The organism is Sinomicrobium soli (assembly GCF_003285545.1).
Taxonomy (GTDB): domain Bacteria; phylum Bacteroidota; class Bacteroidia; order Flavobacteriales; family Flavobacteriaceae; genus Sinomicrobium.
The window spans coordinates 57,672-98,758 of record NZ_QLNV01000014.1 but is presented as its reverse complement, the minus strand read 5'-3'; the positions used below and the strand labels follow the sequence as shown (position 1 = coordinate 98,758).

The window sequence follows — 41,087 nt, the reverse complement described above, 5'->3', positions numbered from 1 at the left end:
ACAAGCTTCCGGGAAACAGCAATGCGCCTGTTCCCAAACTACTGTTCCTGATAAAATTTCTTCGGTCCAAGATGATTTGTTTTTGTGTACGGAATCGATTGCATGATAAAGAAGGATTTGACTTAGTCCTCATATAATACTGTCGATATCACGAATTTTCGTATTCTTCTGTTTACCTAATAATTATATTATTCGAATGCTATTATAAAACTCCCGTAATCAGATTTTCCCGTGGCAGGTATATCAAATCCCTTTGTGGTAATACCTGAAGCTTCTGCAGGTACACTGGTGTTATCGATATCTCTGTCAAAACGGAGATGAATAGTTTCTGTAGAAGCATAAAAGACCTTCACCTTGTCCGGGTCTTCTGTAGTAAAGGCAATTACGGCCGAGTCGGGGTCCTCTGCCACGGAGCAATTTACGAGATTATATGCCGAGGCAGAGACCAGTTCCCTTCGGAAAGGGCCGTTGTTATTGTCATCGTCGGTGTTGTTCAAATGAGTCTGTCCCCAGAAAATTATACCTGTAACCTTTCCCTTATAAAAGGCTTCATGTAATTTGTATACAAGATTTATAAAAGTATCCTGATTTCCTCCGATCGTTTCTCCGTCCCAATCGTATTCACTGTTGGCCGGCCACGGAGCAGTTAGCTTTTTATTGTGGGTAGCTTTGATGTCAGTTACCTGTTCGGCATCATTATTCCAGAATACATCTGAATTACCTGCCAGCGACATTTCCGGAGATACGATCAAAGGGGAATGAGTAAGTTTATTTACAATATCTATAAACTCTGCTCTTTCCCAATGCTGTGCCAGTTCACAACGTGGGGCGAGGTATTTCACTGTTTTCCCGGTATGGGTTTGAATATAATCTAAGAAGGCATCTATGCTGGCTGCAAAGCCATCGGTATCTATACCGTTAGGGGTGTAAAACGATCCGAAATTAATATTTCGCTCTGTACTGTGATCTGCATGATCGTGAATCTTATGAGAGGCATACAGATCGGGGTCTCCGTTAACCTTGGCGATGTTTATGACATCGATGATTTTGTCGTATTCGTTACCGCCCCCGGATAAATATTTGTTTTGTCCGTTGTTGGCAATATAGAAGTATCCGTTTCCGGCATCTGTAAATTTCCATTGGGTCCAGGAGCCTGTAGACGTATTGTCAGTAAGAGTAATGTTGCCATTATTATCAGCTCTCAGGTGTTTACCAGAATGCCCACGATTTTCTATGTGGTACCACCCGTTTCCGGCATCGACGAGTTTCCATTGGTTCCAGTTATCCATATATGAAGTGGTGTCTATTTCCAGAATGCTTTGCCCTGTAGTATATATAATTCCTCTTGCACGCTTATTGAAAGTCTTGTTCTCGATATAGAACCAATTCCCTTCAGTTGAGATCGTATCCCATTGTACTTCTCCGGATGATGTGTTTAAGGGCATTAATCCGGTTTTGTAATTATCTCTTACCGAGCCATCGGGGTTATGGGCGTTTGAATAGAAGGGAATTCTCAGTATGTTAAACCTGCCGTTTTCGAAGATCTGTGTACATGCTTCTTCTGTTAGGTTCTCTGCGTTTCCATCCTGCTTAATATCATGCCCCCAGTCTGTGATTTTCTGTACGACCTGCATGGAGGATATCAGGAAGGAGTCTTTTAAACTCAGATCGACATTTTCATCTCCAATGGGGGATGTTTTTTCTGTTTCGTTGAGATCTGATCCCGAACATGCTATAAAGATACCTGTGGTAAAGGATACCGTAATTTTAATGAATAAAGACGTTTTCATTCTATATAAAGTTTTAGTCAGACTTAAAGGCCTGTGAGCTTCAGGTCCATTGTGGTTTAGTTGGTGTGGCGAATTTGCGATTATTTGGCAGGGAGTATTGTGAAATAATATTCATTTCTCATCAGATTTCATGCGTTAATTCATTTTGACTGCCATTTTATATTTCTGATGTTTGCCCGAATGCTCAATTAGTTGAATTCGACGATAAAACTCCCGTAATCAGATTTTCCGGTGGCCGGCATGTCAAATGAAGAGGCTGTTATGCCCGAGGCTTCCGAGGGTACACTGGAACTTTTGACACTCCTGTCAAAACTAAGGGTGAGCCCTTCTGTAGAAGCATAAAAAACCTTGATCTCGTCGGGGTCGTCCGTGGCGAATGCGATTACAGCAGCTTCTTCATTTTCTGAAATGGAGCATTTGACGAGATTATATTCGGAAGCGGCCACGAGTTCCCTTCGGAAAGGGCCGTTGTTATTATCGTCATCGGTATTATTCAGGTGCGTTTGTCCCCAAAAAACAATACCAGTGACCTTGCCTTTGTAAAAGGCTTCGTGCAATTTAAAGACGAGCGATAAAAAGTTGTCCTGATTACCACCTACGGTTTCTCCGTCCCAGTCGTATTCACTGTTCAAAGGCCATTGCGGAGAGTTCTCCTTATTGTGAGTCGATTTAATATCGGTCAGGTTTTGCACATCGGTGGTCCAGAAGGAATCACTGTTGATGGCATATGCGGCTTCGGGAGAAACGATCAGAGGAGAGTGAGTGAGATTATTCACTACATCTACAAATTTCTGGGGGGTCCAATGACTTCCCAGTTCACATCGCGGAGCCAGGTATTTTACCGTTTTCGCGGTATGGGTTTGAATATAATCTAAGAAGGCGTCGATACTGGCGGCAAAACCCCCGGCATCTATGCCATTGCTGGTGTAAAAGGGACCAAAATTGATGTTTCGGTTTGTATTGTGGTCTGTATTATCATAAATTTTATGAGAAGCATATAAATCAGGGTCTCCGTTAGTCTTTGCCGTATTTATAACCTCAATGATCTTGTCGTATTCGTTTCCACCCCCGGAAAGATATTTGTTCTGTCCTTTATTGGTGATATAGGAATACCCGTTTCCGGTATCTGTGAGTTTCCATTGGGTCCAGGATCCTGTAGAAGTATTGTCGTATAGCGTAATATTGCCGTCATTGTCTGCCCTCAGGTGCTTACTGGTATGTCCGCGGTTTTGCAAATAATACCACCCGTTTCCGGCATCGACAAGTTTCCATTGGGTCCAGCTTCCCGTATACGAAGTCGAATCAATCTCCAGGACATCGGTATTGAGCCCTCTGGCATATTTATTATGAGCCTTGTTCTTAAGATGGAACCAGCCTCCGTCCGTGGGGATTATTTCCCATTGGACTTCATCGGAGGAGACACTCAGGGGCATTAACCCGGTATTATAGTTTTCCCTTACCGAGCCATCAGGATTATGGGCGTTGGAGTAAATCGGGATTCTCAGTATGGTGAACCTTCCGTTTTGAAAAATTTGCTGACACGCTCCTGCAGTTAGTTTGGCTGCACTTCCTCCCTGTTTTATATCATGTCCCCATTCCAGTATTTTCTGTTCCATATCCATAGAAGAAATAAGAAAAGTGTCTGTGGTACTCAAACCGGCATGCTGTGCTTTGTTCAGGATGTCTTCGGTATCCTTAAGATCGGTTCCGGCGCAGGCTATTAAGCTGCTTGCTATGATAAAGCAAAGCACGGATTGAACATGGTAATTTGTTTTCATGACATTGATTTAAAGTTTATGTCACGAATTTGATATTTTCAACAACGAGTTATTGTGAAATAATGATCAATTGTCATTGAATTTCTCCCATATGTCATTTTCCGGGGTGCTTTTAGGTATGGAGAAAACCACCTGTTGCTCATCGTGTTTTTTTTTCTGGTAGGTACTGGGAGAAACACCGTATTGTTTTTTAAAGCACGCGCTGAAATAACTCAGGTCGTTGAAACCGATCATATAGGCGACTTCCGAAATATGGATGTTGTTATCAGTGAGTAATTGGGCGGCCCGCCTCAGCCGGATATTTTTTATAAATTCGTTGGGAGTAATGTCGAGAAGGCCCTTGATCTTTCTGTAGAACATGGAGTTGCTCATGCCCAGGTCCCTGCAAAGCATCTTGACGGAAAAATCGGAATCGGAGATATGATGTTCCACGGATCTTTTGGCCCTGGCCAGGAATTCTTCGTCGATACTTGTAGAAACTATTTTTTCAGGCTCCAGGAACTGGCCCTTATTGAACTTGCTGTATATTTTTTCCCGTTTTTTCAGCAGTGATTCGATGCGGTATACCAGGACATCCAGGTTTATCGGTTTGGAAAAATAGGTGTCTACTCCTGCTTCATATCCTTTTTTTCTTTCCTCGTCGCCGGCATGTGCCGTTACGACCACTACGGGAATATGGCTGGTATTGACATTGCCTTTGATTGCCCTGCACAATTCATGCCCGTTCATATCGGGAATACGCAGGTCGGAAACGATGAGGTCTATCTCTTCGGAGTTGGCAAGATCAAGGGCACTCTTTCCGTCGAGGCAACTGAAGACCTTATAATAATTCCGGAGATAGGACTGCATGAGTTTCAGGTAGTCTTCATTATCCTCGACCAGCAGAATGGCTTTACCCGAGTATTCCACATCCTCCAGCTCATCGGATACCTTGTGTTGTTCTGGGAATTCGATATTTTTTTCAGTGATAAGGGCACCGGACAGTTTTCTGTCTTTTGAACCCGTGATATCCCTGCCTATCGGAACGGTAATTTTAAAGCGGGTACCTGTTTCGGCTTCACTTTCCACGTCAATGGTCCCCTGCTGTATTTCCACAAGGTGGTTTGTGAGCGCAAGTCCGATACCCAGGCCGTCTTCCCGGCCCTGAACAGATTTCAGGCGGTAGTACCGGTCGAATATTCTTTCGAGATCCTCCCTGGGAATACCTTTACCGGTATCGGCCACAACAATGGTAAGGTGCTGATTGCCGTTATGCCCAGTGGCATACATTTCCAGGGTAACAGCACCTTGTTCCGGGGTGTATTTAAAGGCGTTGGAAAGGAGGTTATTGACACAGATCTTTATCTTTTCCGGATCGATATACCCCGTAAGATCGCCTGGTACATTAATCTTAAAACTGATGCCTTTCTCTTCTGCAAGGATCTCATAATCCTTTTTCAGGTCACCGATAATCCCGGAAATATTCTGCCAGGAAACATCCAGGGCCATATTATCGGTCTCGGCTTTCCTGAAATGGAGCATCTGTTTAATGCGGTCGTTCAGGATCTTGACATTGCGTTTTAATATTTTTTCTTTCTCCTGCCGGTCATCGTTCCGGCTCAGGCCCTTGTCGGAAAGAATGGTCAGCACAGACAGGGGAGTGAGCAGTTCATGAGAGAGGTTGGTAAAGAACTGTAATTTGAACTGGTGTAGCTTTTCTGATTTTATCCTTTCAATGTTCTCTACCTTCAGGGCCTCGCGAATCTTGACCTTCCTGCGATAAAGCACAAAGATAGCAACAATGATGCCTGTTACCGCCAGGGCATACAGCGAATAGGCCCACCAGGAAAAATAGGGAGCGGTTTCTACGAAAACCGGAAGTGAAAGGCTGGTTTCCGTCCATTGACCGTTGGCATTGGTGGCTTTTAGTCTAAAGGTGTATTTACCCGGTTTCAGGTTTACATAGGTGGCCGTCCTGTTGTTGGACGTTACGTATTTCCATTCGTTTTCCAGGCCCTCCAGTTTGTAGGCATAGTTCAGGTTATCCGGGTCCCTCATGTCGATGGAGGAAAAAGACAGCGTTATCATGTTGTCATCGTAATCCACCCTGAACGGGTTTCCGGTATGGAATGTGTGATCGCTGTAGTAATTCTTCCGGGACGTGCGCAGGTTGGTGAGTACCAGGGCAGGCTGCATATGGTCGTCCTTGATATTCAAAGGATTTAAATGGTTGAACCCCTGATGCCCGCCTGCAAACAAGGTGCCGTCCTCATCCTTGAAAATGGAACCCTTGATAAAATAATTTGCCTGCAGTCCGTTACGGATGGTATATAAACTGATCCTGGTCTCATCAGACAACATGTTGATATAGATCAGCCCCTTATTGGATGTAGCGATGATATTGCCCTTTTCATCTTCTTCAAAAGCGTGTAGGGAAAGATTTTTTATTCCCGAAAGGACATCGGATCCCGCGGGTTTGCCCTCTTCGGTATAGATCTCAAGCCCGTTGTTGGTGCCTACCCATAACCTGTTTTTTCCATCGATAAACAGGGTGTTCAGGCTCTTGTTGTTATTTCCGGGGCGCGGTATCTTTTTAAAAAAACAGGTACCTGTGGAATCCGAATAAATACTGGTGGCCGATTTCCAGATATCCCCGCTGTTGGTGGCGAGATACAGGTAGCCGTTTTTACTGAGATTAAAGTCGGAAAAGGTGTTTTGTATTACTGAAGAGTCCCCGGAAATCCTGGGTTCAAAGGGTTTTACCGTATTGTCGATGAAACGACCTCCCTGTTCAATGGTATAAAAACCTTTGTTCGTAAGTGCCCATATCTTATTGTTGAGATCCGGAACAGTACGGAATACTTCCTTAAATATCCTGCCATGATCCCTGCGGTCGGACACCTGAATGTAATTCCTTCGGGAAGGGCTGTATTTGATAAGCCCCTTAAACCTTGTACCCAACCATAAATTTCCTTTTTTATCCCGGGTAAAGTTTCTTACCGTATTGAGGTCAAGCGCATATAATGAGCTGTAATCATCTATATGCTCATACGTGGTCAGCACCTTGTTGTCCAGGTCATATACCCCGAACCCGAGGCTTTGTACACCCAGTAACAGTCTCCCCTTATGATCTTTGATAAAGGCATATACAGATTGACTTTTCCGGTTATCGGGAGGAGAGATGTGATACAGGGGAAATTTATTTTTCCGGAGGTCAATTTTACTGACTCCACCACCAAAGGTGGCCAGCCACATAAGGCCGGACCTGTCTTTGAGAATGCTACTGATTTCGTGATTTCTCCATTTGGTGCCGGTTGCATTTCCGAAATCGAGAAAGTTAAACTCCCGGTCTTCTGCAGTGCTGATTATACTGAGGCCAAAGGGGGTTCCTACCCATATACTGCCGTGAAGGTCTTCGTTGATATCGTAAATAATATTGCTCGGAAGTCCGTCCGCTTCAGCTGTTGATTCCCCGAACCATTCCAGTACCTCCGGAGATCCCGGTTCTGAAATATCCACAACGTATAGTCCTCCGTCCCACGTGCCGACCCATAATCTCCCTTTTCGGTCCTGGTACAGGGAATTCAGAACGTTGTCTTTTGTCCGGGAGGGCCCCGAGGTAAATTCCTCAAAAACTTCAAACTTTCCTGTTTCGGGGATATACCTGCCCAGCCCGTCTTTCCAGGTGGCCAGCCATACATCTCCGGAGGAACTGATAAGGACATCTCTCAGTCCTCTCGGATTATCCCTGTTTTTAATGGAATTGTAATGGGTTATTTTCTGTGTATGCAGGTCATAAAAGAAAATCCCCCTGCTCCCGCCGAACCAGATTTTTCCGGAAGGGTCGTATTCAATGGTCATACGATCTCCGGGATTGGTGCTGACATAAACCTGGTCTCCTTGTTCAATAAGGCGGATGCAGGCTTTCTTTTTATCATAGTAAAATATGCCTGCCGAAGAGGCCACCCATAATTTTTTATCGTCACTTTCGGTAATTTCGAAATACTGTGCCTTCCCCAGTATTTTTTTGCTGTCCGGAACGATGGTCTCAAAACTTACCATCTCATAACCGTCATGGCGGAACAGCCCTCCGTCTGTTCCGATCCAGATAAAACCGTCGCTGTCCTGGAAGACAAAACGGCTTTCATCCGAATCCAGGCCGTGTTCTGAGGTAATCCTGGAAAAGAGCATGCCTTCCTGGCCTGTACTTTGAAAACTGCAGCACAAAGTACCCGTCAGAAAGAGAAAGCAATATTTGAGAAAACTGTCCAGCATTATGAATTGAGATCTATCTATTCCGGGTTGTGATAAAATGCAGATGCAGGCACCACAGATTCACCGAGGTCTTTATGTGCCCACTTCAGCTGTAACTCCTTTCCGGAAACCGGGCCTTCTCCCGTGATATATAATTTTACCGGGTGGTTGCCTTTGGAGAGGTTCACTTCATATTCCCGGGCCTTGTCCCCGTTAAAGTCCCTGTCGATCACGGCAATGTCGTGAATCCTCATAAAACACTTTTTATCCGTATCTGCCGAAAACCGGTATGTTCCGTCTTCGGGAATGTTGATATAACCTTCCAGGCAAACCAGGTTTTCCCCGAACTGTACTTCTCCGGGGTCGTTTACCCGGACTTCGGAAACAGCATCTCCGGGAACTGCCGGGATCCAGGGCAGATCGTTTTGGTAAGACCGGGCCATTAGTCCTTTTTCCAGCGATTTTCCGGTCACGGCAGGCACCAGGGCCTTGTCGTAAGTACGCGGGGCAGAGGTGTCCGTACGGCGCATTTGAAGCACTCTGGCCTTCATTTGGCGTTGCAGGTCGGTATGCTTACCGGCCAGGTCATTTCGCTGGGCCGGGTCGTCCACCACATTATAAATGTTGAAGTCGTCTTCCGCATCCGTGATATTATATCGTACCCCTACCATATCTCCCAAGCGTATCATCTGCATCTGTTTTCGCCGGGTGTTCTGGTGGTTCTTGCCGAATTCGGCATAGGCAGGTGTTTTGCCCGGATGAAAATATTCTACATAAATCTTGCTTTCCTGCTGTTTTCCTTTCCCGGTGAGGGAGGGAAGCAGGGAAACTCCGTCGGTCCGTACGGGGGCAGTGACTCCTGCAGCCTCGGCAAAGGTGGGCAGCCAGTCGTAGGAAATGCTCGGACTGTTTATTACACTTCCCGCGGGAATGGTCCCCGGCCAGAAAGCTATGGTAGAGGTGCGCAGCCCCCCTTCGTAAGTATCTCTTTTGATCCCGTCGAAATACGCGAAATTGTTAAAAAACTCCGGGGTGTATTCTGCATATTCTTCTTTGGGGAGATAAGATTCCCGGGAAGGCCCGTTATCCGAAGTAAAGATCACCAGGGTATTCCGGTCGATCTCCAGGTCTTTCAGTAATTGAATGAGGTCGCCCACCTGGTCGTCAATTCTTTTGTTTACTGCAGCATAGCGCTTATAGGTGTCCGGCCAGGGCACTTCGGGAGTATCGGGGTTCTTATCATCGTCCCAGGTCGCACTTTCATAGACAGGGTCCATATAGGAATCGACCTCTCCGGAGGCCGTATTGATCATTTCGCCCGGTGTTCCCAGCCATTGTAACCCTCCTTTGAGTCCGCGGCCTTCCGGGTAGGCCTGGGTAGGTAATTCCAGTACGGCATGAGGAGTATCGTAGGCAAGGTACATAAAGAACGGGTCGCCTGCGTGGTTTTCCTGGTGGTCGGTGATATACTTTTTCGCCCTGGCGGTAAACAGGTCGCCCGTATAGCATTTATCCAGGTCGTCGGCTACGTTGTTGTAATCGTCATAGACTTCCATGGGCCCGCGGTATATACCTTCCTTGGGATAGTGTTCATGGCCGTCACGGTGCCGTATATACCCATAAAAGTTGTCGAAACCTCTTTTGAGAGGGTGTGCCGGCCAGCGGGGGCCTTTCCCCTTTCCCTGTAGCCCCCATTTGCCGATAGCTACAGTACGGTATCCGGTTTGTTTTAAAACATTCGCCACGGTGTAATTGTCCTCCAGAGCCTTGTCGAACTGGTTGTCACGAACGTTGGAGTGCCCCTGGTTAACACCCAAGAGTATCGATGCCCTTGACGGTGCACACACCGGAGCTGCCGTGTAGTGATGGGTGAGCCGGGCGCCGTCGCCGGCCATGGCATCCAGGTAAGGAGTTTGTAGCCAGGGTTCGCTCTTGTCGCCCTGTTTTTTCCTTTCGTTCTGGAAGAACACCCCGATATCCCCATAGCCCAGGTCGTCGGTAAGAATGAATATGATATTGGGCTTTTCCAGGTCGGTCTGTGCCGCGGCTTTTTCTTTCTGAACATTCCCGCAGGATGAAATACAGACGACAACGAAGAGGGACAGGAATAAAAATGGTTTGATCTTGTTCATGTAATTATTTTATGTGAAACCTGAAACAGGGTTTCGGTTGGTTAATCAATAATAGCGAGAATCCCGGTGTGAGACCTGAAATACACCTGACTTTTTGCCGGGACCTATAAGATGTCATCAGACAGGCAAAAATCAGGCAATAGATGCGTTTAAAGTATAAATCTTTAATCAAAGAACACAATAAATTGTTAAAAACAAACGTAAAAAAGTGTTTTTGTACTCATATTGCCAATTAAAAAAGGCAGTGTAATAACTGTATTCCGACGATTTGATTTGTCATTTGATTATTTCGGTTTTCAGATAGTGAATACTTTGTTTGATGTCGTTTAACGGGGAGGTCTTCCGTTGTTGTGTTTCCACCATGCCTAATTCGTAGCCCGCCAGTTCACGCTGCGACCAAATCGAGTGAAAATCGAGCTTTCCACTTCCGACGGGCACGGATTTTCCATCGTCATTTACATCGCGAATATGCCATAATGGGAAGCGCCCCTGATGTTTCCGGAAGTAATCCTGTGGTTGAAAGCCTCCCTTCACCAACCATCCGAGGTCCATCTGGAAAAAGACCAGTTCCGGATCGGTGTTTTCGAGCAGGATATCATACGGGATCTTTCCATCTATGGCTTGGAATTCGAAGTTGTGGTTGTGATAGCCAAAGCGGATTCCTCTTTCTCTGGCCTGGGCGGCCACCGTATTCATCTGTGCGGCTGCGCGGCGGTAACCGTCGGCACTCTTTCGGAAACCACCGTGCACTGAAGGCCAGACAACATACTTTACACCTATGGTTGCGAAATCGTCGAGCAGCGGAGCGGCTTCCTCTGGGCTAAACCGGACATGAGCACTGATAGGTTGGAGTCCGTTGGCGCGAATGATCTTCCGGTATTCCCTGGCGGAACGATTGTAAAGTGTGCGTTCTTTTTTGTTGTATCCCGCAGACTCTACATGGGTATAGCCCAATTCGGCCACCTTGGCGATATTACCTTCAAAGTCATCGCTCAGGCTCGGACTTATAGAGTATAGTTGTAGGCCTATAGAGGTGTCTTTGTTCTTCCAGTCGAATGGAAGTACGGGCATGACTGCAGCTGTGGCCGCAAGACCTGACTGCTTTATAAAGTTTCTTCGGTTCATATTTCCCGGGTTTAAAAATCATTAAAATCCCACCCCTTCCGGTAAGGTCTGCTCCGCATCATGTTGGCGAAATCATTGTCAAAAGATTCGGTAACCGGATCCCATTTCAATGTGTGCTGGAGTTCATAGGCAATATTCACGGCATTGCAAACAGTAGCGCTGCGGTGTCCTGTTTCCACGTCACATATGGGCAGGGAGCGTTTTTTTATGGCATTTATCCAGTCCTGGTAATGATTGTCACTGAAATACAACCGTTGGTCCCTTTTGCGGAATTTCAGGTCAGTTAGCTTTCGGGGAGTCGTATTCAGGAACTGGCGGCTTACTTCGATCTGTCCTTCGGTACCGATAAACTGTATAGCATTGTTCTTGCCCCATGGCGTATGGCGGACAGTGATACCGTTGGCATACTTGAAAAACAATCCGTGTTTTGCTCCCGCTGTCTGCGGGGGAGTGAACTCGACCGGTCCCGATCGGTCCATACCGAGGGCCCATTGTACAATATCGAACATGTGAGCACCCCAGTCTGTGATCAATCCGCCCCCGAAATCGCGGTACCCCCGCCACCATGCCCATTTATCATCTTCAAGGGGTGGGGAAAGTACAGGGTGATAGCCCCGGTACAGGGCCGGCCCGATCCACTGGTCCCAGTCCAGGTAACCGGGGATGGGTTCAACAGGCAGATCAAGTGCCCTTACCGGTTCACCGACCGAGACATTGATTTCCTTGATGTCGCCTATATATCCGTTGTATACCAGTTCAGCGGCCTGACGGAAGTTGTATTGAGAACGCTGCATGCTGCCGGTTTGAAGTACGCGTTTGTATTTTCCTACGGCGTTTACCATGGCCCTCCCTTCCGTAATGGTAAGAGAGAGTGGTTTTTCACAGTAAATATCTTTTCCCGCTTTTGCAGCATCGACGACCATTTGCGCATGCCAGTGATCCGGTGTAGCCACGACGACGGCATCTATATCGGGCTGAGCCAGCAGCTCGCGGTAGTCGCTATATCTTTTGATCTGGATATCTACCTTCTGGGAATTGGCTGTTCTGGCCAGTGCGGTGAAGTGTTCCAGTTTCTTCGAATCTACATCACAGGCCGCCCGGATAAGGATTTCACTGCAGTGGCTCATGCCTTTGAGCAATGGCCCCCTCGCCTGTTTTCCCACCCCGATGAACCCCAGGTTAAGATAGTCGCTCGGGGCAACATACCCCGCCCCGCCCAATACAGCTCTTGGGACGATGGAAAATGCCATAGCTGCAGCAGAACTTCGTTGAATAAATTTTCTTCTGTTCATGAATATGATAATATTTGTTGTAATCGCGTGTCCGGAATATTTGGGATCTTCCTGGAAAGGGCATTTCCGAACGCGTGGATTTACGAAATATCAAATATATGGGGATTATAAAGCGTTTATTATTAAAAAAACATCAAATAATATTAAAAATCATTCATATGAAAGCCGGCGTACCGGTGGTGTTAAGGGAGGGTTTCAAATCAGCCGTATTCCCGTTCCGTTGAACTGGCAGATGCACGGGTACGGGATACCGGTATATGCCAATATTATCTACCCCTTCGATATCTCCGGTTTAAAGGCTCCGGGAGATTTTAATCCGGTAGTATCGTATAAAAGGGAGTTTACGGTTCCCGAAAACTGGGATAACCGGAAGGTCTACCTGCATTTTGCCGGGGTGGAATCCGCTTTTTACCTGTGGTATCCCGGAACTTAAAGTATGCGGACCGGAAAACGGAGAAAACAGAAACTTACAGTCCTAAAGTGGATAGCGAATGGGCAGATTACAGCCGTCCTCAGGAAAATGGTTACAAAACCGATACCCGTTGGGTGGAAGTGACCGATCATAAGGGAATGGGACTACGATTTACCGGAAAGACGCTCTTTTGGTTTTGGGGCGACACATTATACCCGGGAAGATATGGAAAGGGCGGATTATTCCTTTGAGTTGAGCAAAAACCCCAAAACATTTCTGAATATCGACAAGGCCTGGATAGGGGTGGGAGGAACCAATAGCTGGAGCAGAAATTCCCTGCCCTTACCGGTCTATAGGATCCCTAATGAATCACTGAGCTATCAGTACAGGATAACTCCCGTATTTTAAAGGATTTCTTGTCGGACGGAGATATATATTTATCTGTATTTGTAGGAACCATGATTTCATCAGACAACTGTACATTTGATCCTGAATCAGGTTTCAGGGCTTAGAAAAGTATTTTCGGCCAACTTATCATCTTCAAAATTGGTTACAGGTTCTTTCACGCGAGAAGATATTCTGAATGATATGGCACCTATATCTAAAGGAGGGGTTAAATGCCGAATAAAACAATAAAGTATATTAAAACTTCCGGATTTCTCGTACACTATTCGTGTATTATGGGTGTACGATATATTTAAAGAGGTGATATACATAGGTTTGTTTGTAAACAAAAAAAGGTATTTAACATTTTTTTATGAATGTATTTTTATAGCATTTGATGAAATTTTAATGATACTCCCTGCTTTGCTCCTTTACATTTGTTATATGGTTTTTTACGAATTGTCAATATATATCAAAAAATAAATAGTATATGGAAATAAAAAAGCATATTTTTTATTTTTTTCGGATTGATTCTTGGCCGATAAAGAAAATTTATCCGAGGGATTCGAAGTAAAAGAAAGTATAAAGAATGATTTTTAAGATCAGAAGAAAATAACAATTTTCAATGTATTGATAATGAAAGAAAAATTACTAAGTTTAGTAATGGCCGGGGCCTTAAAAATGGTATGTATTTGCTGTTTTACCGGGATTCAGCAAGTTTACGCATTTGAGAGGTACCAGTCATTAGTAAAAATTTCGGGGACTATTGTCGATGAAAATAATGTTCCCATGATAGGAGTAACGATAAGACAGGAAAATACGTCCAGGGGAACAACCACCGATTTTGACGGGAATTTTGAATTGGAAGTGGAAGAAGGCTCAACGATTCTAATAAGCTATGTGGGTTATTTACAGAAACGTTATGAGAATATAACTCCTGAAACCGGCTCACTGGATATTCAACTGGAACCGGATGCCACCAATCTTGATGAAGTGGTTGTTATCGGTTACGGGGAACAGACGAAACAGACTGTGGTAGGATCGGTGAGTACTGTAGAAGGGAAAAAGTTACTGGAAACGGGATCGGTGAGTACTATTTCCGAAGCTTTACAAGGACAGTCTCCGGGTCTTATGGTAATCAATTCTAATGGTAAGCCGGGATCGGACGCAGGAGATATATTTATCAGGGGAAAATCAACCTGGGGGAATACATCACCCTTGGTATTGGTAGACGGAATTGAAAGGGATCTGAACAATATAGATCCCAATGAGATTGAAACAATTTCCGTACTCAAGGATGCAGCCTCTACTGCAGTTTACGGAGTAAGGGGAGCCAACGGAGTTATCCTGATAACCACGAAAAGGGGTACGTTTAGTGAACCTATATTTAATTTTTCGGCCAATCTTGGTATCAAGTCACCGACTACCAGTCCGGAAAAGGCAGATTATATAACAGCCATGAGAGCCTTTAATGAGGCAGTACTTAACGACAGAAACTATGATCAGCTAATTCCTCAATCTACTATAGATGCATGGACCGAGCATTATGCCGAAAGGGGGCCTTATAATCCTTATTTTCCGGAGGTTGACTGGTATGACAGACTCATAGATAAAGGTTATGAGCAAACCTATAATCTCAATGTCAGGGGAGGCGGTAGTAAGATCAAATACTTTGCCTCGTTGGGATACCGTAATGACGGAGACATTTTTCAGACCGAAGAGCAGCCGGAATATGATCCGGCCTTCGGATTGAAAAAATATAACTGGAGGACTAATCTTGATTTTAACCTTACTTCATCTACAAAGTTTAGTGTGGGTTTTTCAGGAAACTATCGTGTCCGAAATCAACCAGGTTACCGTATAAGCAATGGTGTAGAGGATGGCTATGGACAAGCACAATTTTACGGAAACATATATAAAGCACCACCTAACCTTTTCCCTCTCTATTATCCCGACGGAGTTCCGGGCGAATCTTCCGACGGGGAAGGAAACCTGAGTGTTTATTTTAATGAAGGGGGGCAGCGGACCTATCAGTATTACCAGGGTTTTTATGATGCCCAATTAGAACAAAAGCTGGATTTTATTACTAAGGGACTCTCTTTTAACGGCAGTATAAACTACTCTTCATTTTCCAATTATTCCAAGCAAATACTTCGCGGCGGGGTACAGCAGGGAAACCGGATTAATATTGTCAGGTATTACAGAGCATATGATTATTCTCAACCTTCAATAGGACCCGACGGGGAAGTGGAATATCCTTTGGTCAATGAGATCAGGTGGCCTACCGATGACACACAGGAAGGACCTGTAAATGCTACCACACCTGATATTTACGGGTACAACAGGCAACTGAACTATCGTTTTCAGCTCAAATATAAGAAAGCGTTTGATGATCATAATATAGATGCTACTGCCCTTATGTTAAGGCAGAATATGGTGTCGAGAAATGGTTTTGCGGCCAGAAGAGAAGAGTGGATCGGACGTTTGAGTTACAATTATAAAAAACGCTATCTGATAGAAGCATCCGGGAACTATTCCGGATCTGAAAAATTTGCCCCCGGATTGCGTTTCGGCTTTTTTCCTTCTATAGGAGCAGCCTGGGTGATCTCGGAAGAACCCTTCGTTAAAAAAATGGGGGGAGACTGGTTAGATTTCCTCAAGGTCAATTATTCCTATGGTATTGTGGGCAGTGACAATGTGGCCCGATTTCAATATATGCAAACTTATGACGGAGCGGGGAATATTAATTTTGGTTATGAAAACCTCACCGGTTATGGCCCCCTGTTTACCGAAGGAACGATTGCCAATGCGGCTGCCACCTGGGAGACGAGTACGCAACAAAACCTTAAGTTTACAGTAAACCTGTTCAAAAAAATAGATTTTGAACTTGATATGTACCAGTCCGACAGGGAGGGGATACTAATGGCCAGGAAGACAGTACCCAGTTTTGTTGGTTTTCCGGATTTGCCCGACGCCAATATAGGGCGCTCCAAAAGTCATGGTTATGAACTGACCCTTGGCTGGCGCGACCAGATAGGCTCCGATTTTAATTACAATATAAGCCTGGGAACCTCTTTTACGGAAAACAGGATAGTTTTCAGGGACGATCCCGCAGGCATGGATGTGTATTTGAAAGAAGCAGGAAAGCCCATCCATTGGAAGTCCAGACTTATTGCGGGTGGATTCTACCAATCCGTGGACGATATTTTTAACGGACCCAACCAAAGCAATGGTTCAAGCCTTGAGAATCTGGTACCCGGAGATGTATTGTTTGTAGATTATAACGGAGACGGAATATCTGACACTAACGACAAGGTTCCTATGGAAGAAGTAGGATACCCTTTGAGAACCTATAATTTACAACTTGGATTTAATTGGAAGAATCTGGGATTTAATGCACTTTTTTACGGTGTTACCGATGTGGGATATGTATATCCCAATGTGCTCTATTTTGATTTTGCCGGAGGGTTTATTCAGGCCCAGCCGGACGTACTTACACGATGGACTCCCGAAACTAAGGCTATTGCTGAAAAACCGGCTCTTCACCTTTCCAATAACCATAATAGTACGGCAAGCACCCTGCTTTATAAGGACGGTTCTTATCTGCGTCTTAAAAATATTGAGATCAACTACAATTTTCAAAATAAGTTTCTGAAAGACATGGGTATAAAAAGGCTCCAGTTATATGCCAATGGAAATAATGTGTACACCTGGTCAAAACTTGGAGAAGGGATTGACCCGGAAACCGATGGGGCAGGGAACTATCCTATTGTAAAACGGTATAATCTTGGAATAAGAGTCACTTTTTAGGAATTAACCACAAAGAAGTTTAAAAATGAAAAAGATATTTTCAAAGAGTTTCATTGTTCTATTTGTCTTTGGCCTTATATCTTGTGAGGATTATCTGGATATATCTCCGGACTTCGGGATTACCGAAGATGATGTATTCTCGGAATTCGAGTCGGCCAGAGGCTATCTGGACAATTGCTATGATGTATTGCTGGACTATCATGAACCATTTTCGCAAAGTGCGGGGCGTTGTAGTATAAATGCCCTTTCCGATGAGGGAGGAAGCCCTTTTACCAGTACGATTGTCAATGTGTTAAATACAGGTTCATGGGCTAATAGAGCAACAGATCCGGAATTGGGATGGACAGGAGAACGGGGAGAAAAGGGAAGTATAGTTGCCAATGCTTTTTATGCTATCCGCATTGCCAATAAGGTGATTCAAAGGGTTGACGAAATACCTAATATTTCACAGGAACAATACGATGGCCTGCTGGGGCAGGCACATTTCTTAAGGGCCTGGTATTATTTCCAGGTGATCCAGCGTATGGGAGGCATGCCACGACTGGATAAAGTCTTTGGCTCAGATGATGAGCTTGATTTGCCAAGACTCACTTATTCTGAAAGTTCGGAGTTTATAGTGGAAGATCTGGATAGGGCCATCGAATTGCTCCCCGGTACCTGGAGCGATGCGGAATACGGAAGGGCCAATAAGGTAGCGGCTATGGCCGTAAAGGAAATGGTAGCACTCTATGCGGCCAGCCCCCTGATGCAAAACGGACTGGAAAGCATTCAGTATCTTCCTTACGGACAGGAGTGGAGTGAACGGGCAGCAGAGTACGCTCATGAGGTATTGCAATATATAGCGGGAGGAGCCGGAGGGGCAGATGTACGGCTTATGGATGGAGATGAATATGAGTTTATATTTTATTCCGAAGGAAACCAGGTGACCCCGGAGTCTCTTTGGTATAAGCTCAATGCTAATAAAAGAAATCAGTCCAGAGGTCTGAGGATTAATTATTTACCTCAATATTTTTCAGGAGGTACGGGTAATGATGCTTCTGCTTATTCCAATCCTACGCAGAATATTGTAGATATGTATGAAGTGATCAATAACGGACAGGCATATGATATTGATGATCCGCGGTCCGGATACGACTCACAAGATCCTTTTAATAACCGCGACCCCCGTCTTTATCACGATATCGTGATACCGGGAGAACGCTGGGGGGTTAATCAATCCGGAAATCCTATTTACCAGGAACTGTATGTAGGAGGGCGTGATTATGTCAGACAGACCGGTAGTTCGTATACACGAGACAGATTATTGTCCGGCTATATCTGCAAAAAATATGTTTGGCCGGAAGCAAATAACTTTACAAACCAATACAACAAGTATAATCTTAATGCCATTTATATCCGCGTTTCCCAGGTCTATCTGGATTATGCCGAGGCCATGAATGAAGCCTATGGCCCGGATAGCGATCCTGAAGGATATGGTATGACAGCGGTAGATGCAGTAAATGTCATCCGTAATCGGGTGGACATGCCTGATGTCAGAAGTGAACAGACGATGTCTAAAGAAGTATTCAGGGATAAAATAAGACAGGAACGGGCTGTTGAACTGATGTGGGAAAACCACCGCTGGCACGACCTCAGAAGATGGATGATCGCCGAAGAAGTCTTTTCAAAGCCCATCAGGGGAATCAGGGCAAATCCGCCTGCGGGTCATGGACAGGTTGCAGATAAAAGCACCCTTGATTTTTCTTATGAGGTCATAGACCTGACTACGGAACAACGGGTTTTCGGTTTAAGGTATTACTGGTATCCTGTGCCACAACCGGATGCTCTGAACCTCGTTAATTTCAAACAAAACCCAGGATGGTAAATTCTATTTAAAATGATCATGAAAATCAATAAACTCATAATTGCACTTCTTTTGATTGTCAGTGGAGTCACAACATCCCATGGTCAGAACGATCGGCAAATATCAAAGGTTATACGGGCTATGGTTGTTAACGATGAGGGAAACCCGGTACAGCGTGCAAAGGTGGTATTGGGTAATGGCAATATCCAGGTATATACCGATGATTCGGGAGTATTCAGCCTTGAGGTTAGGCCTGATAATGTACTGATTATCTCGGCAAACGGATTCAGGGAAAAGGTCATTAACCTTGCCGGGACAGATGTCCCCGACCGGATAGTGCTCGAAAAAGCACCCTTGTTCGCTTCCGATGTTATCGATCTGCCGGCTTCCCTGAAATCTGCTAAAAGGGAATTTGTGGGGGCGACGGACAGGGTGACAGGAAAAGCACTGGAGTCCCAGCCCGATATGGTCTTCTCCAATACCTTACAGGGGCGCCTGGCCGGTTTGTCGGCACGTATGACCACCGACGGGCCGGGAAATAACAATGCGCAATTATATGTGCGCGGTTTGTCCCGGCAAACGGATAACCAGGCGATTACGGTTGTGGATGGTATCGAAAGGCCCATAGACTTTCTAAACCCGCAGGAAATAGAAAGCGTGGAAGTACTGAAGGATGTCAATGCCAAGATCCTTTACGGGCCGAGGGCGGCAAACGGGGTGGTACTTATCACGACGAAAAGGGGAAAGGAAAACACTAAAATTTTTGAAGTTTCCGCAGAATACGGAGTAAATATGAATACGCGTATGGCTGAATATCTCAATAGTGCGGAATACGCAAGACTGTATAATGAGGCCCGTGCCAATGATGGGTTGTCTCCTTTTTATACCGAACAACAGATACAGGGATATGAGCAAAGTACCGGTGCAAACGACCTGCTATATCCCAATGCGGATTACAACGACTATTTTATCGAGGACCTGAACCCTTTCAGAAGGGTAAATATCGAGTATTCCGGGGGAGATGAAGGAGTCCGTTATGCCCTGCTTGCCGGTTACCGGGGGAGTGAGGGTATAGAAAAGGTGGGCAAGGCCGTAGCGCAGGACCGGTTTAATGTGCGCGGAAACCTCAGTATAGACCTGTCTCCTTCCCTTACGGCACACCTCGGGGCCAACGGGATCATAGAAAGCCGTAAATGGGGGAAACTGCACCAGGGTGATTTCTATTCCGCCCTTAAAGCTCAGCGGCCCAATGAGTTTCCGTTTGTCATCACAGACCCTGATTTTATGGGAGAAGAAACTCCTTTGGGGGAAGAACAGATCCCTCCCCTGGGCGGAAGCCTGAAAAACCCTCAAAGCCTTTATGGCGACATGATATACGGAGGCTACCAGGAATACCAGTTTTTCTATGGGCAGACCAATTTCGGACTGGACTTGGACCTGGGGAAACTGGTCAAAGGCCTGTCTGTGAGTACTGCCGTGACTTTTGATAATTACCAGTATCACCGGGCGCAGCAGATCAACAATCCCGTACGGTATGCGGTAAGGGTCGTTACACCGGATTCGCTGGTATATACAAAATTAAACAATCGCGTAATTGAATCCGACCGCTCTGAAAATGGTAATGATATTGAGAGAAACCTGGGATGGTCAGCTAATATCAACTATAAGACAACGGTAGATGATTATCATGATATTTCGTTTACCCTATCTCATTTTTACTATTTGAACGAGCAAAAAGACAACCGTCAGCATACCGAAAACACCAATACATTTTTAAAGAGCACTTATGCTTATAAAAACAAGATATATATCGACTGGGTACAAAGTGTCATGGGGAGCAACCGCTTTGCCCGAAAGCACCGTTACAAATATTTCGGGACTATCGGCGCCGCCTGGATACTTTCGGAAGAGAATTTTCTCAACGGGGCTAAATATCTGGATTACCTGAAGCTTAAAGGAAGTTACGGGATGATGGGATATGACCGGGCTACGGGATTCTATTTATTTAATACGCGTTTCACTGATGGAGGAAATGTAAATTTTGGAGAACGCAACCAGCAGGGAGTGGGCAGAACTGTTTATAATAGTTTGGGAAACCCGGACCTTAAATGGGAAACCTCTACAGAGTTAAACCTGGGGGTGGAAGGGCTTTTCTTTAATAGGTCGCTGGCTGTTGAGGCGAATTATTTTAACGAGGTCAGGGATGATATTATTTTCAACAGCCCTTCATCAATTTACTCAGCTACCTTTTACCCATATACGCCACATAATCTCGGAAAGGTAGTCAATAACGGGATAGACGGCAAGATTACGTATTACGGGAGTTCCGGGAATTTCAGGTATGATATCGGAGCCAACTTTTTGTATGTTAAGAACCGGGTGGTGAAAGCAGATGCTATAGACCATCCCGATACGTACCTGAACGTGGAAGGGAATCCTTCGGATGCGATCTTCGGTTATGTGTCCGACGGCCTGTTCAGAAGTGACGAGGCGGTGGCTAATTCCCCTTACCAGGCATTGGGGCCCTATAAGACCGGGAATATCAGTTACCGTGACCTCAATAATGATGGTATCGTCAACGAACAGGACAGGAAAATCATTGGAAATTCATTTCCCCGGACCAGTATAGGGATCAATGCCAATTTTAAATATAAGGGGTTCGGGATGAGCCTGTTGGGAACATCCGAACTGGGGGTCGATTTTATGCGTAATAGCACCTATTACAGGAACTCCGGGGAAGGTAAATATTCCGTATTGGCCAGGGACAGGTTTCACCCCGTAAACAACCCCGGGGGAAATCTGCCGGCGCTTACCACCTATAACCCGACCAACGACTATCAGGGTTCTACGTTCTGGATACAGGATGCCTCATTTTTCAGAATGAAGAATGTTGAGGTAAGCTATACCTTTTCCAATGACACCTGGACAGTCAGGAATATCAGGGTGTATCTCAGGGGTACCAACCTCTTTGTCCTCTCCAAAGAAAAGGATCTCGATCCGGAAGTTCCAGCTTCCGGGGTTGATAACTACCCCTTGATGAGGATTGTTACAGGGGGGCTTACCATAGGATTTTAAAAAGAAGATCAAGATGAATAAATTTAATACTCGAATTCAGATACTGGTGTTATTCATTTTAGGTAGTACGGTAATTTCCTGTTCCCTGGACCCGGAGATAGACAATACCTACGGTGAGGAGTACGCTTTTACACTTCCTGAAAAAGCCGAGGGATTATTGATGAATGCCTATTCCAATCTTCCGAATACTATAGTGGATGACTATGGGGGAAACTTTCTGGACGCGGCAACAGATAACGCCGTGACCAACGATTTCAACAGTAATATTTACCGGATGTCGCAGGGAGGGCTTACGGCAAACTCAAACCCTGTTTCGGTATGGGGTGCAGCATATAATCAGTTCAGGAATGTACATTTCTTTTTGGAAAATGGTTTGGGCCCGCAGGTAAATTACGATATTACCAACGAGGAAAACAATATCAGGAAAAAGCGTAACCTCAAGGGAGAAGCTTTTTATTTAAGGGCCTGGTGGGGGTTCCGGCTGTTGCAGGTGTATGGGGGCAAGACCGCGGAAGGAGATGCCCTTGGCTACCCCATTATACTTTCCCTGAAATCGGATGAAGAGGCACAGGACCTCGATACAGTAGAGCGGAATACGTATAAGGAATGTGTAGCACAGATAGAGCAGGATCTCGATTCGGCCATGGTATACCTGCCTCTCGAATATGCGGGCAGTGATCCGGTGACCGGAGAGCTACAAATAGGAAGGGCAGATCAACAGGTAGTGGCGGCATTGAAGGCAAGAGTGGCCGTCTATGCCGCAAGTCCGGCATACCAGCCTGATTCGGTGACCAGGCTGACAGGAATGGGGCAGTTTTCCATTACCGACCAGGGAATTTTTGAGGCACAATGGGAGCAGGCCGCCCGGGCCGCCCAGGAAGCCATAGACCTTATCGGTGCCCTGCCCGGGCTGTCGGAGGCGGATTTTAACAGCAATAATACGCCTGATGAGTTTATCTGGAGAAGCTACCATCGAAACAGGTCGCTGGAAAACCAGAACTACCCTTTCGGGGAATACGGGCAGGCCAGGACAGGGCCTTCTCAAAACCTTGTGGATACCTTCTACAGTGAGAACGGCTTCCCGATAACCGATACCCGTTCCGGCTATGACCCGGAGCATCCCTATGAACACCGGGACCCACGCCTGTATCTCAATGTCCTTTATAACGGTGTGGAACTTAATAACAGCCCGTTACAGATCTATGAAGGGGGAAAGGACTCCCGTACGGTCTACCCGCAAAACACCAGGACTGGGTATTATCTGCGAAAATGGTTGTCCTTGGCCCCCGGGATTATAGATGTGGAAAATCCGGGTAATGATTACCACTATAATCCGTATCTCCGGAAAACCGAAGTATACCTGAACTTTGCAGAGGCTTCGAATGAAGCCTTCGGACCCAATGGTGTAGGCCCCGGCATGGCCTATTCTGCCGTAGATGTCATCAAGATGATCAGGGATAAGGCAGGGATTACCGATAATACGTATGTCGATGAGGTGGCAGCACAGGGAAAGGAAGCTTTCCGGGAACTGGTATTGCGGGAAAGAAGACTGGAACTCGCTTTTGAAAACCATCGCTATTTTGATATGAGACGCTGGCTGATGCCGCTTGACGAAGCCGTAAGGGGAATGAGGATTGAACAAAAGGGGGAGGACACCTATTCGTATACTGTTTTTGAAGTGGAAGAACGAAAGTTCAGCGATATAAAATATTATTACGCACCACTGCCTTATGAAGAGCTGGTCAAGAGCCCTAAACTGATCGATAATCTCGGATGGTAATAATTTTAAAGTGATAAAAATGATGACAATCAGAAAAACAGCCATAATGGTACTGCTCTTCACTACAGTGATCTCCTGTGAGAAATACGACGATTTCACAGGAGATTACGAGTTTACCGTTGCCTATTTCAATACCCAGAAACCTTTGCGAACGGTGGTTTCCTATGAGGAAATGCAGTTTAAGGTAGGGGTGGCCATGGGAGGAAAGCAGTATAATAAACAAGAGGAAACAGCGACCTTTGTTATAGACCCTTCCCTGCTGGATAATGAGGTAATGGCCGGTGCGGGCGATTTCGAACTGCTCCCGGAAACCTATTATTCCCTGAGCGATGAAAGCACCATGATCTTTCCTGAGGGGCGGTATATAGGAGACGTTACGGTAAGCCTGGACCGGGAAAAATTTATTTCGGACCCACTGGCCGCATCCGGCACCTATGCCCTGCCCTTCCGGATTACGGAAACCTCTCTCGACTCCATAGCTTCGGGAAGTTTTGACGACCAGGGGAACCAGATCATCGCCCCGAAAGACTTTTCTGTTGTGGTGATAAAATATATAAGCGAATACCACGGGGCCTACTATCATACAGGCTCCCAAACCGAAAGGACAGCTACGGGAGAAACCAGTGAGGTAGTATATGACAACCCGGACCTAATCAAAAACGGGCTATGGAACCTCGTGACCATAGATGCCACCACCGTACAAGCCCCGGGGATGGGAAATTTTAACGATGCTTCCCTGATATTGAATATCGACGGCGAAGATTCCGTACACCTGTCTACAAACAGCAACCAGGTTACCGGTTTGTCCGGCTCCGGAACCTATCACCCGGAAGACAGGAGTATTTCACTGGAGTATTCGTTTACCAGGGATGGAAATGACTACGAGGTGACCGAGGTATTGCACCTGAGACGTCCGCCTGAAGAGGACCTGGCATTTGAAGAGTGGTAATTTTATGGTATATTTCTGTCGAAATAAATATAAACACAGACATGAAAAAAACCAGGATTATTTTTTCGGTGTTTTGCCTTCTTTTACTCCATTCCTGTGGTGAAAAGGAAAAGGAAGAAACGCAAGTTCCTGAGCAACCCAATATACTCTTTATTCTGGCCGATGATTTCGGCCTGAGAGATATGAGCTTTGTGGGAAGTGAATTTTACGAAACCCCTAACATAGACCGGCTGGCATCGAAAGGAATGGTCTTTACCCAGGGGTATTCGGGGAGCCGGGTATGCAGCCCTGCGAGAGCCACGATCATGACGGGGCAATTTACGGCAAGACACGGAATAACAGACTGGATAGGGGCAAAGAGCGGTACGGACTGGCGCGAGGCAAACCGGTTCGACAGGCTGTTGCCGGCCGGATACAGGCATCGTTTGCCCGACAGTGAGATCACCCTGGCCGAAGCATTGAAAACGGGGGGGTACAAGACGTTTTTTGCCGGGAAATGGCATCTTGGCGGAGAGGGCTCCTACCCGGAAGACCACGGATTCGAAATTAACAAGGGGGGATGGGAGAAAGGTAATCCCAACGGCGGATATTTTTCACCATTTAAAAACCCGAAATTAGAGGATATACAGCCCGGAGAAAATTTATCGATACGCCTGGCAAAAGAAACAGTCGCGTTTATGGAAGACCATAAAACCTCCGGTTTCCTGGCCTTTCTTTCCTTTTATGCCGTACATGGCCCCATACAAACCACAAAGGAGAAATGGCAGAAATACAGGGAGAAGGCGAGGGAGAACGGAATTGCCGAAAGAGGGTTTACCATGGAAAAAAACCTGCCGATCAGGCAAACCCAGGACAATCCCGTATACGCCGGACTGGTCGAAGCGATGGATGATGCCATAGGAGTGGTACTGGACGGGCTCAAAGAATCGGGGCTGGAAAAAAACACCATTGTGATCTTTACATCGGATAACGGAGGAGTAGCCTCGGGAGATGCCTATTCGACATCCAACCTGCCTTTCAGGGGAGGAAAAGGATACCAGTGGGAGGCAGGGACAAGGGTTCCCTACCTGGTATATGTGCCCTGGCAGAAATCCGGGGGCAAACACTGTGATGACCCTGTGACAGGGGCTGATTTCTACCCTACCCTGCTGGATTATGCCGGTATTGACCTGCCCGTTGAACAACCGGTGGACGGGGTGAGCCTGAGACCTGTCATAGACCGGGGAGAGGTATTGCCCGAAAGACCGTTGTTCTGGCATTATCCGCATTACGGGAACCAGGGAGGAGAACCTTCTTCCGTGATCAGGGAAGGCGACTGGAAACTGATCCATTATTATGAGGACAACAGGGATGAACTGTACCATATAAACGACGATCCTTACGAACAAGAGAACCTGGCAGGCCGTTATCCCGACAAGGTGAGCGGATTGAGGAACAAATTAAAGAGCTGGCTGACCGGGGTCGGTGCCAGGTATCCCACAGAAGACAGTGAATTTGATAAAGAAAAAAAAGAGGCTTACCACGACAGGATCGTCAACAAGGTACTCCCCGGGCTGGAAGAGCAGCGTATGGATTTTTTGTCCGATAGCTTTGAACCCAATAAGGACTGGTGGGGAAGTATGATTACCAAAGATTAGAAAAAAGACTTATCTCGCATTTTTGAATAATAATTTGCCTGTTTTGATTTATAATCAACAACAACATTGTTAATAAATCCTTAAAATTGACCTGTTGTAACTGTTGTTATCGTAATTAATCAATCAAAATTTTTAAAAATGCGAATGATATTATTTGTCTTATTATTCCCTTTATGGCATCCTGTCACGGCCCAGGAGACTGTAACAGGTACTGTAATTGACGGTTCGGGGGTTCCTGTTCCGGGAGTTAACATAGTGGTAAAAGGGGCCAACCGGGGAGCCACTACTGATTTTGACGGCAAATATGCCATCAATGCATCACCGGGAGACGTACTGGAGTTTTCGTATATAGGCTTCGCGTCTGAACAGGTCACGGTAGGAGATTCGAATGTCATCGATATTACGATGGAAGAGGATACCCAGGCCCTGGATGAGGTGGTTGTCATAGGGTATGGTACTTCCTCTAAAAAGCAACTGGTGTCTGCGGTAGCTTCCGTAAAAGGCGACGAGATTGAAAATCAGCCCGTTTCCAGGGTAGACCAGGCGTTGCAGGGCCGTGCGGCAGGGGTGGAAGTAACTTCAAACAACGGGGCACCGGGTAACGGGTCTACCATTCGCATCCGGGGTAACAGCTCCATTAACGGAAATAATAATCCCCTGTATGTGGTTGACGGTTTTATTGTAGGTACCGGTTTTAACCTGAACAACATCAATATTAACGACATTGAGTCTCTCGAGGTTTTGAAGGATGCTACGGCGCTGGCCATTTACGGTACCCGGGGTGCTTCGGGAGTTATCCTGATCACCACCAAGAGTGGTAAGGGGCTGCCCCAGGGAAAACCTTCGTTTACCCTGAATTCCTATATCAGTATGGATAAACTGGCGAATAAGATAGATATCTTAAGCGGTCAGGGATATGTTGATTATTTAAACGAGGCCGGACAATTTGTGCCCGGAACACCTGTCGATGTCAACGGGGTAGCGGTTCCTGTCGGTTATACAGACCCGAACCTGCCGTTGCAATATGATGATCCCGGGTCAGTACCGACCACAGACTGGATTGATGAGATTTCCCATACCGGGGTTACCTACAATACCGACCTCTCGGTTACCGGGAGGACCGAAAGCACGAATTATTACGCATCGGTCAATTATTTCAAACAGGAGGGGATCATTAAAAATTCCGGCCTGGAAAGGGTTACGCTGCGCAGCAATTTCGATGTCAATGTATCGGAAAAATTTACGTTTGGTACGCGTCTTAACCTCAGTACCTTTAAAAAGGAAAACAACAAGGTAAGCTTCGGACAGATTGTTTCCAGTGTATTGCCGATCCGGACGATTTATGATGCAGATGGGGAATTTACGGGGACCAATCCTGTAAGCGGTACCTTGCAGCGCAATCCCGTAGCGGATTATCAGCTAAGGGTAGATCACGACCTGGTGACCAACCTGATCGCGAATATGTATGCGGAATATGAGCTTTTTGACGGTTTTAAGCTGAAAACCAGTTTCGGGGCGACCTTGAATTTTTATAAGAACAATGAGTATCAGCCCGGCATATTGCCCGAACGTGTGCTAAACAATAACATAGGAGGATACGGGAGTGTCGCTACAAGCCAGAGCAGGGATCTGCTGAGCGAGACTACCTTTACCTATGATAAAGTTTTCGGGGATCATTCCTTCAACCTTCTGGGTGGGTTTACAGCCCAGAAAATCACTACCGAAAGTACCAGCCAGTCTGCAAACGGCTTTCCCAACGATGTGGTTCAGTTTAATAATTTATCCCTGGGTTCGGACCCTGAGACCTACCAGGTGGGTACTTCCTACAGCCAGCGTTCGCTGATGTCTGTCCTGGGCCGTCTGACCTATGGGTACAAAGACCGTTATATTGTAACCTTAGTGGGCAGGCAGGACGGTTCGTCTGTTTTTGAAAAGGGGAATAAATATTCCTTTTTTCCCTCGGCAGGTGTGGCGTGGAACATGGATGAAGAGGCCTTTTTGTCCGGTTCGAATACCGTGGATATCCTGAAACTCAGGGCGAGTTACGGTATAGTGGGAGAACAGGGGGTCGATCCGTATAATTCTTTCGATGTGTTCAGTTCGCAGTACAACTATTTTAACGAAACCCTGGTCCCGGCCGTAATTCTGGCTAACCCCGGGACAAACGGCCTTACCTGGGAGACTACAAAACAGCTCGACCTGGGCCTGGAAATGGCATTGTTAAAACACAGAATATCCCTGGAGCTGGGCTATTATAAAAAGACCACCGATGATCTGCTGCTGTTCCGGGACCTGCCGAATACCGCGGGAAGCAGGGTGCTGGAGAACGTGGGGAGTGTGGAAAACCGGGGCGTGGAGTTTTTGCTGAACACGCGTAATATTGAAAAGGAGGATTTCAGGTGGAATACCACCTTTACCCTGACGACTAATAAAAGTGAGGTACTGGACCTGGGGGATGAGGAGTTTATCAATATCCAATCTACCGGAAACCAGGGCGGGCCCTCCGCAAGGTTGATCGTGGGTGAAGCCATACCTGTGTTTTTCGGAGCAGAGTACCTGGGCACATATAAAGACCCGCAGGAAATTATTGATGACGGTGCGGTGGGTCGGTCCTTTCTGGGAAGTCCGCGTTACCGGGATGTCAATGGAGACGGGACCATCAACCAGGAGGATTACTCCGTTATAGGCAGTCCGCAGCCCGATTTCTACGGGGGGTTGCGCAATAATTTTTCCTGGAAGGGCCTCAACCTGGATGTTTTCTTCCAGTATTCGTATGGCGCTGAGATCTTTAATGTGGTTACACAACGCTCCCTGTTTGGCCGGGGCGATGAAAATGTAGACCCGCGGGTACTGGGCCGATGGAAGGAAGGAGTTAACGAAACTTCGGATATTCCGAGGGCGGGTACGTCGACAAGCCAGTTCAACCCGAACAGTACTGCAAATGTCGAAGATGGTTCTTTTGTGAGATTGAGAACAGTAACCCTTTCTTATGACATACCTTTGAAAGGAACGTCCCTGGAAAGTGTTTTCAAAAAATTTAACGTGTATGTGACCGGTAGGAACCTTTTGCTGTTCTCCGATTTTACCCTCGGAGATCCTGAGGTAAACAATTTTTCGGCAGGAAGCGGATTCGGGTCGGTTTCCCAGGGGTTTGCCAACGGGCAATATCCGTATGCCAGGAGCATCGTTACAGGAGTAAAAATCGAATTCTAAAATTACAGTGATGAAACGAAGATTAGTAACCGTATTAATTTCCACAGTATTGCTGTTTTTTTCAGCCTGTGAAAAATTTCTGGAAGAAGACCTGCGCGACCAGGTAGCCCTGGAAAACTTTTTCAATAACGATCAGGAAGCTCTCCTGGCAGCTAACGGACTCTATAGAATATTGCACCGCAGCAGTTTGTACCAAAGAGGACTGGACAATTATTATGTAAACGGCGCCGATGAAGTGGGCCCCAGCAGAAATGTAAACGGGCAGATTCACAATTATCTCATACAGGAAGGCGTAGCCGATGGAAACGGCACATGGTCCGCGTTATATGAGATCATCCGAAATGCCTCTTCGCATATTTCAAATATTGAAGGCAATGAGAACCTTTCGGAAGAAGTGAGGAAGCAGACGCTCGGCGAATGTTATTTTATGAGGGCCCTGGCCTATTTTCACCTGACGAATCTCTGGGGAGATGTACCTTATTTCAGGGAACTTCTCCCTCTTGAAGAGCTGGGCTCCTTGGAACGCTATCCTAAGGATGAGATCCGTACTGACATGAAGGACGATCTGGCCCTTGCATTTGAGCTGTTACCTGATGAACCCGAGCTGGGACGCGCTTCTAAATGGGCTGCCGCGGCATTAAAGGCAAAATTTCACCTTTTCGATGAGGAATGGGCAGACGCTAAAGCGGAATGTGACAATATTATAGACCATTCTCCACACCGTCTCCTGGACGATTTCGCCGCGGTCTTTAGCCAGAACGACCGTGCAGATCAATATAACGACGAACAGATATTCGTGGTGGATTTTACTACCGATGGTGTTTTTGGAGAGAGTAGTACTATAAGAACCGATGATTATAATCCCAGATTACGCGACGAACCCGCCGATAGGAGCAACAGGCCGGGAGGACCGGGAACGCCGGCAAGATGGGAATTGCTGTCGGCCGATCTGCAGGCTGTAGAACAGGATATGACCGGTTACGGATGGGCTATTCCGCTTCCGGAACTGGCCGACAGGTCTAACTGGGACCCGGATGACCTGCGATATGATGTCACCATCGTAACGGAATACATGGGGTATGAACTGAGTTTTCCGTATTTCCGGAAAAACTGGAACCTGAACCTGACTTCGCCCCGGGGGAATCACAACGAAAATTATGTGGTTTTCCGCCTGGCCGATATTTATCTGATGGCGGCCGAGGCCGAAAACGAACTGAACGGCCCTTCTGAGGCCTATAGTTATGTCAACAAGGTACGTGAGCGGGCGTTCGAACCCGACAAACCCTGGAGCGGGATGACCCAGGAAGAATTTCGAAGGGCCATGTACGACGAGCGAAAATTTGAACTCTGTACCGAAGGTTATCGCAGAATGGACCTGATACGATGGGGGATCCTGCTGGAAACGGTCAGGAACACACAGCACAGGCCCTGGAATAACCCTGCGGATAACATACAACCTTATCACGTGTTGTTGCCCGTACCACAGGACGAAATCCTCCTGAATCCGAACCTCCTGAATACCGATCCGACCAACAATGGGTATCGTTGAGGTGGCCGGAACACAGGACAGGAGTATCTTTTGCATAGCATATAATGCCCGCAGGGCCGTAAAAAATACAATATGAAGACGATGTTTTCCGCTACCGGGATATGGAGCGTGCTCTCCCTTACACTGTTGTTCTCGTGTAATGCACAACCCTCTCCCGAGGCTAAAAAACCCAATGTGATCCTGATCAATGCTGACGACCTGGGCTGGGCAGACCTCGGGTGTATGGGGTCCGGATATTACGAAACGCCTAACATAGACCGGCTGGGCAGGGAAGGAATGCTGTTTACACAGGCCTATGCCTCGGCAGCCAACTGTGCCCCGAGCCGGGCCCATATGATCACCGGGCTCTGGGGACCGCGACACGGTATTTATACGGTAGGCAGTTCGGAACGGGGAAACACGAAAACCAGGAGGCTGATCCCCACGCCTAATGCACAAAGTATCCCGGATTCGCTATATACCCTGGGTGAAATGTTTCACGATAACGGGTATCGTACGGCGAGTATAGGCAAATGGCATATTTCAGAGTCCCCTCTTACCGAAGGGTTTGATGTGAATATCGCAGGAAGCCATCGCGGCGGGCCGGGGCACAGGGGGTATTTCAGTCCCTACAATGCCGAACACCTCGAAGCAGGTCCGCAGGGAGAATACCTCACCGACCGGCTGACCAGCGAAGCCATTTCCTTTATTAACGGCAATAAGGAAAAGCCTTTTTTCCTCTACCTGCCTTTTTATGCCGTACATAAACCGCTGATGGCCAAGGAAGAGGTGGAAGCCATCTACAGGGCGAAGAAAGGGGCAGAAGGGCAGTCTGACGCCACCTATGCGGCCATGATACACACTATGGACGAGAATGTGGGGAGGTTGCTCACTACCCTGAAAAACCTGGGGATCGAAGAAAATACCATCGTAATATTCACCTCGGATAACGGGGGAATACGTGATGTAAGCCATCAGGACCCCCTTCGGGCAGGTAAGGGAAGTTATTACGAAGGCGGTATCCGTGTGCCTCTTATCGTGAAATGGCCGGGACATGTCAAAAACGGGACGGTTACGGAGCAGCCTGTCATTCAGCGGGACCTCTACCCGACGCTGCAATCCATGATCGGGGCGGAAAAGAAGGCAAAACACCTGGACGGTACGGATATCTCGCCGCTATTGAAAGGCGAACCCATGCCGGAGCGGGATTTTTTCTGGCATTTTCCGGTGTATCTGCAGGCGTATAACCCCCTGGAAGACCAGGCAAGAGACCTGCTGTTCCGCACCCGGCCCGGATCAGTGATCCGTTCGGGCCCATGGAAACTGCACGAGTATTTTGAGGATGGCGGCCTTGAGTTGTACAATCTCGGAGACGATCCCGGGGAGCGGCATAACGTGGCCGGGGAACACCCCGAAAAGGTAAGGGAACTCCGCGACAGGCTGGAAGCCTGGAGAACGCTCACCGGTGCCCCGGTCCCGACAGAGAAAAACCCCGGTTTTGATAAAATGTTCGAGATAAAAAAACAGCAGCAGGCCCGAACCGGTTCATAGACACCGGGTACACGCAACGTTTCCAGACTTTTACTATCTACTGTATAGAACCAAAAAGCAAAAGTCATGAAAAATCTTATCCTTATTATCAGTGTTTTTTTGTTTGTTTCCTGCAGCAATGACGATGATGCCGCCACTCCCCGGCAACAGATTACAGGGACCTGGACCCTTGCAGAAGCGAAGGTAGGTACCGGGGCTCCGGGCAAATGGGAACCGGTAAGCGAGGGATATTCCTATACCTTCGGGAGCGACGGAACTTTTTCTTCAGACCGTTTTTCCGGATGTACTGCCGGAACCTATGTTCTGTCTGAAGATACGCTGGTACTCGAATACGATTGTGAAGGGTTTACCACCGGAATGGAAGAGCCGGAAGGTACTTTTTCCGAAAGTATAAGTTTCGAAGGAGGAAAAATGATCCTTACCCCTACCTATATGGGGTGTATAGAAGGGTGTAGCTATAAATTTGAAAAAACAGGGGAAGTCGAATAGATCGACTGTATTTCAGGGCGATATGGAACTTCCGGTAACCTGTATATTTTGTGACCAGCGTATACTTTACTATCTTTAACGGGTGTGATAGTCCCGGGTATAAAGGAGCTTCGAAATACATTTCCGTATAAGACGGCGGAGCACCTTAAATTTACCCGGGGAATAAAAACCCCTGATCCATGAATAGTATCAGTAACTGGCTTCGGTATTACAGGGCTTCCGTAATAGACGGGTGCCGTGGAGAAAAGGGATATTTATTCCCGGATCCGTTACAAAGGGGTGAAAGCGGACTTTACGGGCTTTCTGCGGATGAGGCAGGGAGGATCTGGGACAAAGAAAATGTTTTCCGGTTCGGTTTCGGGGAAACACAGAAACCGGAACGTCAGGCAGATAATGATATTGCTGATACCGGAAACGGGTCGGGTACGGTACCTGAGCATGGGATTACCGGGATCAACAAGATCGAGATCGCCCCGATCTTCATCACTTCAGATATTGAACACGGCGGTAACACGGGAAAGGAGAAAACGTATTATCCCTACTGGATCCCGGCTTACGTAGATAAAACGGGAAAGCTCTATCCTCCGCGAGAGCAGGAATGCCCCGTTTTTATCCGGGATTACCTGGACCCTAACCCGGGCGATCGTCCTGTTATCGCATCAATGGATGTACTGGATGCCCGGATGGGAAACCGGAATTTTGATGAAAATGACTGGTTAAAGTACTGGGAGGACTGCGAACGCTTTTTCCGGGATGTTACGGGGAAGGGGTTTTCGGATTTTCAAAACGGGAAATATCATATGTTCCGTATTGCAGCGATGAGGGAGAGCAATATGACCCGGAATATTACAGGGCTGTACAACGACCTGGTCTTCGGCAGCGGTGCGGGAAAATACACGGCCGTCCTGGAAAAAGTCCTGCAAGAAAAGGAAGAACCCCGTAACCATGACCTGCTGGAAACAGAAATATTTCTCAACGGCAATCATTTCGGGCAAATGAACGGCGAGTTTCCGTTGTCGTATTCCCAAAGGGTTGCTTTTGCACAGTTTACTTCAGGATATACCAGACAGGTATTTGCCGTTAACGGTCCTCCCGGGACAGGCAAGACGACCCTGCTGCAAAGTGTAGTGGCCAATCTGTTTACACAATCGGTGCTGGAAGGTGGTGAGCCGCCGCTGGTGGTGGGGTGTTCCGTAAACAACCAGGCGATTACCAACATCCTGGACAGTATGCACCAGGAGGAGACAGACGGGGTCCTGTTCCGCCGGTGGGTGCCGGGCATAAGGTCTTTCGGCCTGTATATGGCAGCATCTTCCAGGGCGGGGCAGGGAACCGGGGATTACCAGGTGGAATCTTCCGAATTCCTGAATACCGGTTTTGTGAGGGAGTTGGAAGACAAGGCAAAGGTGCCGGGGTATGAACGTCATTTCAGGTCGGAATTCCGTACATTCCTTGATATGGATACGGGTATCCCGGAGGGGAAAGAACCTGATATGGGAGAATACCTCCTGAAGAAAATAAAGGCCCTGGAGGCGAGGATCAGGAGTATATCTGCCCTTGCGGGGAAAAGGCACGAAGTGACCGGTACCCTGGAGCAGGCGGGTTTTGAGGATGTTGATGCCCTGGGAGAGATGGTGGATAAAACGGCGACCGGAATACGTCAGAACGAAGAACGGCAAAAGCTGCTTGAAACCTTGCGTAGCAAGCTTATGGAACGATACCGGAGGTTTCCTTTTTACGTAAGATGGCTGCCGTTCAAAAGGTTCAGGGAGTTGCGGGAAAGGGCTTTTAAGCTGATTGTCCACCCCGTGAAGGACGAGTTTCCGGAGCAGCTTAAATGGTATGACTTCCATACTGTCATTTCCGGGATGGAAGCCCTGGAACTCGATACGGTGAGGGAGTATCAGGAACTTGAGAACAGCCTGTCCGGCCTTTCGGAACTGAAGAAAGGCATTGAAAAGACAGACCGGGATTACCAGGATTTCCGGACCGGGTGGCTGCGGGCGTATAACCAAAAATGGCAGCGCCTGGTCACAGCGACCGGAGATGAATACGAAAACCTGGACGTATTGCAGGATACGGCGGTAAAACTGGATATCTCCTACAGAAACGAGCTGTTCTGGCTGTGTGTACATTTCAGGGAGTGGGAATATATCCGTGCCCTGAAATCTGCAGATGAGGCGGACAAGGAAAGATCAGAAAGCACGTACAGGAGAAAACTCAGGAGGATAGCGGGGGTGACGCCCCTTTTTATTTCCACGTTTCACTCCTTGCCGAGATTCAGTACGTATTATACCTATCGTGACGGAAACAGGTATTACAGGGAGTTGTTCGACCTGATGATCGTAGACGAAGCCGGGCAGGTTGCCCCGGAGGTTGCGATGCCTTCCCTGACCCTTGCGAAGAAACTGCTGGCCGTGGGAGATGAGTACCAGATAGAACCCGTATGGGGAGTTACCAGGGGAGTGGATTACAGGAATGCCGGAAAATACCAGCTGGTAAAGGGTGAGGAAGATTTCGGGAAGATGGAACAGTCGGGATTTACGGCATCCGGGGGAAGCCTGATGAAAATGGTAAAAAGGGCGACACCTTTCTGCTTCCGGCACCGTAACGGGGAACCGGAGAAGGGAGCGTATTTGCTGGAACACCGAAGATGTGCGGACCCCATCATACAATATTCGAAAGATCACGTATATAAAGGGTCGCTGAAACTGATGGCGGGCAATAAGAAGCACTGCCTTCCTCCCCTGGGATATATTCATGTGAACGGATCGTCGGAAAAGCATCGCGGGAGCAGCAGGAAAAATGTAAAGGAGGCCCTTGCCCTGGTGCAGTGGGTGTGTAATAACAGGAAACTCCTGGAACGGGATTACGGGGAGCCGCTGGATAAGGTGCTGGCCATTATTACTCCCTTTTCGGCCCAGAGAGCGGTACTGAAACGACTTCTGAAAAGATATGTAAACAAGACCCTTGCAGACCAGATTGTTGTTGGTACCGTACATGCCTTACAGGGTGCGGAACGGCCTGTAATCCTGTTTTCGGCAGTACACGATACCAGAGATAAAATGCTTTTTTTCGATTACCGGGGCAAGTTCAATATGCTTAATGTGGCCCTTACCAGGGCTAAACATTCTTTTATCGTTTTTGCAAATATGGCGGTGTTCGACCCGGGCGGGAACACCCCTTCCGGAAAGCTGGCCGCGCATTTGTTCGGAAAGGAGGAATACGCCCTGGACGACGCTTTTATTTATCAGTCTGAGATCATCTATGCTCCGGACCGTGTAGAACGGATAAAAACCCTGGAACAGCATCGGGAAACCCTTAGACAATGTTTTGAGACCGCCGAAAGGGAAATCATCCTGTGCTCCCCGTTTATATCTATCAGGGCCATTGAGGCGGACGATGTCGTCCGGTTGATCCGCAATGCTGCCGACCGTGGAGTTAAGATCACCGTACTTACCGATAAAAATCTCGATGTTACCAGGGGCGGGCTAAGGAGGAACAGCGCATTGGGCAGAGAGGCCATAAGAGCCACAAAAGCCAGGCTGATGATCGTAAACGGCATACACAACAAGACCATTTGTATGGATGACAGCGTCATCATCGAGGGGTCGTTTAACTGGTTGTCTGCCAGCAGGGATGAAAACAGCGAAGGTTACAGAAAGGATATTTCCGTAATAATCCGCGGGGGTAAAGTAAAAGAGGAGATCAGGGAGTTCCGGTCAGATTTCAATATCTGATGCCGAGCGTATTATTTCTTCTTCCTCAGTTCAAAGATATCCTTTCTGCGGTCTTTCAGGTTGTTGACGCTTCCGAACCGGTGCAGTTCCCTCAGTTGCCCGAGGTCTACATCGGCCAGCAGTATCATTTCGGTATTGGGGGTGGCTTCTGCCTTGATACCGTTGGTGGGAAAGGCAAAATCGCAGGGGGTAAATACCATGGACTGGGCAAACTGTATATCCATATTATGTACGTTGGGCAGGTTGCCCACGCTACCGGCAATGGCCACATAGCACTCGTTCTCTATGGCCCTGGCCTGGGCGCAGTGCCGTACCCTGGAGTACCCGTTCTGGGTATCGGTAAGAAAGGGTACGAAAAGAATGTCCATTCCCTCGTCGGCCAGCAGGCGGCTGAGCTCGGGAAATTCGGCGTCGTAACAGATCAGAATGCCAATTTTGCCGCAATCGGTATCAAAGACGCGCAGCTTGTTGCCACCCTGCATGCCCCATACCCTGGCTTCGTCGGGGGTAACGTGTATTTTTTCATAGCGCTCTACGGTACCGTCCCTTTTGCAGAGATACCCCACGTTGTACAGCCGGCCCTTCCTGATCTCGGGCATGCTGCCCGCCACGATGTTAATGTTGTACGAGATGGATAATTTGGAGAATTCCTGTATAATGCCATCGGTATACCCCGCCAGGCGGCGGATGGCTTCCGCTTCTGCCAGGTGGTTGAAGCGCGCCATGAGCGGTGCGTTGAAAAACTCTGGGAAAAGCGCAAAATCGGCCCGGTAGCCCGCGAGGGTATCGACAAAGTATTCGGCCTGCTGCAACAGTGATTCCGGCTCGTTATAGGGCCGCATCTGCCATTGTATGAGCCCCAGCCTGACCACACTTTTCTGGCTTACGGCCTTCCTGGAGGGCTTTTCGTAGTAAATATTGTCCCATTCCATCAGTACGGCAAATTCCTGGGAAGCCTTATCCCCGTCCAGGTAGCCCTTGAGAATGCGGGTGGGATGGAAGTCGTTGGACATCTGGAAATTGAGTACCGGGTCGTCCATTTCCTTTCTCCGCACTTTTTCGATATACTGCTTCGGGGTCAGGGTATCGGCATATTTGTGGTAGTTGGGGATACGCCCGCCGAAGGCAATACCCTTGAGATTCAGTTTTTCGCACAGTTCCTTGCGGTAATCGTACAGCCGGCGCCCCAGGCGGAGCCCGCGGAACTCCGGCTTGATAAATACTTCGATACCGTAAAGCATATCCCCTTCGGGGGTATGGGTGCTGAAGGTGTTGTTGCCCGTAACTTCTTCAAAGGTATGATTGCCTTCAAAATTGTCGTAATCCACTATAATCGACAGGGCACACCCGGCCACGCTGCCATTCACCTTAATGACCACCTGCCCTTCCGGAAACTTGCCCAGCAGGGCCTTTATCTGGGGCTTGGTCCAGTAATCGTCCGGCATGGTGCGATAGGCTGCCACCATCGCTTCACGGATTTCCGTGTAATCCCTGATCCTGAGATATTCAAGCGCTATTTTATCGGTTTCGCTATGCATGACCCCGCAGATTATCTGATGGTAAAGGAGTCATTAGAAGTATCGGCATCCATAAAGATACCACCGTCGAGACTTATTTTTGCGACGTCCCTGATGTTTTTAAGTGTGATTTGGGCATGCTCCGGATCGGCCTCCCATATCGCGGGGGTCTGGTGAAATTCCTGTGTTTTTCCGTCCTTACCGGTGACTACTATCGTTACCGGGGCAGGCATTCCGCCAATGTTTTCCAGGGATATGGTGAGGGCATTCTTTTTGTAGGAAGCATCCGTTATAGCAATGTCTATATAGTTGTTGCTAAAATACCAGCGATCCCAGAACCAGTTGAGGTCTTTTCCCGTAAGGTCGTTGAACGAATAGAAAAAATCCCAGGGCATGGGGTGTTTGCCGTTCCACCGGTCCATATACCCTTTCAGGGCCTTGCCGAACAAGGCATCGCCCAGGTATTCCTTTACAGCGAGATAACCGATGGCGGCTTTTCCGTAGGCATTGGCCCTTATGGGAGGTCCGTTGAGCACATTGAGCGGGGTAATGACGGGCAGGTCGTACTCCATATCGGCGTTGTTTGCCCAGCTTGCCACCCGGAACTTCTTAAAGTTTTCCGTAGCCTTTTCTTTGCCCAGATCGTGAATCCCTATCAAATATTCCAGGGTAGTGGCCCAGCCTTCATCCATAAAGCCGAAACGGGTTTCGTTGATCCCCATATAAAACGGGAAATAGGTATGGGCTATTTCGTGCTCTACCACAAAACGCGCAAATTCCGCTTCGGGAAATGAGCTGTCATTGACCATCATGGGGTATTCCATATCAGCAAAACCGCGTACTATCGTAGACTTGGAGAACGGGTACGGCACGCCGGGATAGTTATTGGAAAACCAGTCGATGGCGTGCTTCCCGTAGCCGACCATTTCCCTGAAATCTTCCGAGGGCTCATCGTAGGCCGCCTGTACACTGGCCCGTCGGCCGGTTTCCGGGTCTGCCACCACACTGCCGGCATCCCACAGGTAATGGTCGCTCAGGGCAATGGCGATGTCTGTGATATTATCGGCCTTCCATTTCCAGGTATTTTCCGGGTTCTGCCGGGTAACCTTTTGTCCTTCAAGGTCCTCCTTGGTGGCAATGTGTATCACCTCATCCGAGGTCATCGATTCTTCCAGCAGCTGTGCATAGCGGGGTTGTAGCACTTCGTCAGGGTTCTGAAGGTCGCCCGTGGCCCATACGATATAGTTCGCAGGAACGGTAACCGAAAAGGTGTAGTCGTTAAAGTCGTTGTAGAATTCCTGCGATCCCCGGAAGCTCATGGTGTCCCATCCGCGGGAATCGTCATATACGGCTACCCGGGGAAAAAAGTAGGCCAGGAAGAAGGTGGTTTCGTCTATGGCCCCTTCCCTTCCGCTCTGTACCGAAAGGTCGAAATGCCATCCGATATCCAGGGTTACGCTTGCTCCCGGGGCGAGCGGATCGGCCAGTGTAACCATTTTATTGGTGCCGTCGTTTTTGTCGGTCCATTCGCGGGCAACGCCATTTTCGCTATAGGTGTCGATATGCATGCCGGAAGTCAGGTAATCGGGCGAGGTTTGCCCCGACCGTGGCGCTTCGGGTTTGTGCTGGTTCAGGAACAGTTTGAAATTCAGTGCTTTCAGTGTGTCCGGGCTGTGGTTGGTATATACGATGGTCTCCTTACCTGTTACGTTCCGGTCGGGCGGGCTCACGGTGAGGTCTATGGTGTATACCCCCTTGTTCTGCCAGTAATTGGCACCGGGATTCCCGTCTTTGCTGCGGGTGTTGTTTTCGTAGGCTTTTTTTACATCGCGGGGAATGTAAAGCTCCTGTGCGTGCAGTGTTATGGCATACAGTACTGCAAGGCTGCCAAGCATGATGTTACGGAACATGGACATGTGAATTTTAACTGTTGTTTTACGATCTTTTTTTGAAACCGGTATTTCCGGCAGGCATACAGAAACCCGTATCTCCTGTATCAAAGATACATTACCTGCCGGAATGCCGCAACGAAGGTATGTTGTTTATCGATATATCTGTCAGAAAAAGACGCTTTATATTTATTTAAAACGATTGTTTCTTACAGGCTCGAAAAAAATCGTATATTAGAAACTATGTTTTGTGGGTTTTTTCACACGAAATAAAGATTGCCCGGGGCAGCTACGGATGTTTCCCATAGCCGGTATTCCTATGACGTGGCATCTATGGATGTGGACGGAGCGGGCGGACATTTTTGCCATGGCGGCTTACGGTTCTCCCTACCTCGTGGCAGCGAGGGGTGACCTCGTTTCGCTGGCGGCGGCCTATACGGTTCCCGTGTCCTGGGGGCCTGTGGAATCGCTGCAGTTTTACAACGATTTCGGCTATGTCCGCAAGCCCGCTAAAGATTTTGCCGACAGTTATATGAATGTCACGGGGATAGGGGTCGCTGCCGGGCACCTGTATACCTATATCGATTTTGCAGCCGGAAAGAACCACTCCTGGCTGGGGGGCAATTTTGCAGACGATTTCGCCGGGGGAAACCCGGAGGCCCGGTGGGAAGCGCGATTTAACATCAACATAGGATATTATTTCTAACACAAAACCAGAAAAACAGGAATTATGGCGAAGAAAGTGATTCGAAGCGACGAAAAAAAATCCATTTTAGGGCTGGAGATCAACGGCCCGGTATTCTTTTCGTCGGCGATCATCATGATTATCAGCATTACACTCACCCTGGTGTATAAAGACAGGGCCGGGGAATATTTTACACAGATACAGCATTTTGTAGCGGAAAGCGGCGGATGGTTTT

At 47.5% G+C, this 41,087-nt stretch carries 24 protein-coding genes (1 of these 24 only partly in view); 16 read left to right on the top strand and 8 right to left on the bottom strand.

Annotation, left to right across the window (positions count from 1 at the left end):
• Window positions 1-188: 188 nt before the first annotated feature.
• The 6 genes from DN748_RS15545 to DN748_RS15520 form a co-directional block, all read right to left on the bottom strand.
• Window positions 189-1,790, bottom strand: a complete 1,602-nt coding sequence (locus DN748_RS15545) for a fascin domain-containing protein (protein ID WP_112372753.1) — start codon at window positions 1,788-1,790, stop codon at window positions 189-191.
• Window positions 1,791-1,978: 188 nt separating this feature from the next.
• Window positions 1,979-3,568 carry a fascin domain-containing protein gene (locus tag DN748_RS15540; RefSeq protein WP_112372752.1) on the bottom strand — a complete coding sequence of 530 codons (1,590 nt, stop codon included), beginning with the start codon at window positions 3,566-3,568 and terminating at the stop codon, window positions 1,979-1,981.
• A gap of 66 nt (window positions 3,569-3,634) precedes the next feature.
• Window positions 3,635-7,822 (bottom strand): hybrid sensor histidine kinase/response regulator transcription factor, encoded by a 4,188-nt coding sequence (locus tag DN748_RS15535; RefSeq protein ID WP_112372751.1) that lies wholly within the window; start codon window positions 7,820-7,822, stop codon window positions 3,635-3,637.
• Window positions 7,823-7,839: 17 nt separating this feature from the next.
• Complete coding sequence (locus DN748_RS15530) at window positions 7,840-9,933, bottom strand: sulfatase-like hydrolase/transferase (protein ID WP_112372750.1); 2,094 nt, start codon at window positions 9,931-9,933, stop codon at window positions 7,840-7,842.
• A gap of 276 nt (window positions 9,934-10,209) precedes the next feature.
• A complete protein-coding gene (locus DN748_RS15525; protein ID WP_112372749.1) occupies window positions 10,210-11,058 on the bottom strand; it encodes a sugar phosphate isomerase/epimerase family protein in 849 nt (282 codons plus the stop codon).
• Between the two features lie 11 nt (window positions 11,059-11,069).
• Entirely contained in the window at window positions 11,070-12,350 is a 1,281-nt protein-coding gene (locus tag DN748_RS15520; protein WP_112372748.1) for a Gfo/Idh/MocA family protein, read from the bottom strand.
• On the opposite strand from DN748_RS15520, the gene DN748_RS19385 reads away from it, so the two are divergent.
• From DN748_RS19385 to DN748_RS15445, 14 genes are all read left to right on the top strand, one after another.
• Window positions 12,349-12,783, top strand: coding sequence for a sugar-binding domain-containing protein (locus DN748_RS19385; protein ID WP_112372747.1), 435 nt, complete (start codon window positions 12,349-12,351; stop codon window positions 12,781-12,783). The two genes, DN748_RS15520 and DN748_RS19385, sit on opposite strands and share 2 nt — an antisense overlap.
• Window positions 12,765-13,013, top strand: coding sequence for a beta-galactosidase small subunit-related protein (locus tag DN748_RS19450; RefSeq protein ID WP_161554581.1), 249 nt, complete (start codon window positions 12,765-12,767; stop codon window positions 13,011-13,013). Before DN748_RS19385 ends, DN748_RS19450 begins: the two co-directional genes overlap by 19 nt.
• On the top strand, window positions 12,910-13,170 hold the full coding sequence (locus tag DN748_RS15505) for a beta-galactosidase small subunit-related protein (RefSeq protein ID WP_317047437.1): 261 nt from the start codon (window positions 12,910-12,912) through the stop codon (window positions 13,168-13,170). The genes DN748_RS19450 and DN748_RS15505 overlap by 104 nt, the downstream gene beginning before the upstream one ends.
• 612 nt (window positions 13,171-13,782) lie before the next feature.
• Window positions 13,783-16,956, top strand: a complete 3,174-nt coding sequence (locus tag DN748_RS15495) for a SusC/RagA family TonB-linked outer membrane protein (protein ID WP_112372743.1) — start codon at window positions 13,783-13,785, stop codon at window positions 16,954-16,956.
• Between the two features lie 25 nt (window positions 16,957-16,981).
• On the top strand, window positions 16,982-18,820 hold the full coding sequence (locus DN748_RS15490) for a RagB/SusD family nutrient uptake outer membrane protein (RefSeq protein WP_112372742.1): 1,839 nt from the start codon (window positions 16,982-16,984) through the stop codon (window positions 18,818-18,820).
• Between the two features lie 120 nt (window positions 18,821-18,940).
• Window positions 18,941-21,874 carry a SusC/RagA family TonB-linked outer membrane protein gene (locus tag DN748_RS15485; RefSeq protein ID WP_161554579.1) on the top strand — a complete coding sequence of 978 codons (2,934 nt, stop codon included), beginning with the start codon at window positions 18,941-18,943 and terminating at the stop codon, window positions 21,872-21,874.
• A gap of 13 nt (window positions 21,875-21,887) precedes the next feature.
• Window positions 21,888-23,654, top strand: a complete 1,767-nt coding sequence (locus tag DN748_RS15480) for a RagB/SusD family nutrient uptake outer membrane protein (protein WP_112372740.1) — start codon at window positions 21,888-21,890, stop codon at window positions 23,652-23,654.
• A 19-nt stretch (window positions 23,655-23,673) separates the two neighbouring features.
• Window positions 23,674-24,603 (top strand): DUF1735 domain-containing protein, encoded by a 930-nt coding sequence (locus tag DN748_RS15475; RefSeq protein ID WP_112372739.1) that lies wholly within the window; start codon window positions 23,674-23,676, stop codon window positions 24,601-24,603.
• Window positions 24,604-24,644: 41 nt separating this feature from the next.
• Window positions 24,645-26,240 (top strand): sulfatase, encoded by a 1,596-nt coding sequence (locus DN748_RS15470; RefSeq protein WP_112372738.1) that lies wholly within the window; start codon window positions 24,645-24,647, stop codon window positions 26,238-26,240.
• Between the two features lie 138 nt (window positions 26,241-26,378).
• On the top strand, window positions 26,379-29,453 hold the full coding sequence (locus tag DN748_RS15465) for a SusC/RagA family TonB-linked outer membrane protein (RefSeq protein ID WP_112372737.1): 3,075 nt from the start codon (window positions 26,379-26,381) through the stop codon (window positions 29,451-29,453).
• Between the two features lie 10 nt (window positions 29,454-29,463).
• Window positions 29,464-31,002 carry a RagB/SusD family nutrient uptake outer membrane protein gene (locus DN748_RS15460; RefSeq protein ID WP_112372736.1) on the top strand — a complete coding sequence of 513 codons (1,539 nt, stop codon included), beginning with the start codon at window positions 29,464-29,466 and terminating at the stop codon, window positions 31,000-31,002.
• A 72-nt stretch (window positions 31,003-31,074) separates the two neighbouring features.
• A complete protein-coding gene (locus tag DN748_RS15455) occupies window positions 31,075-32,532 on the top strand; it encodes a sulfatase (RefSeq protein ID WP_112372735.1) in 1,458 nt (485 codons plus the stop codon).
• Between the two features lie 66 nt (window positions 32,533-32,598).
• Window positions 32,599-33,021, top strand: a complete 423-nt coding sequence (locus DN748_RS15450; protein WP_112372734.1) for a lipocalin-like domain-containing protein — start codon at window positions 32,599-32,601, stop codon at window positions 33,019-33,021.
• Window positions 33,022-33,200: 179 nt separating this feature from the next.
• On the top strand, window positions 33,201-36,761 hold the full coding sequence (locus DN748_RS15445) for an AAA domain-containing protein (RefSeq protein WP_112372733.1): 3,561 nt from the start codon (window positions 33,201-33,203) through the stop codon (window positions 36,759-36,761).
• An 11-nt stretch (window positions 36,762-36,772) separates the two neighbouring features.
• On the opposite strand, the gene DN748_RS15440 is transcribed toward DN748_RS15445, so the two are convergent.
• Window positions 36,773-38,299, bottom strand: a complete 1,527-nt coding sequence (locus tag DN748_RS15440) for a carbon-nitrogen hydrolase family protein (RefSeq protein WP_112372732.1) — start codon at window positions 38,297-38,299, stop codon at window positions 36,773-36,775.
• A gap of 11 nt (window positions 38,300-38,310) precedes the next feature.
• Window positions 38,311-40,188 carry a M1 family metallopeptidase gene (locus DN748_RS15435; protein WP_112372731.1) on the bottom strand — a complete coding sequence of 626 codons (1,878 nt, stop codon included), beginning with the start codon at window positions 40,186-40,188 and terminating at the stop codon, window positions 38,311-38,313.
• A 298-nt stretch (window positions 40,189-40,486) separates the two neighbouring features.
• Here DN748_RS15435 and DN748_RS15430 point away from each other — a divergent pair, with 298 nt between their 5' ends.
• Both DN748_RS15430 and DN748_RS15425 read left to right on the top strand, forming a co-directional pair.
• Window positions 40,487-40,873 (top strand): hypothetical protein, encoded by a 387-nt coding sequence (locus DN748_RS15430; RefSeq protein WP_146746627.1) that lies wholly within the window; start codon window positions 40,487-40,489, stop codon window positions 40,871-40,873.
• A 24-nt stretch (window positions 40,874-40,897) separates the two neighbouring features.
• On the top strand, window positions 40,898-41,087 hold the 5' end (the start) of the coding sequence (locus DN748_RS15425) for a BCCT family transporter (protein ID WP_112372729.1). It continues 1,430 nt past the right edge of the window; only the first 190 of its 1,620 coding nucleotides appear in the window; the start codon lies at window positions 40,898-40,900; its stop codon lies beyond the right edge, outside the window.

Bases quoted from the DNA above. Each gene is read 5' to 3' on its own strand.
- DN748_RS15475 (WP_112372739.1), top strand. From the start codon at position 23,674: ATGATGACAATCAGAAAAACAGCCATAATGGTACTGCTCTTCACTACA.
- DN748_RS15495 (WP_112372743.1), top strand. From the start codon at position 13,783: ATGAAAGAAAAATTACTAAGTTTAGTAATGGCCGGGGCCTTAAAAATG.
- DN748_RS15520 (WP_112372748.1), bottom strand. From the start codon at position 12,350: ATGAACAGAAGAAAATTTATTCAACGAAGTTCTGCTGCAGCTATGGCA.
- DN748_RS15535 (WP_112372751.1), bottom strand. From the start codon at position 7,822: ATGCTGGACAGTTTTCTCAAATATTGCTTTCTCTTTCTGACGGGTACT.
- DN748_RS15460 (WP_112372736.1), top strand. From the start codon at position 29,464: ATGAAACGAAGATTAGTAACCGTATTAATTTCCACAGTATTGCTGTTT.
- DN748_RS15480 (WP_112372740.1), top strand. From the start codon at position 21,888: ATGAATAAATTTAATACTCGAATTCAGATACTGGTGTTATTCATTTTA.
- DN748_RS15465 (WP_112372737.1), top strand. From the start codon at position 26,379: ATGCGAATGATATTATTTGTCTTATTATTCCCTTTATGGCATCCTGTC.
- DN748_RS15470 (WP_112372738.1), top strand. From the start codon at position 24,645: ATGAAAAAAACCAGGATTATTTTTTCGGTGTTTTGCCTTCTTTTACTC.
- DN748_RS15430 (WP_146746627.1), top strand. From the start codon at position 40,487: ATGACGTGGCATCTATGGATGTGGACGGAGCGGGCGGACATTTTTGCC.
- DN748_RS15490 (WP_112372742.1), top strand. From the start codon at position 16,982: ATGAAAAAGATATTTTCAAAGAGTTTCATTGTTCTATTTGTCTTTGGC.
- DN748_RS15455 (WP_112372735.1), top strand. From the start codon at position 31,075: ATGAAGACGATGTTTTCCGCTACCGGGATATGGAGCGTGCTCTCCCTT.
- DN748_RS19385 (WP_112372747.1), top strand. From the start codon at position 12,349: ATGAATATGATAATATTTGTTGTAATCGCGTGTCCGGAATATTTGGGA.
- DN748_RS15525 (WP_112372749.1), bottom strand. From the start codon at position 11,058: ATGAACCGAAGAAACTTTATAAAGCAGTCAGGTCTTGCGGCCACAGCT.
- DN748_RS15450 (WP_112372734.1), top strand. From the start codon at position 32,599: ATGAAAAATCTTATCCTTATTATCAGTGTTTTTTTGTTTGTTTCCTGC.
- DN748_RS15485 (WP_161554579.1), top strand. From the start codon at position 18,941: ATGGTTGTTAACGATGAGGGAAACCCGGTACAGCGTGCAAAGGTGGTA.
- DN748_RS15545 (WP_112372753.1), bottom strand. From the start codon at position 1,790: ATGAAAACGTCTTTATTCATTAAAATTACGGTATCCTTTACCACAGGT.
- DN748_RS15440 (WP_112372732.1), bottom strand. From the start codon at position 38,299: ATGCATAGCGAAACCGATAAAATAGCGCTTGAATATCTCAGGATCAGG.
- DN748_RS15540 (WP_112372752.1), bottom strand. From the start codon at position 3,568: ATGAAAACAAATTACCATGTTCAATCCGTGCTTTGCTTTATCATAGCA.
- DN748_RS15445 (WP_112372733.1), top strand. From the start codon at position 33,201: ATGAATAGTATCAGTAACTGGCTTCGGTATTACAGGGCTTCCGTAATA.
- DN748_RS15530 (WP_112372750.1), bottom strand. From the start codon at position 9,933: ATGAACAAGATCAAACCATTTTTATTCCTGTCCCTCTTCGTTGTCGTC.
- DN748_RS15435 (WP_112372731.1), bottom strand. From the start codon at position 40,188: ATGTTCCGTAACATCATGCTTGGCAGCCTTGCAGTACTGTATGCCATA.